Source organism: Flavobacterium sp. RSP15, assembly GCF_003968755.1.
Classification (GTDB): domain Bacteria; phylum Bacteroidota; class Bacteroidia; order Flavobacteriales; family Flavobacteriaceae; genus Flavobacterium.
In genome coordinates this window covers 346,029-386,671 of record NZ_RYDL01000002.1, presented here as the reverse complement: position 1 = coordinate 386,671, position 40,643 = coordinate 346,029, and the positions used below count along the sequence as shown (strand labels likewise).

Here is a 40,643-nt window from a genome sequence, read left to right as displayed (position 1 = left end):
TCTTTACGTTGCCAACGGTTGAAACCGTGGGCTATGTTCTAAACAAACACATCTATTAAACCATAGCCAACCGTTTCAACGGTTGGAAAAATTCATGGGACAATCTTTGAAAAATAATGTATTGTTCTTTACTTTACGTTGCCAACGGTTGAAACCGTGGGCTATGTTCTAAACAAACACATCTATTAAACCATAGCCAACCGTTTCAACGGTTGGAAAAATTCATGGGTCAATCTTTAAAAAACAATGTATTGTTCTTTACGTTGCCTACGGTTGAAACCGCGGCTATCTTCAAAACACACACAACCATTAAACTATAGCCAACCGTTTCAACGGTTGGAAAAATTCATGGGTCAATCTTTGAAAAATAATGTATTGTTCTTTACTTTACGTTGCCAAAGGTTGAAACCGTAGGCTATGTTCAAAAAACACACAACCATTAAACTACAACCAACCGTTTCAACGGTTGGAGAAATTCATAGGACAAGCTTTGAAAAACAATGTATTGTTCTTTACGTTGCCAACGGTTGAAACCGTGGGCTATGTTCAAAAAACAAACAACCATTAAATTATAGCCAAACGTTTCAACGGTTGGAGAGATTCATGGGACAACCTTTGAAAAACAATGTATTGTTCTTTACGTTGCCAACGGTTGAAACCGTGGGCTATGTTCTAAACACACACATCATTAAACCATAACCAACCGTTTCAACGGCTGGAGAGATTCATGGGACAACCTTTGAAGTCAAAATAGATATAAAATGCATCGTATCTTTATATGAAAGAATTCAAAACTAACCCATTACAAACTAATTTGTAATGGGTTTTTTTATTGAAAATTTATAAGGCATTCGTGCTTTTATGCGTTGTGACGTAAAATTAAAAAATACTATCTTTACACATTAAACGTTTTAAAAACATAAGTTGTGCTCGTCGCAACACTATATATAAAATTATGGCATGTACAAGTTGTTCAACTTCTGATGGTGGATCACCTAAAGGTTGTAAAAATAATGGGACTTGCGGCACCGACAGCTGCAATAAATTGACGGTTTTTGATTGGCTTTCTAATATGAGTCTGCCTAATGGTGACGCCCCTTTTGACTGTGTGGAAGTACGCTTCAAAAACGGCAGAAAAGAATTTTACCGCAATACAGAGAAATTGACGTTAAGCATGGGCGATATCGTGGCTACTGTTGCTTCTCCGGGACACGACATAGGAATTGTTACTTTGACAGGAGAATTAGTTAAAATTCAAATGAAGAAAAAAGGAGCCAATCACCTGGGCAACGAAATTCCGAAAATTTATAGAAAAGCATCCCAAAAAGATATTGATATTTGGTCTGCCGCACGGGAAAAAGAAGAGCCAATGAAGGTGCGCGCACGGGAACTGGCGATTGCGCAAAAACTGGAAATGAAGATTTCAGATATTGAATTTCAAGGGGACGGATCAAAAGCTACGTTTTATTACACAGCAAATGACCGAATTGATTTTCGAGCATTAATTAAAGATTTTGCTAAAGAATTCAGTACCCGAATAGAAATGAAACAAGTAGGTTTCCGTCAGGAAGCAGCTCGTTTAGGCGGAATAGGTTCTTGCGGAAGAGAATTGTGTTGTTCGACTTGGCTGACGGATTTTAGAAGTGTAAATACCTCAGCGGCAAGATACCAACAACTGTCTTTGAATCCACAAAAACTAGCCGGACAATGCGGAAAATTGAAATGCTGTTTGAATTATGAACTGGATACGTACATGGATGCTTTGAAAGACTTCCCGGATTTTGAAACAAAATTGGTGACGGAAAAAGGAGATGCCATTTGCCAGAAACAAGATATTTTCAAAGGATTAATGTGGTTTGCCTACACCAATAATTTTGCAAATTGGCACGTATTGAAAATTGATCAAGTCCGAGAAATCATCGCTGAAAACAAACTGAAAAATAAAGTTTCTTCACTAGAAGATTTTGCAATAGAAATCATCGCAGAACCAGAGAAAAACTTCAATAATGCAATGGGACAAGAAAGTTTGACTCGTTTTGACCAACCCAAAACGAAGAAAAAACCAAATAAAAAACGAAAACCGGGCGGTGAAAATGCAATTGTAGCAAACAGCAACAAACCTGTAAACAATACCCGTCAGACTCCAAATGACAAAAAGCCTGCGGAGCCAAGAAAACCTATAATTATTACTAAAAATGTGGATAAAAAATAGCGCTTTACTTCTTTTGGTAGTAATTCTATTCTGGTCGTGTGATAAAAAAAGGGTTTTTGATGACTATCAATCTGTGGGTAGTGCGTGGAATAAAGACAGCATTGTAACGTTCCATTTACCGGAACTAGATTCCACAAAACGCTATAATTTGTTTGTGAATTTGAGAGCGAATAATGCGTATCAATACAACAATTTGTTTTTAATTGTAGCTTTAGAACTGCCTAATGGTTTTACAAAAGTAGACACGCTTGAATACCAAATGGCTGATCCGGAGGGATTACTATTAGGGAATGGATTTTCAGACATAAAAGAAAGCAAACTTTTTTACAAGGAAAATGTACGGTTTCGATCCAAATACACCGTTCATATTAAGCAAGCAGTCAGAGAAAACGGCAAAGTTCCCGGCGTGACGGCTTTAGACGGAATTACAGAGGTAGGTTTTAGAATAGAAAAAAAAGAATAAAATAGTATTATGGCTATCAAAAAAAACAACAGTTCCGCTAAAGATAATGACAAAGACATGGCTCATTACAAAAATATTTTTTGGAAAATATTCTTTGTAGGGTTAGGAAGTCTTGCTTTATTTTTCCTGTTTGCTTCCTGGGGAATCTTCGGTTCGATGCCGTCTTTTGAAGATTTAGAAAATCCCGATTCTAATTTAGCAACTGAGATCATATCCGCTGACGGAGTGGTTTTAGGGAAGTATTTCGAAAAAAACAGATCTCAATTAAAGTATTCTGACTTGCCAAAAAATTTGGTTCAAGCACTAATCGCAACGGAAGATGCTCGTTTTTACGAGCATTCCGGCATTGACGGAAGAGGTACTTTGAGAGCCATCTCGAGCTTAGGGACCAGCGGAGGAGCCAGTACCTTGACGCAGCAATTAGCCAAACAATTATTTCACGGCGAAGGATCTAAATTCTTGCCTTTTAGAATTGTACAAAAAATAAAAGAATGGATTATTGCCATCCGATTAGAAAGACAATACACTAAAAATGAAATTATTGCAATGTATTGTAATGTATACGATTTTGGAAACAATTCTGTCGGAGTTAGTTCAGCCGCAAAAACGTATTTTTCGAAAGAACCAAAGGATTTAACCATCAGTGAGTCGGCAATATTAGTGGGAATGTTTAAAAATTCTGGCCTTTACAATCCTGTGAGAAATCCACAAGGAGTCATAAACCGAAGAAATGTAGTGCTTCTGCAATTAGAAAAAGGAAAAATAATTTCAAAAGAAGAAAAAGAAAGACTGCAGGCTTTACCAATCACATTAAAGTTCAAATTACAAACGCACAAAGACGGAACAGCAACCTATTTCAGGGAATATTTAAGAGACTACCTGAAAAAATGGGCGGAGGAAAATAAAAAACCGGATGGTTCAGATTATGACATATACAAAGATGGTCTAAAAATCTATACTACCATTGATTCCAGAATGCAACTGCACGCTGAAAAAGCAGTAACGGAGCACATGGCCAATCTTCAAGAAGAATTTTTCGAGCAATCCAAAACAAATAAAAATGCGCCATTTGTCAACATCTCTTCTGTAGAAACACAACGCATTTTAAGCCAAGCCATGAAATCATCGAACAGATGGGCGGTATTAAAATCACTGGAAAAAACGGACGAAGAAATTATAGCATCCTTTAGCATAAAAACTAAAATGAGAGTCTTCTCTTGGAAGGGAGAAAAAGACACTATTATGACGCCATTGGATTCCATTCGGTATTACAAACATTTTTTACAATCCGGACTCATGGCGATGGAACCTCAAACGGGAAATATAAAAGCGTGGGTTGGAGGTATCGATTATAAATATTTTCAATACGATCACGTAGGGCAAGGTGCCAGACAAGTTGGTTCCACTTTCAAGCCTTTTGTTTATGCTACAGCCATAGAACAATTGAATATGTCGCCTTGTGATTCCATTATTGATTCCCCTTTTATGATTAGAAAAGGACGTCATAATGTTACCGAAGATTGGGAACCAAAAAACTCCAACAACAGATACAGCGGAATGGTAACCCTAAAACGAGGATTGGCAAATTCCATCAATATTATATCCGCAAAATTAATAGACCGAGTAGGTCCGGCAGCTGTAGTCGATTTAGCCCATAAATTAGGCATCAAATCGGAGATTCCGCTTCAGCCTTCCATTGCTTTGGGAGCCGTTGAAATAACCGTCGAAGATATGGTTGCTGCTTACAGCACCTTTGCCAATCAAGGCGTGTATATGAAACCCCAATTTATATCTCGAATCGAAGATAAAGGTGGCGTAATTATTTACGAACCCATCCCTGAATCACATGATGTTTTAAACAAAGACATCGCGTATGCCGTCATCAAATTATTAGAAGGCGTTACGGAAGGCGGGTCCGGAGATCGTTTGCGCACCACCGGCGGCGGAAACGGAGACAAACGCTGGACAGGATATCCCTATCAATTTAAAAATCCTATTGCAGGTAAAACAGGAACTACACAAAACCAATCTGACGGATGGTTTATGGGAATGGTTCCTAATCTTGTAACTGGAGTCTGGGTGGGTTGCGAGGACCGTTCTGCCCGTTTCAAAAGCATAACTTACGGACAAGGTGCCACAGCAGCACTGCCGGTTTGGGGTTATTTTATGAAACTTTGTTACGAAGATCCCGCTCTAAAAGTATCCAAAGCATCCTTTGAAAGACCCGCAAATCTATCCATAAAAGTAGACTGCTACACCGCCCCAAAAGTAATAGACACCACTAATATTGAACAAAATACCGATGAATTTGAATTGTAAAATTTTCATCTGGAGCTAATCCAGCCATCCGCTGTATCTTTTAGTCTCCTTAAAAAAGGAGACTAAAAGGATGTCGCTTCTATCTGGGCTAGGCAATTCGTTCTTAAAATTAAATCTTGTTGTTATTAATACTACAAACAGATCGGGTTCTTCTTTAAATTAAAATTCGTCAACTAGCATTCAATTTTATGATTAACAAAAAAGTAAATAACGTACATGAAGCCCTTCAAGGAATTGAAAACGGGATGACCATCATGCTGGGCGGTTTCGGATTATGCGGTATTCCAGAAAATTCCATCGCCGAATTAGTAAAAAAAGAAACTATGGATTTAACCTGTATCTCAAACAATGCAGGAGTAGATAATTTTGGCCTTGGATTGCTTTTGCAAAAACGCCAAATCAAAAAAATGATTTCTTCTTACGTAGGTGAAAATGCCGAATTTGAGAGTCAAATGCTATCTGGAGAACTCGATGTAGAATTAATCCCGCAAGGAACTCTTGCAGAACGATGTCGTGCGGCACAAGCAGGAATTCCAGCTTTTTTTACCCCTGCCGGTTATGGAACTGAAGTAGCCGAAGGGAAGGAAGCACGGGAATTCAACGGAAAAATGCATCTTATGGAATACGCTTTCAAAGCTGATTTTGCCATCGTAAAAGCATGGAAAGGTGATGAAGCCGGTAACCTAGTTTTCAAAGGAACCGCACGAAACTTTAATCCTTGTATGGCCGGAGCAGCAAAAATAACCATCGCCGAAGTAGAAGAATTGTTGCCTGTAGGTAGTTTAGATCCAAACGAAATTCATATTCCAGGAATACTTGTAAATAGAATTTTTCAAGGTGTGAAATATGAAAAAAGAATTGAACAAAGAACCGTGATAAAAATTTTCTGTTTATGGCTTTAGATAAAAATCAAATTGCAAAACGCATTGCAAAAGAATTAAAACACAACTACTATGTGAATCTCGGAATCGGGATTCCAACATTAGTTGCTAATTATGTCCCAGAAGGAATTGACGTTGAATTTCAAAGTGAAAACGGAATTCTCGGTATGGGTCCATTCCCTTTTGAAGGCGATGAAGACGCTGATTTAATCAACGCCGGAAAACAAACCATAACTACTTTGCCTGGAGCCAGTTTCTTCGACTCCGCATTCAGTTTTGGAATGATTCGGGGACAACATGTTGACTTAACAATCCTTGGTGCAATGGAAGTTTCCGAAAATGGTGATATTGCCAACTGGAAAATTCCTGGTAAAATGGTCAAAGGAATGGGTGGCGCAATGGATTTAGTGGCTTCTGCCGAGAATATTATTGTAGCCATGATGCACGTTAACAAAGCTGGCGAATCTAAAATACTAAAAAAATGTACCTTGCCTTTAACAGGTGTTGGCTGTGTTAAAAAAATAGTTACTGAACTAGCCGTTTTAGAAGTAACCCCTCAAGGATTTAAATTACTGGAACGCGCACCGGGTGTAACCGTAGCCCATATCATCGCTTCTACGGAAGCTGATTTAATTATTGAAGCTAATGTTCCGGAGATGGTTATTGATTAACAACTGCTCTTAAAATACACAAAAACCGCAATCTCAATACTATTTGAGATTGTGGTTTTTTTTATACTTCGATTTGCGATTACATCCATGAATCAAATCGCTTCAAAATTCTTATTTTTAAAAGAACCAAGTCGCCACAAAAATAGCCGTAATCACACAAATCAAATCGACTATAAGCATCGTTCCTAATGCATAACGCGTATTTTTAATATTTACGGAACCAAAATAAACGGCTATCACATAAAACGTACTTTCGGCACTACATTGAAAAATACTACTCAATCTTGCCGTTAAGGAATCAGCACCAAAAGTATTCATTGAGTCAATCAAAAAGCCTCTTGATCCTGCAGAACTAAAGGGACGAAGCAACGCTACGGGTAAAGCATCCGTGATTTGCTTGCTAACACCCATATTTGAGAAAATGAAAGCAATCCAATTACTAATAATTTCAAATAAACCACTGTTTCTAAATAGTGAAATAGCTACCAACATTCCCAATACATAAGGAAAAATAGTTACTCCAGTTTTCACACCATTGTTTGCTCCTACTACAAAAGAATCAAAAACTGTAGTACTTGCGACCGTAAATTTCTTCTCATTTAGAAAGGAGAAAATCAGGGTAAAAGCAATAATTCCAATTAATATTAAAGCAGAAAGATTAGCCGTAAAATAGTTTTTCCCGATTAAATCTAAATGGTTTACATACATCAACAAACCAACAATTGCAGCTATTAAAACCATCAATACAATCACTAGAGAAGCACTTTTGAAATTGATTTTTTGCTTCACCCCAACAATTAGAAATGCTGCAATAGTTCCTATAAAAGAAGTGATAATACAAGGTAACATCACATCCGCCGGATTGCTGGCATTAGCCGCAGCACGATACCCTATAATAGAGGTTGCAATCAAAGTAAGACCCGAAGCATGCAAACACATAAACATAATTTGTGCATCACTGGCCTTGTCTTTATCAGGATTTATCTCTTGTAAACTCTCCATGGCTTTTAGACCAAAAGGAGTGGCCGCAGAATCTAATCCTAAGAAATTAGCAGCAAAATTTAAGGTCATATAGGAAATGGAAGGATGATTTTTAGGAATACTAGGAAACACTTTTACAAAAACTGGACTCAATGCTTTCGCTAACTTTCCAGAAGCTCCGGAAATGATTAAAAGCTCCATTAATCCACAGAAAAAGGCCAAGTAAGCCATCAGCGGAAGGACTAAATCTAGCAAAGTACTTTTGCACGTTGGCAGTAAACCATCTGATTTTTGAACGCCACTGTATATTTTTACGGTTTTGTTTTTATAAACATAAGTCGTATCAGCATTTAGCGTATCACGATTAATTATCATGGTTTGTTCTGGTGCTTTTTTGATGCTGTCTTTAATAAAAGCAGGTAATTCTTCGAGAAATTTCTCCGAAACCAGAATTGGATCATCTTTCTTTCCATTCAAAACGTGGTCAATAGTATAACTATCTCCAGAAAACAAACTAAACACTACAAATACAATCGCTGAAATAAAAATGACCAACCAAAATCTACTCAATACCATAATCTATAATTTTTGTAAATGTAATAAATCAATTGCAATGACAATAGCAAAAAGACAAGGTCAATATCAAACATAAATCTAGATGTGGAGCACTAGGATTGAATTTTGAAATTAAAATTACCATTGAATTTTTTATACATGAATAATCTCGTCTTCTATCAATAAATCTTCCCGTCTTAATCTCAAGAAAATCTGCGCCACGGCAATGGTGTCTTTCTCACAATAGGTTACAATACGATCAATATCTTTGTCTACATAAAATACATGTCCTACCTGGCTACCGTCGATATCGCCTTTTGGCGAAGGAATTCCAAGGACTTTACACATCAATTTCAAAGAAGTATAGTGTTTATAATCCCCGAATTTCCACAATTCCAAGGTATCCAAATGTGGGATTTCCCATGGTTTTTTTCCAAATAAATTAAGCTTGTTCGGAATAGCAATTTGATTGATAATCATGCGTCGGGCAAGGAACGGAATATCGAATTCCTTAGCATTGTGCCCACACAAAACATGTTGCGGCTGGTTGAAATGAGTATTCAGCAAAGTATTAAAATCTAACAATAGTTTCTTTTCTTCACCAAAAAAAGAAGTCACCCTAAAATTCCGAATATCGCCTTTGATAGTAAAATAACCCACGGAGATACAAACGATTTTCCCAAACTCGGCCCAAATTCCCGCACGATCGTAGAAATCCTCGGGAGTATATTCGTCTTTACGCTGGTATTGGGTTTTATGTTCCCAAAGATCTTGCATTTCAGAATCTAATGCATTGAAATCTTCGGCTTCCGGAACGGTTTCGATGTCCAGAAACAGAATGTTATTGAGGTTTATTTTTTCTATCATTTGATGGCACGCAGCTTACGTGGATTTTACAGATTTATTCAGATTTTCTTAAACGAATATACCAAATTTATTCATCAACAACTAAAACAAACTTTGTTGCGCCGTTGGATTCTCATGTTCCAATAACCATTTTTTTCGCCATAATCCGCCTGCATATCCTGTTAGTGAACCATCTGTTCCAATGACTCTGTGACAGGGCACGACAATCCAAAGCGGATTTTTCCCGTTAGCAGATGCAACGGCTCTAATGGCTTTGACATCACCCAAAATTTTGGATTGTTCGAGATATGTTCTCGTTTTCCCATAAGGAATATCCAATAAAGATTTCCAGACTTTTTGTTGGAATTCAGTCCCTTTTGGATTTAATTTAAAATCGAAATCGGTTCTCTTGCCTTCAAAATATTCGTTGAGTTGTACAACGGCTTGTTGTAAAACAGCCTGAATTGTATTTGAACACAACCCTTCTTCGGTGACTGAAATTCGTGATATTCCACTTTCATCGCCTATGATTTTGGCAATTCCCAATGGCGTTTTGATGTATGCGGTTTCCATATTTTAAAGATAAAAAAATTACCCACATTGTTCCTAAAGAAGTAATAAAGTTCAGAAATAAATGCACTTAAAGTGTTTTGAGCATAAAAAAACCATTCGCAGAGACGAATGGTTCTTGTATTTTAGCCCCGATAGCAGCGGCATCTCGCGATTTAGAAAAACAAGGCTTTTTATCCGTAGTTTTTATTTATCGGGAATACAGCGGATAGCGGGAGTAGCTCCTGAAAAACGCCAGGATTATTTCAAATTGGAAAATACGTATGCTTCCAAGGCTTTCAATTCGTCATCCGACATGGCTTTTGTCACGACAAAATTAGTTTTCATAACTTCGTACTGGCTTGGATCAACAATAGGCTCGCCTTCTCCTTTCAGAAACACTACCATATCTGCATTTTTATCCTTGTAAATCTTAGCAATATCCTGCAAGCTTGGCCCTATCACCTTTTTATCAACCTGATGGCAGGCCACACAATTTCCTTTCCCTTTGAAAATTTCTTCTCCCAATTGCTCTGGTGTTTGAGCAATTTCTTCGGTAGTGGTTGGGTATAAAGGTTCTTTTTTGGCTTCTTCTTTTTTACAAGAAGTTAAGGCTAAAACGGCTAATAAAAACAATGTCTTTCTCATGTTAATTTCTTTAATTATAGGTGGCTCAGTGGCTAGAATTACCATCCAATATATTTGGGTGGCTGAATTTGATTCAGATTCAAATATACTAAAATTTGTGCTCTGTGATGGGTAACATGGTCTTGCATCAAATTAAGTATTTGCAATTTTGATTTTTGACCCGCAAAAAAAGTAACTTTTTGGGATAATTCAGCATCATTGGTTTTTTGGACAACTCTTTTTGCTGTATCAAAAGAGGTTTTTATCTCTTGGATTATTTGTGCTTTTGAAAGCCCTTTTACGGCTTCTTTTTTCACATATTTCTCTTCCGAAAAATAAGTTGTGCCCAACCAATTCATGTTATCTTGTATGTGAAATAATTGTTCTTTAAAGGACATTTCACGTTCAGCGGGTTTATAATCATATTTATCTTCCGGCATAGCTTCTGCAACGGCCACTAAATAATCTTTGGAATTATCCCATTTCTCTATGAAAGTAGAAACTACTTCCGCTTGTGCAAAAATGCTATTGGAAAGCAATAAAACCACTATTATTAAACATTTTTTCATTTCTATTTGTTAAGGAGTATTGCAGCCTCTTTCGCAAAATAGGTCGAAATCAAACTGGCTCCCGCTCGTTTGATACACATTAATTGCTCCATCATAATTTTATCGTGATCGAGCCAACCTCTTTCGGCAGCGGCTTTGATCATCGCGTATTCCCCTGAAACGTGGTAGACTGTTACCGGCACATTTACCGCATTTTTGACTTCGCGAACAATGTCTAAATAGGCAATTCCAGGTTTTACCATGACCATATCAGCGCCTTCTTCAACGTCCCATAACGCTTCTTTGATAGCTTCTATGCGATTGGCATAATCCATTTGGTATGTTTTTTTATCTTTTGGAATTTCAGTGGCGTCAACAGGAGCACTGTCTAACGCGTCACGGAACGGCCCGTAAAAAGCAGATGCGTATTTTGCCGAATAACTCATAATACCTACGTTATGAAAACCGGCAGTATCCAGACCCTCGCGCAAACGCAATACACGTCCGTCCATCATGTCTGATGGCGCTACAAAATCGGCTCCGGCCTGCGCATGAGAAACAGCCATTTTGACCAAGGCTGCGTTCGTTGCATCATTTGCTACATCTCCATTTGCAATGATTCCGTCATGTCCATAAATAGAATAAGGATCCAAAGCCACATCAGGCATTACAATCATTTCCGGACAAGCAGCTTTGATGGCACGAATGGCATTTTGCATCAATCCGTTTGGATTCCACGCTTCCAGTCCCGTATTGTCTTTTAAATTTTCACTGACTTTTACATAAATATTTACCGCACGAATGCCTAAAGCAAATAATTCATGTATTTCTTTTACCGTTAAATCGATGGATCGACGAAATATTCCTGGCATGGAAGCAATTTCCACCTGAACATTCTCGCCCTCAGCTATAAACATAGGAAACATAAAATCTGATGGACTTAAACTCGTTTCACGAACTAAACTCCTTATGGATTCGTTTGTTCTTAATCTTCTGCCTCTGTGTAATGGGAACATATATTTTCGTTTAAAGTTTCAGGTTTAAAAGTTTAAAGTTAAACCCATTTAAAATTTAAAATAAATCTAAAGCCAATCTCTTGGGTTTTCTAATACGTTTACTAATTTTTCTTCTTCGCTTCCCGCTTCCGGATGATGATCGTACACCCATTGTACATTTGGTGGTAAACTCATCAGGATACTTTCAATTCTTCCGTTGGTTTTTAGACCAAATAAGGTGCCTTTATCGTGAACCAAATTAAACTCTACATAACGACCGCGGCGTATTTCTTGCCACGTTCTATTTTCTGGCGTATAGGGTAAATCTTTTCTTTTTTCTACAATTGGAACATACGCTTCAAGGAAACTATTGCCGACTTCCGAAACGTAATTGAACCAGTTCTCCATAGTCATGGTCTCCGTTTCTTTGCAATAATCGAAAAACAAGCCGCCAATTCCTCGTGCTTCGTTGCGATGCGCGTTCCAAAAATAGGCATCACATTGTTTCTTGTATTTTGGATAAAACTCTGGATTGTGTTTGTCACAAGCGGTTTTACAGGTTTGATGAAAATGAATTGCATCTTCTTCAAACAGATAATACGGTGTTAAATCTTGTCCGCCACCAAACCATTGCTGAATCACGTTTCCGTTATCATCGTACATTTCGAAATAACGCCAATTGGCATGAACCGTAGGAACCATTGGATTTTTTGGGTGCAATACCAAACTTAGTCCACAGGCAAAAAAATCAGCTTCGCCCACATTGAACATTTTTTGCATGGCTTCTGGTAATTTCCCATGAACGGCTGAGATATTCACTCCGCCTTTTTCGAAAACTTTTCCATTTTCGATAACACGAGTTCTTCCTCCTCCGCCTTCCGGACGCTCCCAAAGATCTTCACGAAATTTGGCTTGGCCTTCAACTGCTTCCAATCCTTTACAGATTTGGTCTTGAAGGTTTTGTATGTAGGAGTAAAATTGTTGTTTCATCTTGTTAGTTCATATAATTCCATATCTAACGGGAGTCCATTTGTTGGAGTAAACTCATTCTTTAATGTTTCGCTCCATACAAATCCGCATTTTTGAGCTACTTTAACACTTCCAAGGTTCGTTTTATGAGAAATAATATGAAGAGTTTTTAACTCTAATTCATCAAAAGAATACTTTGAAATTCCTTTTACAGCAAATGACACCATGCCTCTTCCTTCATATTCTGAACCAATACAATATGCTAACTCTGCTATTCTTTTCTCCCAATCAATTTTTTTAATAATAATTAATCCTGCAATATTTTGAGAATCTTTCTCTCGAATTGCTAAAGTGAAATTTGATTTTTCCTGAATCTCCTTTTCCTTTATTGAAATATATTCTTTTGTCTTTTCAATACTTGAATTGCTTGAAAGTGTAAGTGGGAAAAATAGGAGTAATCTTTGATAATTGTCAATCATAAATTGATACAACTGATTTGCATCTGTTAGTTTTAATTTGTCTATGGTGAAGTTTTCTGTTATATGCATTCGTTTTATTTTTTCTTTCCTGAAAGGTTTTTTTAACCTTGTAGGTATTCTTTATTTTGTTATCTGACTTTATTATTTAATAGTTAAATCTTTCGCACTTCTTTTCAGCCTTCCCATTCCTGTTCGACTTAAGTTGCATTCTTTTCTTATTACTCTTAAATTAGCTTTATCTTTATGATAATTGATGAATTCAGTAGTTAAGTCTTGATTTTTAAATACAATAAAATTATTCTCTCCAAGTGTGTATTCAACTGTTTCTAGGTCGATATTTTTCACTTCTTTAAACCTATCAAGTATTACAGAGAAAGTATTCGGCTGTCTATGGTCAACCGCTAAATCTTCCCATTTTGACAATTCATTTGTTTCTTGACATTTTACATATCCTTTTACGGAATTGGCATTGAAAAAATCTTGTTTTACTAAAAGCATATCTTTTTGAATAGCATTTCTACAAGCTTTGTAAAACAAAGTTTCTGGATTATATTTTGTCTTGTTTAAAATCATTAAATATGAAATGTAATGGCTTGACAAATCATCATAAAATATTTCAAAACATTTTGTGCCATATTGAACTTGGCTAACTTTAATATCAGTTATTTCTATTTCCTTTTCAAAATACTCATCAAAACTTGCTCTTTCATCTAAAATTATATTTTCTCTAACTTCGTCAGAATCGACGTCCCTTAAATGATTTATAGTTTTAAACTTTTCTATTATTTCATCAAAGACAATTTTATTGAAATCAAATAATTCTTCATTTTCTTCTATAGAAAATTGTTCTATACAATTAGAACTATTCAAATTAGCAGAACCTTGAATAAGGTATTTTCTTCCTCCATTATCATCACTTTGAATTAATACTATCTTTGATTGATTATTGCAAACGGATAATTGAAACTTTTTTTCTACATCTAAAGTTTCATAAATATATTCTATGAGGTTATCTCTTTCATAAGTAAAAAAACGGTCGGATACAATTAAATTTAATTTTTCAATGAACCCCTCTTCCAATAAACTATAAAGGCTGTCAACATTATGTTGAGACATAGATGAAGTAGAAATAGTTAACTCTTTAGCTTTCATATTCCTACATACCAAAAAAGTTTCGATAAAGTCTCCAAAAATAAAGTCTCCATCGATAATACAAAAATACCTTTCATTTTTAAAAATCTGTATATCTCTACTTAATTGTTCAACATTTTCATAGTTAATGATTTTAGTTTTACTTGTCGGACACTTAATATATCTTTTATCTTCATTTTCTAAAACTGCTATTTGATAATTAGAAAAATGATTTTTATCAAAAGTAAAAGTTTCTTTTATATTAATAGTTTCTGAATCTGTTTCTGAATTATTATCATCCTCCAATAAAAACAAATCAACTATATCGTTGAAATCCTCCTCATTCAAAGATTGTCCAAAGTCATAAGAATTTAAAATCGTTCGATAATGACTAATTGCATCTTTTTTGAATTGGTATGTTTTATCTCCAATAATTAAGGGCTTTCTCATCTTCCACGTTTTTTAAAATTTCATATAATTAAACACCCCTACAAGGTTAAAAAAACCTTGCAGTAAAGACTGCAAACTGAACACTAATTACTGTATACTATTTCCCGTACTCCTTCACCGCATCAATAAACGCTTTTGCGTGATCCACAGGAATATTTGGTAAAATTCCGTGACCTAAATTCACGATGTATTTGTCTTTTCCGAATTCGTCAATCATTTCATGTACCATTTTCTTAATAACCGGAATTGGAGATAACAATCTGGAAGGATCAAAATTTCCTTGTAATGTGATGTTTCCGCCAGACAAGTATCTTGCATTTCTTGGAGAACACGTCCAATCTACACCAAGTGCCGAAGCCCTACTTTTTCCCATTTCATTCAATGCAAACCAACATCCTTTTCCGAAAACGATAACCGGTGCATCATCAGCCAAAGCTTCAATGATTTGATTGATATATTTCCAAGAGAATTCCTGATAATCAACTGGAGATAACATTCCGCCCCAAGAGTCAAAAATTTGAACAGCATCCACTCCTGATTTCACTTTTTCTTTCAAATATAAGATCGTGGTATCAGTGATTTTTTGCAATAAAACATGAGCAGCTTCTGGATGTTCGAAACAAAATCCTTTGGCCATATCAAAGCTTTTAGAACCTTTCCCTTCCACCGCGTAACACATAATTGTCCAAGGTGAACCTGCAAAACCAATTAATGGCACCTCATCATTCAACATTTCTTTGGTCAATTTAATAGCATCAAAAACGTACCCTAATGTTTCATGTACATCTGGAACAATTACTTTCTCCACATCTTGAATCGTACGAATTGGATTTGGTAAAAACGGCCCGAAATTTTCTTTCATCAACACTTCAATTCCCATGGCTTGTGGAATTACCAAGATATCTGAAAACAAAATGGCAGCATCCGGAGCAATTCTGCGAATTGGCATCATCGTTATTTCGGCTGCTAATTCCGGAGTCTGACAACGGGTAAAAAAATCATATTTATCACGCAATGCGATAAATTCCGGCAAAAACCGTCCGGCTTGACGCATCATCCAAACTGGCGGACGTTGTACTGTTTCTCCTTTTAGTGCTCTTAAAAATAGGTCGTTTTTGATCATGTATTTAAATTTTAGCGGATTGCTAGATGCTTTCCGGTGTATAATATTCAATAACTTCCAAAATCACGGCTTCGATAGTTGGTGTTTCGGGAATTACTATGTTTTTAATTTTCTTTGTTTCTAATGCTGCTGCTGTAGTAGTGCCTACGCAAAAACAAACTTCATTCTTGATTTTATTATTTGTCAAATAACTTTCAACGGCAGATGGGCTAAAAAACAGAATTCCGTCAAAATTTTCTTGGTCTGATATTTTAAAAGGCGCTAGTGTTGTTTGATACACTTCGATTTCATTAAAAATTATTCCGGCACTTTTTAATGCTTCAGGCAACGTTTCTTTACGCAAATTTCCGCTCAAAAAAGTATAGCTTTCTTTATTGTAAATTAAAGTGATTATTTCGGCTAATTCAGAGGCATAATCTAAATACACATCAACTGTAAAGCCATGCAATTCCAGTAATTCTTTGGTTTTAATCCCTACACAAAAAACAGGTTTAGTCTTTAAAACTTCCCAACCGTTTTGTTCTATCAAACTTAAAACAGCATTTTGGCTGCTAAAAATTAAGTTGTTGTTGATGGTACTGAGTTCGAAAAGGTTGTTTTTTATTTCGATGAAATCTTGTTCCAAAAGATCAAAATTAGCATCAATAAATACTTGCCTTTGTTCTGCCGATAATGTTTTGGTGGATAAAATGCTTGTTTGGCTCATTATTTCTTCAAATTAATTTTAATTGCTGTCATCAATTCTGCTCCGCCATTTTCTAAAATTTCTTTGGCACAATAAAAGCCTAATTTCTTCCATTCCTGCATCGGAACGGTTTTTTCTATTTCGATTTTTTGTTTCCCATCAATTGAAAACAAAACGCCTTTGAATACTATTTCCTCATCTGTAAATACTGCCAAAGCGCCAATTGGTGCCGTACAACCGCCTTCGAGTGTTTTCAGAAACTGTCTTTCAATGTGTGTACATACCTCGGCATCAATATCATTTAACTCAGAAACGGCCTCTCTGCAAAATTCATCTTTTGCCATCGCAACAACCACCATTGCGCCTTGAGCTGGCGCCGGAATCATCCAATCCAAGTCGATATAATTAGAAGGTTTCAAGTTGATTCTTTCCAAACCTGCTGCCGCAAAAACGGCTCCGTTCCAATCGCTTTCCTGCAATTTCTGCATTCTCGTATTGACGTTTCCACGTAAATCAACTACTTTATGGTTGGGGTATTTATTGAGCCATTGTGCCTGACGACGCAAACTGCCTGTGGCAATTGTTCCTGCTCCATTACGAAAATCAAGGGTTCCTTTGTACACTAGGATATCTAACGTATTGGCTCTTTCCAAAACTGCCGCCTGTACAATTCCTATTGGCAAAGCCGTAGGAACATCTTTCATGGAATGCACTGCAATATCAACCTGACCGTTGATCATGGCAATATCAAGTGTTTTAGTAAAAATGCCTGTGATTCCTAATTCGTAAAGTGGTTTGTCAAGGATAATATCTCCTTGCGATTTTACCGCTATAATTTCGGTTTTATAGCCTAAATCATTTAGTTTTTTTTCGACGGTATGGGCTTGCCAGAGTGCGAGTTCACTGTCTCGGGTTCCTATGCGTATTGTTTTGTTTGCCATTTTTATTTTTTCAAACCAAGAGGAATTAAAGGTTTATTTTAATGAAATTTAATTCCTTAATGGTGTAAATTTTATTTTGTAGTCGCTCCTATTTTGAAAACTTTCTCAATCCAATCGATGCTTTCATCCACCATCGTATCATCATCTTTCAAATGGTTGGCAAAATGTGTAGTTATTTTTTGGATAATTCTGTTGCTGATAATCTCTGCTTGTTCTTCGTTGAAATTTGAAATTTTCTTGCTTTGAAAATCCAATTCGGATGTTTTTATCGCATTCAATTTTGCTTTCAAAGCATTGATAGTAGGGGCAAATTTTCTGCCTTTGGTCCACGTAGTAAATTCTTCTTTGATTTCTTCAATGATGGCTTCAGCAGCGGGAATGTGTTTTTTTCTATTTTCTAAAGTTTCATCTGTTAATTGTGACAAATAATCCATGTGAATCAGCGTAACACCTTCTAATTCCTCGACATTTTCATTTACATTTTTAGGAATTGATAGATCCAAAATCAATATTGGTTTTTTCAAATTCAGAATCGCTTTGTCAATAGTAGGATTCTGTGCGCCGGTAGCTACCACAACAACATCTGCTTTTTGTAGTTCCAAATGCAGTTCCGAATAATCTTTCACAATTAGATTCAGTTTTCCGGCTAGTTTCTCTGCTTTTTCTTTGGTTCTATTGATAAGTGTAATGTGTTCGTTTTTAGTATGTTTTACTAAATTTTCACACGTATTTCTACCAATTTTTCCAGTACCAAACAATAGAATATTTTTGTTCCCAATGTCTTGCACATTGTTAATAATATAACGAACCGCAGCAAAAGAAACCGAAGTAGCTCCAGAACTAATTTCGGTATCGGTTTTTATTTTTTTACTGGCTTGAATCACCGCATTCACCAATCGTTCCATAAAAGCATTGGCTAAGCCCAATGATTTTGATTGTGAAAATGAGTTTCTTATTTGGGCAATAATTTCAAAATCACCCAGAATCTGACTGTCTAAACCCGTTCCCACACGAAACATGTGGCTGACGGCTTCTTGATTTTTATAGACAAAACCCACTTTTTGAAAAGCTTCAACTGAGCCTTGACTGTTCTCGCAGATTAATTTGATCAATTGAAACGGATGTTCCGCATAACCGTAAATCTCTGTACGGTTGCAGGTAGAAGTAACTATTAAACTCTCTATTCCTTCATTCTTAGCTTGTTCCAAAACCCGCGTTTTTGCTGCGGCATCTAAACTAAACTTTCCTCTAATCTCAGCATCTGCTTTTTTATAGCTTAATCCTACGGAGTAAAAATAATGATGCTTTGATGTGTTATTGTTTTCCATATTTGCACTTTTCCTAAAAGTGAGGCAAAATTATCACTATAGTATTTATAAAAGTAACGCTAGAAGTTCTTTTTGTATCGCTCAGTGATTTTTTAATTCCAAATGGTCAGAATACTGCAAAAAAGGCTACTTTTGTAATGAATTCAAGTTGTTTGAATTCCTTTATTTAAAGTGGTTCTAAATAAAATAACTTGATGAATATCATTTTCATTTAAAAAAAATATCGCTATGGGTTCTCAGGAAATTATAAAAATTGAGGATGATTTCACACTCATTCGCTTTCAGAATGACAGCAACGATTCTTTTAATGCGCAACGGGAAGTGGGCAGCGGTTTGATTCAGTTTCATTTTGGAATCAAAGGAAAAGCGAAATTCATTTTCAACCAAGGCAATTATGCTTTGGAACTGAAAGAGGAAAAATCATTGTTGCTGTACAACCCACAAAAAGAACTGCCTTTAAATCTGGAGTTAGCACCTAATTCTTGGGTAATCTCTGTGATTATTTCTATCAAAAAATTCCATGCTTTATTTTCGACCGAAGCCGATTATATTACTTTTTTAAGCGCAGATAATAAGGACAAAAAATATTATAACGAAGGTAATATCAGTCCCTCGATGGCGATTGTTTTATCGCAATTGTTTCATTATAACTTGCATCCCTCCATAAAAAACTTGTATTACAAAGGCAAAGGATACGAATTATTGAGTTTGTATTTCAATAGAACTGAAGATCCAAACGCAGAACAATGTCCGTTTCTAATTGATGAGGACAATGTCATGAAAATTAAAAAAGCCAAAGAAATCATCATAGCCAATATGGCTGAACCACCCGGATTACAGGAATTGGCGGATGAAATAGGGCTGAATCTAAAGAAACTAAAAATGGGTTTCAAACAAATTTATGGCGATACCGTTTATGGTTTTCTGTTTGACTACAAAATGGATTTTGCTCGAAAATTACTCGATAGCGGCTCCTATAATGTAAACGAAGTAGGATTGAAAATTGGCTACAGCACCGGAAGCCATTTCATAGCGGCATTTAAGAAAAAATTTGCCACTACGCCCAAAAAATACTTGATGTCGATCAATCCAAATATGTCATAAACAATTGATTTCATATATTAAACAATAAATAAAAAATAGTTAATCGCAATTTATAAAAAAGTAAGTTTATTTACTTTTGTACCAACAAAAAAAGATAACATGAAAGGTGTATTATTAGTTAATTTAGGTTCTCCGGAAAGTCCAACTCCAAAGGATGTAAAATCGTATTTAGATGAATTTTTAATGGACAAATACGTAATTGACGTTCCGTTTTTGTTACGAGCATTATTAGTTCGTGGTATAATTTTGCAAACAAGACCTAAAAAATCTGCTGCCGCTTACGCAAAAATATGGTGGGACGAAGGGTCTCCACTTGTGGTTATTTCCAAAAGAATGCACGAAAAAGTACAAAAATTAGTTGATGTACCCGTTTCCCTAGCAATGCGTTACGGAAATCCATCCTTATTGTCCGGCTTACAAGAGTTACATGATAAAGGCGTGACCGAGGTGTTGTTTTTTCCTTTGTACCCGCAACATGCAATGGCATCTACCACCACAATAATAGAACTGGCCGAAGAGTACCGTAAAAAGTATTTTCCGGGTATGAAATTCACGATAGTTCCTGCGTTTTACAACAAACCAGATTATCTCAAAAACTTGGCTGATTCCATTAAAGGTCATCTAGAAGGTTTTGACTATGATCATTTATTATTCTCCTACCATGGAATTCCGGAGCGTCATATTCGCAAAACGGATATCACAAAATCACATTGTAAAATTGACGGTTCATGCTGCAACACCCCGTCGCCGGCACATGAGTTTTGTTACCGCCATCAATGTTATGAAACGACCAAACAAGTTGTAAAATTGCTGGGAATTCCAGAAGGAAAATACAGCCAGACTTTTCAATCGCGCTTAGCCGGAGACAAATGGTTGACACCATATACAGACGTTGAAGTAAACAAAATGCCCGAGAAAGGAATCAAAAACCTGGCTGTTGTAACGCCTGCTTTTGTATCGGATTGCTTGGAAACTTTGGAAGAAATTGCCATGGAAGCCAATCATGAATTTAAGGCTCACGGAGGAGAAAATTTTAAAGCAATTCCTTGTTTAAATGATGGTGACGACTGGTGTAAAACCGTAAGTAATTGGATTTCAAACTGGTCCAATGCTTCATCATCACTTAAACTTGACTCCGAAAAAATTAACTCTTAAATGACTGTTACCGCCGATGAACTAGGAACACAAGACATTAAAAAACTCTTGATAAAACAGGCAGTTCCGTCTTCTATTGGGATTTTATTCATGTCGGTTAATATCTTGATTGATACCATATTTGTTGGACAATGGATTGGTTCTTTGGCCATTGCTGCGGTAACCGTAGTTCTGCCCATCACCTTTTTGATTTCTTCTCTGGGAATGACGATTGGTGTGGGCGGAGGATCTGTACTTTCCAGAGCATTGGGAGCCAGTCACAAGGAAAAAGCACTTCAAACATTTGGCAACCAAATCATGATGACTTTTTTATTGGCTTCTGTTTTTGTGGTATTTGGTCTTTTTTTTAGTGACGAAATGCTAATGCTTTTTGGCGCGAAAGGAGCCATAATGGAACCCGCAAAAGAATTTTTTATTCCCATAATTATAAGCGTTCCGTTTTTGGCACTTTGCATGATGGGAAACAACGTGATTCGCGCCGAAGGCAAGGCCAAGTTTGCGATGGTCTCCATGATTATTCCTGCATTTGTCAATATTGCATTGGATATTATTTTTATCAAATACTTAGATTTAGGTATGTTTGGCGCTGCTTTGGCTACTGCCATATCCTATTTTACCTGTTTCTTGTTTGTACTTTGGTTTTTTGTTTTCAAAAGTGAACTTCAACTGAAAATGAAGCATTTTAAATTTAAAATGCCCATTGTCAAAGAAATCGCTGAGTTGAGTTTTGTGACTTTTTCAAGACAAGGAGTTGTGAGCATTTTAGCCATCATCCTGAATCATACTTTATATACGTATGGCGGCGAACATTCTGTTGCTATTTATGGAATTATCAGTCGAATGCTGATGTTTTCCTTGTTTCCTATCCTGGGAATTACGCAAGGATTTCTGCCAATTGCCGGTTTCAATTACGGTGCAGGAAATTATGAAAGAGTGAAAGAAAGTGTGCAACTATCCATAAAATATGCCGCATTTCTCGCCTCGCTAATTTTTGTGGTTATTCTAATCTTTGCAAAGCCTATCGTTGCTATTTTTACTACAGACCCACTCGTGATTGACCAAACTCCGGAAGCGTTGCGTTGGGTTTTTGCGGCTTCGCCAATTATTGCTGTACAGCTCATTGGTGCGGCTTATTTTCAAGCTGCAGGAAAGGCAAAAAAAGCACTGCTTTTGACGTTAAGTAAACAAGGATTTTTCCTGATTCCTTTAGTGCTCATTCTACCAAATTTTTTAGGTATTTTTGGAGTGTGGTTTGCATTCCCAATTGCAGATATCTTATCAACAATACTAACTGGCTATTTTCTAAAAAAAGAAATGAATACAAAACTGATTCAAACTAACGATGGAATACTATAATTACCTTAAATCTCTGCACCTCATCTTTGTAATTACATGGTTTGCAGGATTGTTTTATATTGTACGCTTGTTCGTGTACCAAATTGAAGCGGCAGATAAACTCTCGCCAGAGAAAGAAATTCTTCAAAAACAATACAAAATAATGACCTATCGATTGTGGTATATTATCACATGGCCGTCCGCGGTTTTAGCGAGTATTTTTGCTTTTTGGATGTTGTTTTTTACAGATTTAGGAAAGGCGTGGTTGCAAATGCCTTGGATGCATGTAAAACTTGGCTTCGTATTTGTGTTGTATTTATACCATGCAAAATGCCAGCAAATATTCAAGCAATTGCAAAATGACGATGTGAAATACTCCACGAATTTCATGCGCTTATGGAACGAAGGCGCAACGATAATCCTTTTTGCAGTCGTTTTTTTAGTTATTTTAAAAAATGCTTTCAACTGGATTTATGGTGTAATTGGAATCTTTCTCTTTGGTGTCTTAATTATGCTTGGCTTTAAATTTTATAAAAAAATAAGAGAAAGAAATCAATCTTAATTATGTTCAAAAGCTTCAAAATAGCAATGCTCTCGTTACGAATCAGAATCTTCCTTTCGATGATTGTGTTGATATTAATAGCGTCTGTTTTATTAGCTTCTATATCCATCATTCAATTTAAAAACGAAGCCAAAGAATACCACCAAGAACGCTTAGAACGCAATGAGAATTCTGTAAAAGAGCACATCAATTATGTACTCTCTACCACTACATATCCTTTAAATTCTGCCAATTTAAGTTTGATTTTTAAAGATAAAATCCATGAATTAGCCCACATTCATAATGCGGAAATAAACATCTATGGTCTGGACGGAAAATTACTAAAGTCTTCTAAAGAGTCTTTTTCTGTGGATATAGTGGCGCCTCCTATTCCAAAATACATTTTAAAACTAGTTCGTTCTTCTATCGAAAAAAGATACGTTGATATTAAAACTATAGATGGCAAAAAGAACCGTTCCGCTTTCAGCCAAATCAAAGATCATAAATTCAAACCACTGGGAATATTGAACTTACCTTATGTAGAAGATGATGGATATTATGAAAACGAATTAAAAAGTTTCCTAATTCGTCTGGGACAGGTGTATGCTTTTATGCTTATTATTGCTTTTGCTGTCGCTTATTTCCTTTCCTCTTACATTACAAAATCATTAAAAACAATATCAGATAAGTTAAGTGGAACGAGTTTAAATCAAAAAAATGAAAAAATTGTTCTGGAAGCAAACAGTAAGGAAATCAACTTATTGATCAATGCCTACAACGGAATGGTGGACAAACTGGAGAAAAGCGCCATTAAACTGGCCCAAAGCGAACGAGAAGAAGCGTGGCGCGAAATGGCCAAACAGGTCGCCCATGAAATCAAAAATCCGCTTACGCCAATGCGATTAACAGTACAGAGTTTTCAACGAAAATTTGATCCAAACGATGCCAATGTAAAACAAAAAATGAACGATTACTCCGAAACTTTAATTCAACAAATTGACACCATGAGTGCCGTTGCCTCTGCGTTTTCAAATTTTGCATCAATGCCGGCACAGCAAAACGAAACCTTGAATGTTGTTGCCGTAGTAGAACTTGCGATGGACATTTTCAATGAAGACTACATTGAATTTCAAAGCGATTCTCCTGAAATTATTTCGAAAATTGACCGTACCCAACTGATCCGGATTATCACGAACCTGGCTAAAAATGCTATTCAGTCTATTCCGGAACAACAAGAAAAAAAATCAGTAGTTCTCCGTATCCATAAAGCAGCAAACAACGTATTAATTACTGTTACCGATAATGGAATTGGGATTCAACTCAAAGATATTGACCGTATATTCGAACCAAAATTTACCACTAAAAGTAGCGGAATGGGTCTTGGTCTTGGAATTATAAAAAACATTATCGAAAATTATAAAGGAACGATTACCTTTGAAACTGAATATGGAAAAGGAACTACTTTTACGGTTTCGCTTCCAATAATTAACACCTAAAAATACAATTATGAACTACGAAAATCTTTTAATTGCAACCGAAAATAACATTGCAACGATTACCATTAATCGTGCTACAAAACTAAATGCGTTGAATGTTGCCACGATTTCTGATTTGAATAAAGCTTTCAAAACATTAGGGAAAAATGATGAAATTCGTGTTATTATTTTAACGGGAAGCGGTGAAAAAGCTTTTGTGGCGGGAGCGGATATCTCTGAATTTGCTGCTTTTTCAGTTGAAGAAGGAACGCAATTGGCCGCTGAAGGACAAGAAAAATTATTTGATTTCATAGAAAATTTAAAAAAACCCGTAATCGCAGCCGTTAATGGTTTTGCATTGGGCGGCGGATTAGAATTAGCCATGGCGTGTCATTTCAGAGTAGCTTCAGAAAATGCAAAAATGGGATTACCTGAAGTTTCGCTGGGTGTAATTCCGGGTTACGGAGGAACGCAACGTTTGCCACAATTGATAGGAAAAGGACGCGCAATGGAAATGATTATGACCGCAGGAATGGTAACAGCGCAAGATGCTTACAGAACGGGACTGGTGAATCACGTAGTCCCTGAAGCTGAACTTTTAGATTACTGTGTGAGTGTAGCCCATAAAATAATAAAAAATTCTCCGTATGCTATTGGCAAAGCCATAAAAGCCGTCAATGCTAATTTTAAAGAAGGAAAAAATGGCTATGAAACCGAAATAAAAGCTTTTGGAAAATGTTTTGGAACCGAAGATTTTAAAGAAGGAACAGCTGCATTTTTAGAGAAAAGAAAAGCAGTGTTTACGGGGAAATAATAACAAAAGAGAACCACGTTGGTTCTCTTTTTAGTTTATAAATGATGTTCCTTTAAAATAATCTTTGCTCAAAAAACAGATTATCTGCTTGACAAGACTTAATTTTGCAATCCTCTTTCGGAATATAACCATCTAAAATTAAACCAATGTCCTTCCAACCTGTATTTGCACTTTTCTGGGAAAATGTAAAAGAAAGCATCCAAAATGGCACTTACGCCAAACTAACACTTGCCAAAACCATTGGTGACACCGAACTGAAAAATATCTACGTTCGTCCCGTTTTGTCAGAAAGTGACGTGTTCAGCCTTTCCGTTACGGCGCGTTATAAAACCGAAGAAATAGAAAGTTTTCATACTCTTGACGAAACTTTTATGGTATTAGCGCCTTTTATGAACAATCCATTTTTAACTGCCTTACTGTTTACAACGGAGAACGACATCACTTTTAAACTCAATAAAAAAAGAGTAGGAACTATTATTGAGCAAGCGCCCACTTTTAAAAATGCTTCGGATGTGATTTTGGAAATGAAAGCAAAAGGGATTTCGATTTAAGATTTTTGATTAATCCCGATAACTATCGGGACTGATTTTTGATTTAAAAAACCAGCAATCCAAAAAATATCTGAAATTTAAAAATAGTGGTTAGGGACCAGAATTTAGTAATCAGTTCATGGCTTGGGTGTAAAGCAAGACTGAAATCGATCTTTTTTAATTAAAGTTGCAGTATTTGGACGTCAACAAACTGAATACTAAAAACTGAACACTGTTTACTTACTTCTCCCCTTCCCATTCCGCATAAAACTGCGCTAGAAATCCTTCCATATACTGGTGTCTTTCTTGTGCAATTTGTTTTCCCGTCTCGGTATTCATCTTATCTTTCAAAAGCAATAATTTTTCGTAAAAATGATTGAGCGTTGGAGAATCGTTCTTCTTGTATTCTTCCTTGGTCATGTTGAAATTTGGAGCAATTTTAGGGTCGTAGATCGCTCTGTTTTTAAATCCGCCATAATTGAATGTTCTGGCAATTCCAATGGCGCCAATCGCATCTAATCGGTCCGCATCCTGAACCACATCTAATTCTATGGAGGAGAATTTCTTTTCGAAATTACCGCCTTTGTATGAGATGTTTTCAATGATCTTGACCACATGTATAATGGTATCTGCGTCAACATTTTCTGATTCTAAAAATGATCTCGCTAGTTTTGGCCCTACAGTTTCGTCACCGTCATGAAACTTACTATCGGCAATATCATGCAGCAAAGCACCCAATTGAACCACCGTGGGATCACAAGCTTCTTTTCTAGCAATCAAAACGGAATTTTTAAACACTCTTTCAATATGAAACCAATCGTGTCCGCCTTCGGCATTTTTTAGTTTTTCCTTTACAAAAAGAATCGTTTTTCGAATTAAATCTGCATTTATCATTCTTTATATACTTTTAAAAAAAAAGTTGAATTTCAAAGTTCTGTAACTTCAAAATTCAACTTTTTTATTCTTTATTTTTGCATTCAAAAAGCTATCGTACTAAAGCGGGTTCTACCCATTTGAAAATATGGGATTCTTTCGGAATGACCAATCGCTCAGAAATTCGTGCCATTCTTCCGGGTAATTTCATCAAATAATCCCGGGCTTTTTCTGCTTCGTCAGTTAAGCCTGTAATTTTATCAATTTCCCATTTGTCAATTAATTTTTGCATAATGTCTACATAATCCGCTGCAGTGTACACCCCGATTCGTTGTGCCGAATCAGAAAACTGTTCGAAAGCAGTACTTATTTTTTCACCGGATTCTCTCAAGAAATGTGCTGGCATAACGATTTTTGCTTTCATCATATATTGAAAAGCAAGCATCATTTCGCTAGGATCCACCTGAAAAATACGAGTTACAAATTCACTGTAAGCATGATGGTGGCGCATCTCGTCACCCGCAATCATTTTGCACATTTTAGACAATTTGTTATCCCCATATTTCTTAGCCATTTGCGCTACTCGGTTATGGGAAACATAGGTTGCCAACTCTTGAAAACTAGTATAAACAAAGTTTTTATAAGGGTCTCTTCCGGTTCCTATGTCAAAACCATCGTTGATGAGATGCTGAGTAGTCGTTTCTACTTCACGCATATTCACGCGACCTGACAAGTACAGATATTTGTTGAGCATGTCGCCGTGACGATTTTCCTCACCAGTCCATTGTCGGATCCACTTGGACCAACCGTTTCGCTCTACATTATCTATTCCATCTACGTCCATTAACCAAGATTCGTAGGTCGGTAGGGCTTCTTCAGTAATGGTGTCACCTACTAAAGTTACCCAAAAATCATAGGGTAACTCTTTTGCAATTTCACGCAATTCTTTGACCTCATCAAAAAAAGTATCACTTTGAGAATTAGGCAAGAAATCCGTTGGCTGCCATATTTTTTCTACTGGTATCAGATACTGATCGACAAAACTATCTACGTTTTTTTCCAAAAACTGCATTACTTCTAATCGAATGTTTTTTATTGACATTATTATATAAATTAAATTTTTATTCCTTGAACTACTGCCGCTTCTGTTTTATGCATCAATTCAGCAAAATCATAGTTTTTCACTTCTAAGGGTGTATGTACCACAAAGGTAAGGTGATTTCCTATACCTAAAGGGAAAAATCCATATTTAACAATTTTCCAAGAATTGTTTATGCTTATCGGAACTATATAAGCCGAAGGCGCGTATTTGCATAAAATTTTGAATCCACTTTGCGCAAATTCCTTTGGCATGCCAGTCTTGCTTCGTGTTCCTTCCGGAAAAATAACTGCAGAACGATTGTGTTTTTCAATATATTCAGACAAATTTTTGATCGCAGGAATGGCTTGCTTGGGATCACTACGATCAATAAGAGCCGAACCGCCATGTCGTAAATTAAACGACACGCTGGGAATCCCGCTTCCCAATTCTTTCTTACTGACAAATTTACAATGAAATCGGCGAAAAAACCAAATCATAGCAATAATATCGTACATACTTTGATGATTGGAAACGAAAATTAACGGAACATTTTTTGGAATGCTTTCCACATTATCAAACTGATACGATGTTCCTAACAGTCTTGTGCACAAAACCAGAAAAAAATTCAAATAATCGACACTTATTTTATGAGCTTGATACCCAAAAACATGAAAGCAAACCCATTGAATTGGGTGAAAAATAACCAAGGTAAGACCAAAACATAAATAATAGATTACGGATATGGGATACGAAATTAGTTTTTTCATGCTTTAAAAATTTGCCGTAAAAGTAAGAAATATATTTTTAGCCCGATTTTAAATCCCAAACAATATATGAACTCAACCTTTAATCGTAACTTTGCCAGTCAAAATCCATGTCCTTTTTTCTATTAAAATGAATTTTACCTACTCAAAAAACGAAAAACTAAAAAGCAAGACCACTATTGGATTATTGTTTACCGAAGGGAAATCAGTATCAAAATATCCGTTGCGATTGGTGTATAAAGCCAGCTCTTTTGGCGATCCCGAGTCCCGAAACTTTGGGACGGGAGAAAAAATAAAAATGGGCGTTTCGGTTTCCAAAAAGAATTTCAAGAAAGCCGTAGACCGCAATTATTTCAAACGCGTCCTGCGCGAAACCTACCGGCTGAACAAACACCTTTTGATTGACCATCTGGACCAACCCTATTCCTTTATGTTTTTTTATCAAACTAAAGACAGATTGACGTACGCCGAAATTAATACCAAAACCATTCAATTGTTTGAGAAATTTGTTGCTCAAAATATTAAAAAACCAGTATCCGAAAGCGATTCTATTTCTGAAATATAAACAATTAACCTATCCCAATTAAACAAAATCGCCTTTAGATTCAGTCCTGCATAATTATTTCGTGATTTATTGTTATTTTAGTGGTCTTAAATTTAGTTAATTAAACCCATGAGCTTCTTCAAAAAAAAAATTTTAATTCCCGTTGTCGCTTCGGCATTTCTGTTTATTGGAACCAGCTTCAAAGATGATTTTTTTGAAATCGCCAAGCAAATCGAGATATTCACGACCCTTTTCAAGGAATTAAATCGAAATTATGTCGATGAAACGAATCCTGGGGAATTAATGGACAAGGCCATCAAAGGAATGCTGGTTAATTTAGACCCATACACCGTATATTTCAACGAGCAGGATGTAGTGCGATTCAAGATAAACAACACTGGAGAATATACCGGAATAGGCGCTTTACTGACTCGAAAAGAAGATAAATTGATCGTTAAAGAGCCCTATAAAAATTTTCCCGCCGACAAAGCTGGCCTGAAAGCCGGTGACGAAATTATTCAAGTGGGCGATGTCCTTTTGTCTGATTTTAAGGACGAGGCCTCTCAGCTTTTCAAAGGTACCAAAAACACCAAAATAGACATCAAATACATCCGACAAGGAAAAGTACAAAGTACCCAGATTATCCTGGACGAAGTCGAAATCAAATCGGTGCCCTTTTTTGCAAAAATAGACGACAAGACCGGCTATATCGTATTATCGCATTTTAATAAAAAAGCATACCTGGAAACCAAAGAAGCCTTAGAACAACTCAAAAAAGAAGGTGCCGAACGCATTATACTGGATGTCCGAGACAATCCTGGCGGACTCTTGAATGAAGCTGTGAATATTTGTAATTTATTTGTTCCAAAAAACGAGATTATTGTTACTACAAAATCAAAAATAGAGCAACACAACAGCACATACAAAACAACCAAAGATCCTGTAGATACTGTCATTCCTTTGATAATTCTTGTTAACGGTCGCAGCGCCTCAGCATCCGAAATCGTGGCTGGGGCACTTCAGGATTTAGATCGCGCTATAGTGGTGGGTAGTCGCAGTTTTGGGAAAGGACTCGTGCAAAGACCGGTAGATTTAACGTATGGAACGCAACTAAAAGTAACCATTTCCCGTTATTACACGCCATCCGGAAGATGCATTCAAGCTTTAGATTATTCACGAAAAGACAAAAACGGAATGGTTCTAAAAACAGAAGAGAAAAACTACAATGTCTTTAAAACCAGAAAAGGCAGAACCGTTTATGACGGCGGAGGAATTCAGCCGGATGTAGAACTGGAAGAAACTAAATTAAGTCCAATAGCAAATGCTTTGCTTCGCAACGACGGGATTTTTAACTATGCCACGACGTATTATTATAAAAATCCAAATTTAGGAAATCGTGTTCCTGTTATTTCTGATGTGGAGTATCTAGAGTTCAAACAGTTCCTAAAAGTACAGAAATTCTCCTTTGACACGGAAACGGAATTGGCCTTAAAAAACACTTTGGCTATGGCCAAAAAAGAAAAACTAGAGGAATCTATTCTGGTAGAATACCAACAATTACGTGTTGCGCTTCAAAAAAGCGAAAATGCTTTATTGGACAAAAACCAAAAAGAAATCAAAAACCTGATGGTCGATGAAATCATTAAACGCTATCAATATCAGGAAGGGCTGTATCAGTATTACATCAAAAATAATTACGAAATCAAACGAGCCATTACTATTTTGAATTCCAATATGGAGTATCAGTCTATCTTAAAATGAAAAAATCGTTCTCCATAGTACTATTACTTTTTTCGAGCTACGTAGTGGCTCAGGGACAACCTATAGAAACGGTTTATTTTGAATTTGACAAATTCACACTTTATAACGACCAAATACAAACGATAGTTGATTTTATAAAAAACACAGACACTTCAAAAGTAGAGTCGATACAAATTTATGGATACTGTGACGATCGGGGTGCTAACGATTATAATTATGAATTATCACAAAACAGAGTAATTACGGTACAAAGTATACTGATCCAAAATGGTTTCAGTAAAAACAAAATTGTCATTATTGAAGGCAAAGGGCGTGTGATTCTGAAAAAAAATATGCTGGAAAACCTATCGGAAACCCGTTCTAAAAATAGGCGTGTCGACTTGTTTCTTGTCAAAAAAAACAGTTTTGGAAACGGCATTTACAATTCGTTTCAGAAAAAGCATAAAGTAGGCGACCGTATTTATCTGGAAAACCTCCTTTTTCCGCTTGGTAGCAGCATATTAACGGAGAAATCTAAGAAAGAATTAGATAAGATTGTGATTCTTTTGCAGCAACAAAAAACGTTGGAATTCGAAATCCGAGGCCACGTTTGTTGCACACCCAGCTATTACCGGGACGCCATAGATAAGAGAACCCGAGAACGCAAGCTTTCCTTGAACCGTGCAAAAAACGTTTATAAATACTTGATAAATAAAGGCGTAAACAGCCTTAGGATGCATTACATAGGAAGAGGAAACAAATTTCCGTTAGGCAAAGGAGAAGCATTAGACCGCAGAGTTGAATTTCTGATTCTAAAAATTTAGTTCCTCTCTTTTCATCTCAATATGCGGAATATCGTCTTCTAGATACATTTCACTGGTTTGCTCAAAACCATGGCTCTCATAGAATTTCTTTAGGTACAATTGTGCTCCAATAGTGATGTGGCTCTCGCCAAAATGATGCGCTATTCCTGCAATAGATTCCCGCATTAGATCGTGCCCCCATTTTTTGTCGCGGTAATTTGAATCAACTGTTACTCGGCCAATTGAGGCATTGTCAAAACTGATTCCTGGTTTGAAAAGTCTGGAATGCGCTACAATTTTACCTTCAAATTCTCCAATAAGATGCAAAGCCACTTTATCCTTTCCGTCAAGATCAAGATATACACAGTTTTGCTCCACCACGAAAATCTCGCTTCTCAATCTCAGCAGATCGTATAACTCATCCACAGAAAGGTCCTTAAACGACTTTATACTCCATTTTAACATTTTATTTTTTTTAGTTTTTATTAGACTGCAAATAAAAGAAAATAAAACTATTTTTTCAAAACCTCAACTGATTTTATGATGGCTGCTAACTCATGCATTAAATCTCTTTTTTCTTTGGAGGGCGCATAACAAAAACCTTCCAAAACTAAAATCCTGTTGTGTTCTGTATCCAAAATAGCATAATTGATAAAAGGGCCTGACATAAAATCATTTTTCAATTCCCATGTTCCTTTTGTTTCATACGTTTCCTTTCCGTCCAGGCTGATCTTAAAAAAATAAGGTGAATAGCTTTCTCCGGTAATCATTGCAGTGTTATTCTCTTTTCCGCTAATGTAGAGATTGCCAATAGAATCCCTCATTTTAATAATATTCGTAATCAGATCTGTATCCTTTTTAGTGAGAGCATTTATGGGAACTTGATAAATCAACAAACTCGTGTTACCGCTGATAATTTCGTTTTTTAACCATATAAAATGTGGTTTGTGCAGAACGTATTGATATGAAGAAGGAATATTAATCGAAATTTGAAATTTATTCTTGATGATTTTTGGATTAAGAATAGACTGTTTTATAATGCGTTGGTTTTCGGAAATTTCAGTTTCCTTAATAATTTCAATTATTTTTGGCGAATTTCGCTCTATTATTTCTAGAATATCTGCGCTTGTTTTTCCAGAAATATGAAACACATTTTGGGGAGATGCGTATTGATTTTTTTTAATTTCAAATTTATTTTGCTCCTCTTTTTTGACTACGATAATCGTACGGCTATCCGTCATAAATCCTTCTAAAATTTTAGTAGGATACTGATTTATCGTAAAAAGCGGTTCTTCCTCAGGTAATCCTATAACGGCGGAGGCAAATTTATTTCGAATGCTGTCGCCAATCTCACCATTCCACAACTGGTCGTCTATGATAACTGAAATAGTATTAATTTTTCCTGTTGTAGCGCGTGGTTGGGGATCTTTTTTTTCGTTACAAGAACCCAGAAAAATGGCAGTAAAAAGCAATAAAAGAAGGGCTTTATTCATTGTATTTCAATTATAAAATAAAACCCAAATTTAGATAAGATAATTCTATTATCCGTTAATTTTAAGTTTCATTCCTGGTTTGAGTTCTTCTCCGCGAATACCGTTCCATTTTTTCAGATCAGAAATAGTTACGCCTGGGTATTTTTTTGAAATACTATACAACGAATCTCCTTTTTTTACGTAGTAATCAACGGTTTCTTTTTGGGATAACCCAGAACCATTTGTTTTTTTCTTAAAATAACTTATCGTTGGTCTATTTGTATTTATTACAGGCTCCCCTTTGGCAACAATCAAAGAACTTCCTAAAACGATGGTCTGTCCGGAAATTTTATTCCATTGTTTCAGAGTAGACGCAGAGGTGCCAAATTTCTTAGCAATACGCTCTAAATTGTCTCCTTTTTGGACTTCGTATTCAATATTCTTTACAACCGGAGTAACTGTCAAATCATTTGTAAGCGCAGCATTGCTACTGCCCATATTTAATGATGTTCCTAATAGCACATTAGCGTCCGAAAGGTTGTTCCATTGTTGAATTTCAGCGACAGTAACCTTGTTTTTTTTGGCAATGGTATTTAAATTATCTCCTTTTTGAACTATGTAATACGCCTTGCTTTCAGTAGATGCTACAGCTGCGTTTGCCTCTAATGACGCGGCAATTTGCTTCTCCGAAAGGGCTTGTATTGGATCTGAATTCTTTTTTACTTCATCAGAAACAGTCCCTTCGTTGCTGCTAATTTTTAGGTTTTTACCATACACGATAACATTGCTGCTTAGCGCATTCCATTGTCTTAAATCAGCAATACTAACATCGTATTTACTGGCAATAGCTCCCAGATTATCTCCTTTTTTCACTTTGTAATACTGGGTTGTATGGGATTGCGCTATTCTTTGACTACCAGTATCTTCGCGTTCTTTTTTGGTTGTTGTTTTTGTAGCAAAATAGGGCTTCTCTCGTTTGCCGGATTCGTATTCTGTATAGGCATAAATCGGACTTTCATTAGAGGCAAAAACAGCAATTTTTTCTTGGGGCAATCTCAAATAATGATTTTGATCATGATAAAAAGGAATTATATCAAGCTTGTAAGAGGGATTTAAAACCTGCAATTGAACCACAGGAACATCAAGTAAATCTGATATTTGCTTGAATGTAATTTGCTTCTTGATCAGGATAGTATCCGTAGTAAAATGCTTTATGGTAGCCCGCTGGGGCACGATTCCGTGTTCCTTATGGTATTCATAAAGATACATGGTTGCTAAGAAAGCAGGTACATATCCTTGGGTTTCTCTGGGAAGATTTTTCCTGATATTCCAATAATTTTGCTGACCACCGGAACGTCTGATCGCTTTGGAAACATTTCCCGGACCAGAATTATAAGAGGCCAAAACCAAATCCCAATCTCCAAATATTTTGTACATATTGGTCATATATTGCGCTGCTGCCTCGGAAGCCTTTAAGGGATCGCTGCGTTCATCCACATACGAATCAATTTTCAACCCATACTGTTTTCCGGTTTGATACATAAATTGCCACAGTCCAGTTGCTCCCATTTTTGAAACTGCTTTTGGATTTAAAGCAGATTCCACAACGGCTAAATATTTTATCTCCAAAGGAACATTTTGTTTGGCCAAAGCCTCCTCAAACATGGGGAAATAATATTCCGAAGTGGCCATTAATCGTTCAAAAGATTTTTTGCGGTATTTTAAAAATGATTTAATAATATTTTCCAAACCTTGATTGTACTCAATATTAAACGGCGATTTTGCATTCATTGCCGCCAGTCTTTCTTTCAGCAGTGCTGTTGGTAACTCATAATCTACTTTTTCATCTATATTTATGTTTTCGATGTCTTCTGTAAGATTATTATATAAATCTAAGTTGGTCATTTCGTTCATCCACAAACTGTCTACACAAGATGCCAGATCATATTCAACAAAGGAATTTTTAATAGAATCTAAATAGGATAATTTGGTGTCAATTTTTTCAATCGCTTTATTTTCAGTTGCTTCCTGCGAAAACAAATGAATTGATAACAACAGAAAAAGCGATAATGTGGTATTTTTTATAGTCATATTTTAAAGATCAAAGACCTATATTTCAAATGATTAGAAGTCTTATTTTTACAAACTTAGTAGGTTAAAACTAAAATTTCCTTTAAATATTGTTAAAAATATAATTTTTAGGTCCTTAGTGCTGAATTTATACTTGTTTGTGGGTAAAATTGCTTTAAAGATCCAATTGTGAAACTTAAAAAAAACCTCAGTGATACATAAGGTGTCGCTGAGGTTTTTACTCATGTGATAAAATAGCTGCTGGATTTGAATTCTATTTAAATATCAAAACGGCTTTTATTTTTACTGTATTTATTAGTCTAAAATAGCTGCAATTCCGGGTAATACTCTGCCTTCGAGCATCTCCAGCATTGCTCCTCCGCCTGTAGAAACGTAACTCACTTTATCCTCCAGCCCAAATTGTTTTACAGCTGCCACTGAATCCCCTCCACCTACAAGAGAGAATGCCCCGTTTGCAGTAGATTCTGCAATAAAGTTACCCAATGTAATTGTTCCGTTAGCAAAATTTTCCATTTCAAAAACACCCAATGGACCGTTCCAAAGAATCGTTTTAGAATCCATGATTACTTTTTTGAAGTTTTCCAATGATTTTGGTCCAGCATCCAATCCTTGCCACCCGTCAGGAATTGCTTTGACATCCACAATCTGGGTTTGAGCATCATTTGAAAAAGCATTTGCCGCTACGACATCAACTGGAATGTGGATTTGAACTCCTTTTTCTTTAGCTAATCTCAAGATTTCCAAAGCCAATTCTTGTTTGTCATCTTCACAAATCGAATCGCCAATTTTACCGCCTAATGCTTTCGCAAAAGTAAAAGTCATTCCGCCACCAATAATCATGTGGTCTACTTTATCAAGAATATTCTCGATTACGGTAATTTTAGAAGATACTTTTGATCCACCAAGGACTGCTGTTACTGGTTTTTCGCTGTTTTTTAAAACTTTGTTCAAGCTTTCTATTTCTTTGGCCAATAATAATCCAAAACATTTTTCGCTAGGAAAAAACTGCGCAATGATTGTAGTCGATGCGTGCGCTCTATGCGCTGTACCAAAAGCGTCGTTTACAAAAATATCACCAAGTGACGCCAGTTCTTTTGCAAAAGCAACATCACCCGCTTCTTCTTGGCTGTGAAAACGTAAATTTTCTAACAATAAAACTTCTCCAGCCTGCAATTTTTCAGCTGCAGCTTTCGCCTCTGAACCAATACAGTTTGAAGCGAACTGAACCGAAACTCCAAGAATTTCAGCAGTTGTTTTCAAAATGTGTTTTAAAGAGTATTTTTCTTCCACTCCTTTTGGCCGGCCTAAATGCGACATCAAAATCACGCTTCCGCCTTGCGCAAGAATCGCGTCAATAGTAGGTTTTGCAGCTTCAATACGCGTGGCATCCGTTACATTGAACTTTTCGTCCAAAGGCACATTAAAATCAACCCGAATTATGGCTTTTTTATTTGCAAAATTGAAATCACTTATGGTTTTCATCAGTCTGTTTTTTAGTTTATTTTTTTTGAAAGAGTAACAAATATAGAACTTTTAAATTATTAATAAATTAGGGAAAATCATATAAAATCAATTTTTAGCAACGAAATCGATGTAAATTAATAAATAATGCTTTTATTTATTAATTTATCTAGATATTATTTTAGATAAAGGCCTGTTAAATTTTAAAAATAAAACATAAATTTACACTTCTATAAACTAGCTTCTGCTGAAACTTTGCCTGCTAAAATTTTAGACTACACCATTTTCTGCTATCTTTGCTTCATGCAATTTTCAGAAATTTTAGGACAAGAACACATCAAAAGTCATTTGACAAAAAGTGCTGATTTGGGCAGAGTTCCCCACGCACAACTGTTCGTAGGTCCGGAAGGCAGTGGTACTTTACCCATGGCGATTGCGTATGCACAATACATCATTTGCAGCAATCAAAACGGAGAGAATTCCGGTTCAAATGAAGCGTGCAACCTGAAATTTCAGAAAACTTCCCATCCTGATTTGCATTTTATTTACCCGACTGTCAGTACTGAAGAAGTAAAAGCAAAACCCAAAAGCATTGATTTCATAACGGAATGGCGACAGTTTATAGAACAAAATCCGTACGGAAGTTTGTTTGATTGGTACCAAATGCTAGGTGTTAAAAACAAGCAAGGAGAAATTAGGGTCGATGATGCGCAGGAAATCTTGAAATCGCTGGCTTTAAAATCTTATGAAGGCGGATACAAAATAATGATTATTTGGATGGCTGATAAATTGAATATCGCTGCTTCTAATAAATTACTGAAATTATTGGAAGAACCTACAGACAGAACGGTTTTTATCCTGATTTCAGAAAATGAAGAAGATATTATTCAAACGATTCGTTCCCGTTGCCAAGTACTACATTTTAATGGTTTGAGTGAAACTGTCATTGCGGAGGCCTTGGTTTCAAAAGAAAATACGGATTCTAAAATAGCTTTAAAAATAGCGCATCAGGCACAAGGAAATTTCAATAAAGCATTGCAATTAATACAACCGGACAGCGAATCTGTTTTTTTTGAAAAATGGTTTGTCGATTGGGTTCGTGCGGCTTTTAGAGCAAAAGGAAACGCCGCTGCCATTCAGGATTTGATCCAGTGGAGCGAGCAAATTGCTGGTTTGGGAAGAGAAACCCAAAAAAAGTTTTTACATTTTTGTATTGATATGTTTCGTCAGGCCTTGTTGCTCAATTACCAAACGCCAAGTTTAGTCTACATGGAACCACAAGTGGAAAAATTCAAACTGGAGAATTTTGCACCTTTTGTAAATGGCAACAACATAAATGATATTTTTAAAGAACTTTCAGAGGCGATGTATCACATTGAACGCAACGGAAACGCTAAAATTATTTTAACCGATTTATCAATAAAACTTACTCGTTTAATTCACAAAAAATAAAAAAATGAACAATATTACTTCTATTTTGATTTTAATTTTCCTGGCCATCACTTTCCTACAGTCCGGATACGACAAATTGTTTTATTGGAAAGATAATGTCGAATGGTTAAAAGGTCATTTCGCTAAAACACCATTAAAAAACCATGTACCTTTAGCATTACTAAATATCTTGATTTTAGAATTAATTTCCGGTATTTTATGTGTAGTCGGCTGTGTGGAACTGTTCGTGAATAACGGAAGGATTTTTGGTTTTTACGGAGCCGTTTTCTCTTGTATCACGTTGTTGATGTTGCTTTTCGGACAGCGATTGGCCAAAGATTATGATGGAGCCAGAACAATTGTTATTTATTTTATCCCTGCAATATTGGCCGTTTATTGGTTAAACTAGACTTTACAACTTATTATTTTGAACAATAATTCCTTTTTAAATAAAAAAATGACACCAAAACACCCTTCAGAATCCCTGACGATATTAACTGATTTGGTTTTACCAAGCGAGACCAATCCTTTGAACAATCTTTTTGGTGGCGAATTATTAGCCCGTATGGATCGCGCAGCAAGTATAGCGGCACGCAGACATTCCCGAAGAATTGTAGTTACAGCATCCGTAAATCATGTTGCGTTCAACAGAGCCATTCCGTTGGGAAGTGTCGTTACTGTTGAAGCTAAAGTTTCCAGAGCTTTCAAAAGTTCAATGGAAATATTCATTGACATTTGGGTTGAAGACAGAGAATCCGGTAATAAAACCAAAGCAAATGAAGCGATCTACACTTTTGTAGCAGTAGACGATACGGGAAGACCCGTTGAAGTACCCCAAATTGTTCCGGAAACCGAAATAGAAAAACAACGTTTTGAAGCTGCATTGCGACGCAAACAGCTGAGTTTAGTTTTAGCCGGAAAAATGAACCCCCATGATGCAACCGAATTAAAAGCGTTGTTCGTGTAAGAAGCAAAATACAACTGACTATTTTTAATTGATAAATAGATTTAAAATATTCTTGAAAGAGAAAATTTTAAATCAAAAAAGAAGTATTTTTACAAAACATATATTCAATATACAAATGAAATTATGGGATAAGTAATCATCCTGTCAGTTTCTTACCGTTATAAACCAATACAAATAGATGAAAGAAAAGGTAAAAGAAAAGATGAGTTCAGAGAAAGAATCTAAATTAAAAGCGCTACAACTTACGCTTGACAAATTAGACAAAACCTACGGAAAAGGGACAGTAATGAAAATGGGCGACAAAGCCATTGAAGAAGTAGAAACTATTTCTTCCGGGTCTTTAGGAATCGATTTGGCATTAGGAGTTGGAGGCTATCCAAGAGGTAGAATTATTGAAATATACGGTCCGGAATCTTCTGGAAAAACCACATTGACGCTTCATGCTATTGCTGAAGCTCAAAAAGCAGGTGGAATTGCAGCTTTTATTGATGCAGAACATGCTTTCGACAGAAACTATGCGGAGAAATTAGGCGTAGATATTGAAAACTTAATCATATCACAACCTGATAATGGAGAACAAGCGTTAGAAATTGCGGAGAACTTGATTCGTTCCGGAGCAATTGACATTGTTGTCATTGACTCGGTTGCAGCTTTGACTCCAAAAAGTGAAATTGAAGGCGAAATGGGAGATTCTAAAATGGGATTACACGCCCGTTTAATGTCTCAAGCATTGCGTAAATTAACAGGAACCATCAGTAAAACAAATTGTACAGTTTTCTTTATTAATCAATTAAGAGAGAAAATTGGTGTGATGTTTGGAAATCCAGAAACTACAACGGGAGGAAATGCATTGAAGTTTTATGCTTCGATTCGTTTGGATATTCGTCGTTCTACTCAAATTAAAGATGGAGATAACGTCCTTGGGAACAGAACCAAAGTAAAAGTGGTGAAAAACAAAGTCGCTCCGCCATTTAAAATCGCGGAATTTGACATCATGTATGGGGAAGGAATTTCAAAAACAGGAGAGATTCTTGATCTTGCTGTTGAGTTTGAAATCATCAAAAAAGCAGGATCTTGGTTCAGTTACGGTGAAACTAAATTAGGACAAGGTCGGGATGCTGTTAAGTCTTTGATTAAAGACAATCCGGAATTAGCGGATGAATTAGAAGAAAAGATTAAAGCCAGAATAAAAGAATTGGCAGAAGCATAAAAAGTAAAACCCGTCTCGTACCTAAAAAACGAGACGGATTTTTTTATTTTTACACGCAACCTTTTGTTGAAATTTTGATCTTTTGCAAAACAGCTTAGAATTCAATTAAGAAACTGAATTGTATAAATTTAAAAAATTAAGAAATGAAAAAAATTGTGCTTTTTATTCTGTTCATTACAACCTTAACCGGATGTTCCATTGATAATGATAATCAAGATTCTTATAGCTTTGAAGTGCTGCCTATAGATAGCTATACATTACCCGAAAAATTCATATTGGGAAATACCTATGAGATAAAATTAAAATATACAAGACCAACCGAATGTCATTTATTTCAAGGGATTTATTATGACAAAAATTTGAATGTAAGAACCATAGGCATTCAAACGGCAGTGAATACTAGTCAAGTTTGTACGCAACAAATACCTTCACCATCAGAGGTTTCTTTTAATTTTTATGTAACCAATACCGGTTCTTATATTTTTAAATTTTATAAAGG

The 40,643-nt window shown here is 36.0% G+C and carries 40 protein-coding genes (1 of these 40 only partly in view); 20 read left to right on the top strand and 20 right to left on the bottom strand.

Translation table 11 applies throughout. The annotated features are described in order from the left end of the window. Nucleotides 1–955 precede the first annotated feature (955 nt). The 5 genes from EKM00_RS04130 to EKM00_RS04110 all read left to right on the top strand — a co-directional run bounded on the left by EKM00_RS04130 (nt 956) and on the right by EKM00_RS04110 (nt 6,546). Entirely contained in the window at nt 956–2,212 is a 1,257-nt protein-coding gene (locus EKM00_RS04130) for a PSP1 domain-containing protein (protein WP_126515329.1), read from the top strand. Next, a complete protein-coding gene (locus EKM00_RS04125; protein ID WP_126515328.1) occupies nt 2,196–2,675 on the top strand; it encodes a gliding motility lipoprotein GldH in 480 nt (159 codons plus the stop codon). The genes EKM00_RS04130 and EKM00_RS04125 overlap by 17 nt, the downstream gene beginning before the upstream one ends. 9 nt (nt 2,676–2,684) lie before the next feature. Then, nucleotides 2,685–4,994, top strand: a complete 2,310-nt coding sequence (locus EKM00_RS04120; RefSeq protein ID WP_126515327.1) for a penicillin-binding protein 1A — start codon at nt 2,685–2,687, stop codon at nt 4,992–4,994. 188 nt (nt 4,995–5,182) lie between these two features. Continuing rightward, the gene (locus EKM00_RS04115; protein ID WP_126515326.1) at nt 5,183–5,896 is read left to right on the top strand and encodes a CoA transferase subunit A; all 714 of its coding nucleotides are present in this window, start codon (nt 5,183–5,185) and stop codon (nt 5,894–5,896) included. After that, entirely contained in the window at nt 5,887–6,546 is a 660-nt protein-coding gene (locus EKM00_RS04110) for a CoA transferase subunit B (RefSeq protein ID WP_126515325.1), read from the top strand. The genes EKM00_RS04115 and EKM00_RS04110 overlap by 10 nt, the downstream gene beginning before the upstream one ends. Before the next feature lie 117 nt (nt 6,547–6,663). Here EKM00_RS04110 and EKM00_RS04105 read toward each other — a convergent pair whose 3' ends face one another. From EKM00_RS04105 to hemA, 13 genes are all read right to left on the bottom strand, one after another. After that, a complete protein-coding gene (locus tag EKM00_RS04105; RefSeq protein WP_126515324.1) occupies nt 6,664–8,103 on the bottom strand; it encodes a nucleoside recognition domain-containing protein in 1,440 nt (479 codons plus the stop codon). 132 nt (nt 8,104–8,235) lie between these two features. Further along, nucleotides 8,236–8,949: a 3'-5' exonuclease gene (locus EKM00_RS04100; RefSeq protein ID WP_126515323.1), complete on the bottom strand. Its 714-nt coding sequence runs from the start codon at nt 8,947–8,949 to the stop codon at nt 8,236–8,238. A gap of 81 nt (nt 8,950–9,030) precedes the next feature. After that, nucleotides 9,031–9,501, bottom strand: coding sequence for a methylated-DNA--[protein]-cysteine S-methyltransferase (locus EKM00_RS04095; RefSeq protein WP_126452227.1), 471 nt, complete (start codon nt 9,499–9,501; stop codon nt 9,031–9,033). Nucleotides 9,502–9,738: 237 nt separating this feature from the next. Continuing rightward, nucleotides 9,739–10,125: a c-type cytochrome gene (locus EKM00_RS04090; protein ID WP_126515322.1), complete on the bottom strand. Its 387-nt coding sequence runs from the start codon at nt 10,123–10,125 to the stop codon at nt 9,739–9,741. Between the two features lie 38 nt (nt 10,126–10,163). After that, on the bottom strand, nt 10,164–10,673 hold the full coding sequence (locus tag EKM00_RS04085; protein ID WP_126515321.1) for a DinB family protein: 510 nt from the start codon (nt 10,671–10,673) through the stop codon (nt 10,164–10,166). 2 nt (nt 10,674–10,675) lie between these two features. Continuing rightward, nucleotides 10,676–11,668: a porphobilinogen synthase gene (gene hemB / locus EKM00_RS04080; protein ID WP_126515320.1), complete on the bottom strand. Its 993-nt coding sequence runs from the start codon at nt 11,666–11,668 to the stop codon at nt 10,676–10,678. A 66-nt stretch (nt 11,669–11,734) separates the two neighbouring features. Next, complete coding sequence (hemF, locus tag EKM00_RS04075; RefSeq protein WP_126515319.1) at nt 11,735–12,637, bottom strand: oxygen-dependent coproporphyrinogen oxidase; 903 nt, start codon at nt 12,635–12,637, stop codon at nt 11,735–11,737. Continuing rightward, the gene (locus tag EKM00_RS04070; RefSeq protein WP_126452238.1) at nt 12,634–13,164 is read right to left on the bottom strand and encodes a GNAT family N-acetyltransferase; all 531 of its coding nucleotides are present in this window, start codon (nt 13,162–13,164) and stop codon (nt 12,634–12,636) included. The genes hemF and EKM00_RS04070 overlap by 4 nt, the downstream gene beginning before the upstream one ends. A gap of 72 nt (nt 13,165–13,236) precedes the next feature. After that, the gene (locus tag EKM00_RS04065; RefSeq protein WP_126515318.1) at nt 13,237–14,676 is read right to left on the bottom strand and encodes a hypothetical protein; all 1,440 of its coding nucleotides are present in this window, start codon (nt 14,674–14,676) and stop codon (nt 13,237–13,239) included. A gap of 97 nt (nt 14,677–14,773) precedes the next feature. Beyond that, nucleotides 14,774–15,799, bottom strand: coding sequence for a uroporphyrinogen decarboxylase (gene hemE / locus EKM00_RS04060; protein ID WP_126452242.1), 1,026 nt, complete (start codon nt 15,797–15,799; stop codon nt 14,774–14,776). A 22-nt stretch (nt 15,800–15,821) separates the two neighbouring features. Beyond that, nucleotides 15,822–16,505, bottom strand: a complete 684-nt coding sequence (locus EKM00_RS04055; RefSeq protein WP_126457723.1) for a uroporphyrinogen-III synthase — start codon at nt 16,503–16,505, stop codon at nt 15,822–15,824. Next, a complete protein-coding gene (hemC, locus tag EKM00_RS04050; RefSeq protein ID WP_126452246.1) occupies nt 16,505–17,425 on the bottom strand; it encodes a hydroxymethylbilane synthase in 921 nt (306 codons plus the stop codon). The genes EKM00_RS04055 and hemC overlap by 1 nt, the downstream gene beginning before the upstream one ends. A gap of 71 nt (nt 17,426–17,496) precedes the next feature. Continuing rightward, nucleotides 17,497–18,753 carry a glutamyl-tRNA reductase gene (hemA, locus tag EKM00_RS04045; RefSeq protein ID WP_126452248.1) on the bottom strand — a complete coding sequence of 419 codons (1,257 nt, stop codon included), beginning with the start codon at nt 18,751–18,753 and terminating at the stop codon, nt 17,497–17,499. A gap of 228 nt (nt 18,754–18,981) precedes the next feature. Between hemA and EKM00_RS04040 the strand changes: the two genes are divergently transcribed. The 7 genes from EKM00_RS04040 (at nt 18,982) to EKM00_RS04010 (ending at nt 25,728) form a co-directional block, all read left to right on the top strand. Beyond that, a complete protein-coding gene (locus EKM00_RS04040; protein WP_126457725.1) occupies nt 18,982–19,857 on the top strand; it encodes a helix-turn-helix domain-containing protein in 876 nt (291 codons plus the stop codon). Between the two features lie 99 nt (nt 19,858–19,956). Further along, nucleotides 19,957–21,012, top strand: a complete 1,056-nt coding sequence (hemH, locus tag EKM00_RS04035; protein ID WP_126515317.1) for a ferrochelatase — start codon at nt 19,957–19,959, stop codon at nt 21,010–21,012. Beyond that, entirely contained in the window at nt 21,013–22,368 is a 1,356-nt protein-coding gene (locus EKM00_RS04030) for an MATE family efflux transporter (RefSeq protein WP_126515316.1), read from the top strand. Next, nucleotides 22,355–22,909, top strand: a complete 555-nt coding sequence (locus EKM00_RS04025) for a CopD family protein (RefSeq protein ID WP_126515315.1) — start codon at nt 22,355–22,357, stop codon at nt 22,907–22,909. Before EKM00_RS04030 ends, EKM00_RS04025 begins: the two co-directional genes overlap by 14 nt. Before the next feature lie 2 nt (nt 22,910–22,911). Then, nucleotides 22,912–24,384 carry a PAS domain-containing sensor histidine kinase gene (locus EKM00_RS04020; RefSeq protein WP_370274107.1) on the top strand — a complete coding sequence of 491 codons (1,473 nt, stop codon included), beginning with the start codon at nt 22,912–22,914 and terminating at the stop codon, nt 24,382–24,384. Between the two features lie 10 nt (nt 24,385–24,394). Beyond that, nucleotides 24,395–25,177, top strand: a complete 783-nt coding sequence (locus EKM00_RS04015; protein WP_126457729.1) for an enoyl-CoA hydratase/isomerase family protein — start codon at nt 24,395–24,397, stop codon at nt 25,175–25,177. A 146-nt stretch (nt 25,178–25,323) separates the two neighbouring features. Next, nucleotides 25,324–25,728: a hypothetical protein gene (locus EKM00_RS04010; RefSeq protein ID WP_126515314.1), complete on the top strand. Its 405-nt coding sequence runs from the start codon at nt 25,324–25,326 to the stop codon at nt 25,726–25,728. Between the two features lie 219 nt (nt 25,729–25,947). Here the strand turns inward: EKM00_RS04010 and EKM00_RS04005 are convergent, their stop codons facing one another. The 3 genes from EKM00_RS04005 to EKM00_RS03995 form a co-directional block, all read right to left on the bottom strand. Further along, nucleotides 25,948–26,601: an HD domain-containing protein gene (locus EKM00_RS04005; protein WP_126515313.1), complete on the bottom strand. Its 654-nt coding sequence runs from the start codon at nt 26,599–26,601 to the stop codon at nt 25,948–25,950. Nucleotides 26,602–26,692: 91 nt separating this feature from the next. Next, nucleotides 26,693–27,682, bottom strand: a complete 990-nt coding sequence (locus tag EKM00_RS04000; protein WP_126515312.1) for an acyl-ACP desaturase — start codon at nt 27,680–27,682, stop codon at nt 26,693–26,695. Nucleotides 27,683–27,693: 11 nt separating this feature from the next. Then, nucleotides 27,694–28,428: a lysophospholipid acyltransferase family protein gene (locus EKM00_RS03995; RefSeq protein WP_126452266.1), complete on the bottom strand. Its 735-nt coding sequence runs from the start codon at nt 28,426–28,428 to the stop codon at nt 27,694–27,696. Between the two features lie 127 nt (nt 28,429–28,555). On the opposite strand from EKM00_RS03995, the gene rnpA reads away from it, so the two are divergent. The 3 genes from rnpA (at nt 28,556) to EKM00_RS03980 (ending at nt 31,533) form a co-directional block, all read left to right on the top strand. Next, the gene (gene rnpA / locus EKM00_RS03990) at nt 28,556–28,990 is read left to right on the top strand and encodes a ribonuclease P protein component (protein ID WP_126457734.1); all 435 of its coding nucleotides are present in this window, start codon (nt 28,556–28,558) and stop codon (nt 28,988–28,990) included. A 108-nt stretch (nt 28,991–29,098) separates the two neighbouring features. Then, nucleotides 29,099–30,730, top strand: a complete 1,632-nt coding sequence (locus tag EKM00_RS03985) for a S41 family peptidase (protein WP_126515311.1) — start codon at nt 29,099–29,101, stop codon at nt 30,728–30,730. Then, nucleotides 30,727–31,533, top strand: a complete 807-nt coding sequence (locus EKM00_RS03980) for an OmpA family protein (protein WP_126452272.1) — start codon at nt 30,727–30,729, stop codon at nt 31,531–31,533. The genes EKM00_RS03985 and EKM00_RS03980 overlap by 4 nt, the downstream gene beginning before the upstream one ends. Here EKM00_RS03980 and EKM00_RS03975 read toward each other — a convergent pair. The 4 genes from EKM00_RS03975 to EKM00_RS03960 all read right to left on the bottom strand — a co-directional run bounded on the left by EKM00_RS03975 (nt 31,522) and on the right by EKM00_RS03960 (nt 36,557). Then, nucleotides 31,522–31,977 carry a GNAT family N-acetyltransferase gene (locus EKM00_RS03975; protein ID WP_126515310.1) on the bottom strand — a complete coding sequence of 152 codons (456 nt, stop codon included), beginning with the start codon at nt 31,975–31,977 and terminating at the stop codon, nt 31,522–31,524. The genes EKM00_RS03980 and EKM00_RS03975 overlap by 12 nt on opposite strands. Before the next feature lie 47 nt (nt 31,978–32,024). Then, entirely contained in the window at nt 32,025–33,005 is a 981-nt protein-coding gene (locus EKM00_RS03970) for a DUF4837 family protein (RefSeq protein ID WP_126452276.1), read from the bottom strand. A 48-nt stretch (nt 33,006–33,053) separates the two neighbouring features. Further along, complete coding sequence (locus EKM00_RS03965; protein WP_126515309.1) at nt 33,054–35,075, bottom strand: LysM peptidoglycan-binding domain-containing protein; 2,022 nt, start codon at nt 35,073–35,075, stop codon at nt 33,054–33,056. A 294-nt stretch (nt 35,076–35,369) separates the two neighbouring features. Further along, nucleotides 35,370–36,557, bottom strand: a complete 1,188-nt coding sequence (locus tag EKM00_RS03960) for a phosphoglycerate kinase (RefSeq protein WP_126515308.1) — start codon at nt 36,555–36,557, stop codon at nt 35,370–35,372. Nucleotides 36,558–36,839: 282 nt separating this feature from the next. On the opposite strand from EKM00_RS03960, the gene EKM00_RS03955 reads away from it, so the two are divergent. From EKM00_RS03955 to EKM00_RS03935, 5 genes are all read left to right on the top strand, one after another. Further along, nucleotides 36,840–37,988, top strand: a complete 1,149-nt coding sequence (locus EKM00_RS03955) for a DNA polymerase III subunit (RefSeq protein WP_126515307.1) — start codon at nt 36,840–36,842, stop codon at nt 37,986–37,988. 4 nt (nt 37,989–37,992) lie between these two features. Next, the gene (locus EKM00_RS03950) at nt 37,993–38,376 is read left to right on the top strand and encodes a DoxX family membrane protein (RefSeq protein ID WP_126452282.1); all 384 of its coding nucleotides are present in this window, start codon (nt 37,993–37,995) and stop codon (nt 38,374–38,376) included. Between the two features lie 48 nt (nt 38,377–38,424). Then, the gene (locus tag EKM00_RS03945) at nt 38,425–38,934 is read left to right on the top strand and encodes an acyl-CoA thioesterase (RefSeq protein ID WP_126452284.1); all 510 of its coding nucleotides are present in this window, start codon (nt 38,425–38,427) and stop codon (nt 38,932–38,934) included. Nucleotides 38,935–39,136: 202 nt separating this feature from the next. Next, entirely contained in the window at nt 39,137–40,144 is a 1,008-nt protein-coding gene (recA, locus tag EKM00_RS03940; protein WP_126452335.1) for a recombinase RecA, read from the top strand. A 143-nt stretch (nt 40,145–40,287) separates the two neighbouring features. Next, nucleotides 40,288–40,643 carry the 5' portion of a membrane lipoprotein lipid attachment site-containing protein gene (locus EKM00_RS03935; protein ID WP_126452286.1) on the top strand. It continues 61 nt past the right edge of the window, so only the first 356 of its 417 coding nucleotides appear in the window; its start codon is at nt 40,288–40,290; its stop codon lies off the right edge, out of view.

What these genes read in the sequence shown, in the direction of transcription:
- hemF (WP_126515319.1), bottom strand. Translation starts at nt 12,637, where the DNA reads ATGAAACAACAATTTTACTCCTACATACAAAACCTTCAAGACCAAATC.
- EKM00_RS03985 (WP_126515311.1), top strand. Translation starts at nt 29,099, where the DNA reads ATGAGCTTCTTCAAAAAAAAAATTTTAATTCCCGTTGTCGCTTCGGCA.
- EKM00_RS04110 (WP_126515325.1), top strand. Translation starts at nt 5,887, where the DNA reads ATGGCTTTAGATAAAAATCAAATTGCAAAACGCATTGCAAAAGAATTA.
- recA (WP_126452335.1), top strand. Translation starts at nt 39,137, where the DNA reads ATGAGTTCAGAGAAAGAATCTAAATTAAAAGCGCTACAACTTACGCTT.
- EKM00_RS04085 (WP_126515321.1), bottom strand. Translation starts at nt 10,673, where the DNA reads ATGAAAAAATGTTTAATAATAGTGGTTTTATTGCTTTCCAATAGCATT.
- EKM00_RS03970 (WP_126452276.1), bottom strand. Translation starts at nt 33,005, where the DNA reads ATGAATAAAGCCCTTCTTTTATTGCTTTTTACTGCCATTTTTCTGGGT.
- EKM00_RS03945 (WP_126452284.1), top strand. Translation starts at nt 38,425, where the DNA reads ATGACACCAAAACACCCTTCAGAATCCCTGACGATATTAACTGATTTG.
- EKM00_RS04125 (WP_126515328.1), top strand. Translation starts at nt 2,196, where the DNA reads ATGTGGATAAAAAATAGCGCTTTACTTCTTTTGGTAGTAATTCTATTC.
- hemE (WP_126452242.1), bottom strand. Translation starts at nt 15,799, where the DNA reads ATGATCAAAAACGACCTATTTTTAAGAGCACTAAAAGGAGAAACAGTA.
- EKM00_RS04000 (WP_126515312.1), bottom strand. Translation starts at nt 27,682, where the DNA reads ATGTCAATAAAAAACATTCGATTAGAAGTAATGCAGTTTTTGGAAAAA.
- EKM00_RS04030 (WP_126515316.1), top strand. Translation starts at nt 21,013, where the DNA reads ATGACTGTTACCGCCGATGAACTAGGAACACAAGACATTAAAAAACTC.
- EKM00_RS03965 (WP_126515309.1), bottom strand. Translation starts at nt 35,075, where the DNA reads ATGACTATAAAAAATACCACATTATCGCTTTTTCTGTTGTTATCAATT.
- EKM00_RS04055 (WP_126457723.1), bottom strand. Translation starts at nt 16,505, where the DNA reads ATGAGCCAAACAAGCATTTTATCCACCAAAACATTATCGGCAGAACAA.
- EKM00_RS04130 (WP_126515329.1), top strand. Translation starts at nt 956, where the DNA reads ATGGCATGTACAAGTTGTTCAACTTCTGATGGTGGATCACCTAAAGGT.
- EKM00_RS04070 (WP_126452238.1), bottom strand. Translation starts at nt 13,164, where the DNA reads ATGCATATAACAGAAAACTTCACCATAGACAAATTAAAACTAACAGAT.
- hemH (WP_126515317.1), top strand. Translation starts at nt 19,957, where the DNA reads ATGAAAGGTGTATTATTAGTTAATTTAGGTTCTCCGGAAAGTCCAACT.
- EKM00_RS04065 (WP_126515318.1), bottom strand. Translation starts at nt 14,676, where the DNA reads ATGAGAAAGCCCTTAATTATTGGAGATAAAACATACCAATTCAAAAAA.
- EKM00_RS04090 (WP_126515322.1), bottom strand. Translation starts at nt 10,125, where the DNA reads ATGAGAAAGACATTGTTTTTATTAGCCGTTTTAGCCTTAACTTCTTGT.
- EKM00_RS04025 (WP_126515315.1), top strand. Translation starts at nt 22,355, where the DNA reads ATGGAATACTATAATTACCTTAAATCTCTGCACCTCATCTTTGTAATT.
- hemB (WP_126515320.1), bottom strand. Translation starts at nt 11,668, where the DNA reads ATGTTCCCATTACACAGAGGCAGAAGATTAAGAACAAACGAATCCATA.
- EKM00_RS04040 (WP_126457725.1), top strand. Translation starts at nt 18,982, where the DNA reads ATGGGTTCTCAGGAAATTATAAAAATTGAGGATGATTTCACACTCATT.
- hemC (WP_126452246.1), bottom strand. Translation starts at nt 17,425, where the DNA reads ATGGCAAACAAAACAATACGCATAGGAACCCGAGACAGTGAACTCGCA.
- EKM00_RS04115 (WP_126515326.1), top strand. Translation starts at nt 5,183, where the DNA reads ATGATTAACAAAAAAGTAAATAACGTACATGAAGCCCTTCAAGGAATT.
- EKM00_RS04120 (WP_126515327.1), top strand. Translation starts at nt 2,685, where the DNA reads ATGGCTATCAAAAAAAACAACAGTTCCGCTAAAGATAATGACAAAGAC.
- EKM00_RS04100 (WP_126515323.1), bottom strand. Translation starts at nt 8,949, where the DNA reads ATGATAGAAAAAATAAACCTCAATAACATTCTGTTTCTGGACATCGAA.
- EKM00_RS03995 (WP_126452266.1), bottom strand. Translation starts at nt 28,428, where the DNA reads ATGAAAAAACTAATTTCGTATCCCATATCCGTAATCTATTATTTATGT.
- EKM00_RS04105 (WP_126515324.1), bottom strand. Translation starts at nt 8,103, where the DNA reads ATGGTATTGAGTAGATTTTGGTTGGTCATTTTTATTTCAGCGATTGTA.
- EKM00_RS03950 (WP_126452282.1), top strand. Translation starts at nt 37,993, where the DNA reads ATGAACAATATTACTTCTATTTTGATTTTAATTTTCCTGGCCATCACT.
- EKM00_RS04020 (WP_370274107.1), top strand. Translation starts at nt 22,912, where the DNA reads ATGTTCAAAAGCTTCAAAATAGCAATGCTCTCGTTACGAATCAGAATC.
- EKM00_RS04015 (WP_126457729.1), top strand. Translation starts at nt 24,395, where the DNA reads ATGAACTACGAAAATCTTTTAATTGCAACCGAAAATAACATTGCAACG.
- rnpA (WP_126457734.1), top strand. Translation starts at nt 28,556, where the DNA reads ATGAATTTTACCTACTCAAAAAACGAAAAACTAAAAAGCAAGACCACT.
- EKM00_RS03960 (WP_126515308.1), bottom strand. Translation starts at nt 36,557, where the DNA reads ATGAAAACCATAAGTGATTTCAATTTTGCAAATAAAAAAGCCATAATT.
- EKM00_RS04095 (WP_126452227.1), bottom strand. Translation starts at nt 9,501, where the DNA reads ATGGAAACCGCATACATCAAAACGCCATTGGGAATTGCCAAAATCATA.
- EKM00_RS04010 (WP_126515314.1), top strand. Translation starts at nt 25,324, where the DNA reads ATGTCCTTCCAACCTGTATTTGCACTTTTCTGGGAAAATGTAAAAGAA.
- EKM00_RS03980 (WP_126452272.1), top strand. Translation starts at nt 30,727, where the DNA reads ATGAAAAAATCGTTCTCCATAGTACTATTACTTTTTTCGAGCTACGTA.
- hemA (WP_126452248.1), bottom strand. Translation starts at nt 18,753, where the DNA reads ATGGAAAACAATAACACATCAAAGCATCATTATTTTTACTCCGTAGGA.
- EKM00_RS03955 (WP_126515307.1), top strand. Translation starts at nt 36,840, where the DNA reads ATGCAATTTTCAGAAATTTTAGGACAAGAACACATCAAAAGTCATTTG.
- EKM00_RS03975 (WP_126515310.1), bottom strand. Translation starts at nt 31,977, where the DNA reads ATGTTAAAATGGAGTATAAAGTCGTTTAAGGACCTTTCTGTGGATGAG.
- EKM00_RS04005 (WP_126515313.1), bottom strand. Translation starts at nt 26,601, where the DNA reads ATGATAAATGCAGATTTAATTCGAAAAACGATTCTTTTTGTAAAGGAA.